Annotated in this window: 36 protein-coding genes, 1 tRNA gene and 1 rRNA gene; 24 read left to right on the top strand and 14 right to left on the bottom strand. The window is 70.6% G+C overall.

The window, feature by feature from the left end; all coding sequences use genetic code 11:
* The first annotated feature begins 292 nt into the window (after positions 1-292).
* Together MKL20_RS00750 and MKL20_RS00745 are read left to right on the top strand one after the other, a co-directional pair.
* Positions 293-1,318: a histone deacetylase family protein gene (locus MKL20_RS00750; RefSeq protein WP_244035085.1), complete on the top strand. Its 1,026-nt coding sequence runs from the start codon at positions 293-295 to the stop codon at positions 1,316-1,318.
* 169 nt (positions 1,319-1,487) lie between these two features.
* Positions 1,488-2,837 (top strand): MFS transporter, encoded by a 1,350-nt coding sequence (locus tag MKL20_RS00745; protein ID WP_244035084.1) that lies wholly within the window; start codon positions 1,488-1,490, stop codon positions 2,835-2,837.
* Positions 2,838-2,894: 57 nt separating this feature from the next.
* Here the strand turns inward: MKL20_RS00745 and MKL20_RS00740 are convergent, their stop codons facing one another.
* Both MKL20_RS00740 and MKL20_RS00735 read right to left on the bottom strand, forming a co-directional pair.
* The gene (locus tag MKL20_RS00740) at positions 2,895-3,596 is read right to left on the bottom strand and encodes a DUF1013 domain-containing protein (RefSeq protein ID WP_244035083.1); all 702 of its coding nucleotides are present in this window, start codon (positions 3,594-3,596) and stop codon (positions 2,895-2,897) included.
* A gap of 471 nt (positions 3,597-4,067) precedes the next feature.
* Positions 4,068-5,123, bottom strand: a complete 1,056-nt coding sequence (locus tag MKL20_RS00735) for an ABC transporter substrate-binding protein (protein WP_244035082.1) — start codon at positions 5,121-5,123, stop codon at positions 4,068-4,070.
* Positions 5,124-5,291: 168 nt separating this feature from the next.
* Here MKL20_RS00735 and MKL20_RS00730 point away from each other — a divergent pair, with 168 nt between their 5' ends.
* Complete coding sequence (locus MKL20_RS00730) at positions 5,292-6,968, top strand: methyl-accepting chemotaxis protein (RefSeq protein WP_244035081.1); 1,677 nt, start codon at positions 5,292-5,294, stop codon at positions 6,966-6,968.
* 125 nt (positions 6,969-7,093) lie between these two features.
* On the opposite strand, the gene MKL20_RS00725 is transcribed toward MKL20_RS00730, so the two are convergent.
* The 3 genes from MKL20_RS00725 to MKL20_RS00715 form a co-directional block, all read right to left on the bottom strand.
* Entirely contained in the window at positions 7,094-7,828 is a 735-nt protein-coding gene (locus tag MKL20_RS00725) for a hypothetical protein (RefSeq protein ID WP_409568084.1), read from the bottom strand.
* A gap of 224 nt (positions 7,829-8,052) precedes the next feature.
* On the bottom strand, positions 8,053-8,997 hold the full coding sequence (locus MKL20_RS00720) for a ribose-phosphate pyrophosphokinase (RefSeq protein WP_243970996.1): 945 nt from the start codon (positions 8,995-8,997) through the stop codon (positions 8,053-8,055).
* Positions 8,998-9,170: 173 nt separating this feature from the next.
* Entirely contained in the window at positions 9,171-9,407 is a 237-nt protein-coding gene (locus MKL20_RS00715) for a DUF4170 domain-containing protein (protein WP_243970998.1), read from the bottom strand.
* Between the two features lie 256 nt (positions 9,408-9,663).
* Here MKL20_RS00715 and MKL20_RS00710 point away from each other — a divergent pair, with 256 nt between their 5' ends.
* Positions 9,664-10,068: a hypothetical protein gene (locus MKL20_RS00710; RefSeq protein WP_244035080.1), complete on the top strand. Its 405-nt coding sequence runs from the start codon at positions 9,664-9,666 to the stop codon at positions 10,066-10,068.
* 5 nt (positions 10,069-10,073) lie between these two features.
* On the opposite strand, the gene MKL20_RS00705 is transcribed toward MKL20_RS00710, so the two are convergent.
* The 4 genes from MKL20_RS00705 to MKL20_RS00690 form a co-directional block, all read right to left on the bottom strand.
* Positions 10,074-10,412, bottom strand: a complete 339-nt coding sequence (locus tag MKL20_RS00705) for a hypothetical protein (protein ID WP_244035079.1) — start codon at positions 10,410-10,412, stop codon at positions 10,074-10,076.
* Positions 10,409-10,858, bottom strand: a complete 450-nt coding sequence (locus tag MKL20_RS00700; protein WP_244035078.1) for a hypothetical protein — start codon at positions 10,856-10,858, stop codon at positions 10,409-10,411. The genes MKL20_RS00705 and MKL20_RS00700 overlap by 4 nt, the downstream gene beginning before the upstream one ends.
* 57 nt (positions 10,859-10,915) lie before the next feature.
* Complete coding sequence (locus MKL20_RS00695) at positions 10,916-11,896, bottom strand: amidohydrolase family protein (protein WP_244035077.1); 981 nt, start codon at positions 11,894-11,896, stop codon at positions 10,916-10,918.
* Between the two features lie 447 nt (positions 11,897-12,343).
* Positions 12,344-12,436: transfer RNA gene (locus MKL20_RS00690), tRNA-Sec, on the bottom strand.
* Between the two features lie 130 nt (positions 12,437-12,566).
* Here MKL20_RS00690 and MKL20_RS00685 point away from each other — a divergent pair.
* The 9 genes from MKL20_RS00685 (at position 12,567) to MKL20_RS00645 (ending at position 23,571) form a co-directional block, all read left to right on the top strand.
* Complete coding sequence (locus MKL20_RS00685) at positions 12,567-15,005, top strand: sensor histidine kinase NtrY-like (RefSeq protein ID WP_244035076.1); 2,439 nt, start codon at positions 12,567-12,569, stop codon at positions 15,003-15,005.
* Complete coding sequence (locus tag MKL20_RS00680; protein ID WP_243964280.1) at positions 15,002-16,366, top strand: sigma-54-dependent transcriptional regulator; 1,365 nt, start codon at positions 15,002-15,004, stop codon at positions 16,364-16,366. Before MKL20_RS00685 ends, MKL20_RS00680 begins: the two co-directional genes overlap by 4 nt.
* A gap of 181 nt (positions 16,367-16,547) precedes the next feature.
* Entirely contained in the window at positions 16,548-16,799 is a 252-nt protein-coding gene (gene hfq / locus MKL20_RS00675) for an RNA chaperone Hfq (protein WP_238249876.1), read from the top strand.
* 385 nt (positions 16,800-17,184) lie between these two features.
* Positions 17,185-18,606 (top strand): GTPase HflX, encoded by a 1,422-nt coding sequence (gene hflX / locus MKL20_RS00670; protein ID WP_244035075.1) that lies wholly within the window; start codon positions 17,185-17,187, stop codon positions 18,604-18,606.
* Positions 18,606-19,928, top strand: a complete 1,323-nt coding sequence (locus MKL20_RS00665; protein ID WP_244035074.1) for an adenylate/guanylate cyclase domain-containing protein — start codon at positions 18,606-18,608, stop codon at positions 19,926-19,928. The genes hflX and MKL20_RS00665 overlap by 1 nt, the downstream gene beginning before the upstream one ends.
* 71 nt (positions 19,929-19,999) lie before the next feature.
* Entirely contained in the window at positions 20,000-20,236 is a 237-nt protein-coding gene (locus MKL20_RS00660) for a hypothetical protein (RefSeq protein WP_243964262.1), read from the top strand.
* Positions 20,237-20,481: 245 nt separating this feature from the next.
* Positions 20,482-21,369, top strand: a complete 888-nt coding sequence (locus MKL20_RS00655; protein WP_244035073.1) for a putative selenate ABC transporter substrate-binding protein — start codon at positions 20,482-20,484, stop codon at positions 21,367-21,369.
* Positions 21,370-21,373: 4 nt separating this feature from the next.
* Positions 21,374-22,048: an ATP-binding cassette domain-containing protein gene (locus MKL20_RS00650; RefSeq protein ID WP_244035072.1), complete on the top strand. Its 675-nt coding sequence runs from the start codon at positions 21,374-21,376 to the stop codon at positions 22,046-22,048.
* Positions 22,048-23,571: a PhnE/PtxC family ABC transporter permease gene (locus MKL20_RS00645; RefSeq protein ID WP_244035071.1), complete on the top strand. Its 1,524-nt coding sequence runs from the start codon at positions 22,048-22,050 to the stop codon at positions 23,569-23,571. Before MKL20_RS00650 ends, MKL20_RS00645 begins: the two co-directional genes overlap by 1 nt.
* A gap of 407 nt (positions 23,572-23,978) precedes the next feature.
* Here MKL20_RS00645 and MKL20_RS00640 read toward each other — a convergent pair whose 3' ends face one another.
* Both MKL20_RS00640 and MKL20_RS00635 read right to left on the bottom strand, forming a co-directional pair.
* Positions 23,979-26,213, bottom strand: a complete 2,235-nt coding sequence (locus tag MKL20_RS00640; protein WP_244035070.1) for a TonB-dependent siderophore receptor — start codon at positions 26,211-26,213, stop codon at positions 23,979-23,981.
* A gap of 312 nt (positions 26,214-26,525) precedes the next feature.
* On the bottom strand, positions 26,526-27,764 hold the full coding sequence (locus tag MKL20_RS00635; RefSeq protein ID WP_244035069.1) for an alpha/beta hydrolase: 1,239 nt from the start codon (positions 27,762-27,764) through the stop codon (positions 26,526-26,528).
* Positions 27,765-28,016: 252 nt separating this feature from the next.
* On the opposite strand from MKL20_RS00635, the gene MKL20_RS00630 reads away from it, so the two are divergent.
* On the top strand, positions 28,017-28,202 hold the full coding sequence (locus tag MKL20_RS00630) for a hypothetical protein (protein WP_243964227.1): 186 nt from the start codon (positions 28,017-28,019) through the stop codon (positions 28,200-28,202).
* A gap of 11 nt (positions 28,203-28,213) precedes the next feature.
* Here MKL20_RS00630 and MKL20_RS00625 read toward each other — a convergent pair whose 3' ends face one another.
* Entirely contained in the window at positions 28,214-29,851 is a 1,638-nt protein-coding gene (locus MKL20_RS00625; protein WP_244035068.1) for an acyl-CoA synthetase, read from the bottom strand.
* 81 nt (positions 29,852-29,932) lie between these two features.
* Positions 29,933-30,493 (bottom strand): PAS domain-containing protein, encoded by a 561-nt coding sequence (locus tag MKL20_RS00620; protein WP_243964218.1) that lies wholly within the window; start codon positions 30,491-30,493, stop codon positions 29,933-29,935.
* 380 nt (positions 30,494-30,873) lie between these two features.
* On the opposite strand from MKL20_RS00620, the gene MKL20_RS00615 reads away from it, so the two are divergent.
* The 6 genes from MKL20_RS00615 (at position 30,874) to MKL20_RS00590 (ending at position 37,323) form a co-directional block, all read left to right on the top strand.
* Positions 30,874-31,521: a ParA family protein gene (locus MKL20_RS00615; RefSeq protein ID WP_058194852.1), complete on the top strand. Its 648-nt coding sequence runs from the start codon at positions 30,874-30,876 to the stop codon at positions 31,519-31,521.
* The gene (locus tag MKL20_RS00610; RefSeq protein WP_243964216.1) at positions 31,505-31,825 is read left to right on the top strand and encodes a ribbon-helix-helix domain-containing protein; all 321 of its coding nucleotides are present in this window, start codon (positions 31,505-31,507) and stop codon (positions 31,823-31,825) included. The genes MKL20_RS00615 and MKL20_RS00610 overlap by 17 nt, the downstream gene beginning before the upstream one ends.
* Before the next feature lie 639 nt (positions 31,826-32,464).
* On the top strand, positions 32,465-33,790 hold the full coding sequence (locus tag MKL20_RS00605) for a septal ring lytic transglycosylase RlpA family protein (protein WP_244035067.1): 1,326 nt from the start codon (positions 32,465-32,467) through the stop codon (positions 33,788-33,790).
* Between the two features lie 149 nt (positions 33,791-33,939).
* Complete coding sequence (locus MKL20_RS00600) at positions 33,940-35,160, top strand: D-alanyl-D-alanine carboxypeptidase family protein (protein ID WP_244035066.1); 1,221 nt, start codon at positions 33,940-33,942, stop codon at positions 35,158-35,160.
* A gap of 10 nt (positions 35,161-35,170) precedes the next feature.
* Positions 35,171-35,875 (top strand): dTMP kinase, encoded by a 705-nt coding sequence (gene tmk / locus MKL20_RS00595; RefSeq protein ID WP_244035065.1) that lies wholly within the window; start codon positions 35,171-35,173, stop codon positions 35,873-35,875.
* 395 nt (positions 35,876-36,270) lie between these two features.
* Positions 36,271-37,323 (top strand): DNA polymerase III subunit delta', encoded by a 1,053-nt coding sequence (locus tag MKL20_RS00590; protein WP_244035064.1) that lies wholly within the window; start codon positions 36,271-36,273, stop codon positions 37,321-37,323.
* A gap of 28 nt (positions 37,324-37,351) precedes the next feature.
* Here the strand turns inward: MKL20_RS00590 and MKL20_RS00585 are convergent, their stop codons facing one another.
* The gene (locus tag MKL20_RS00585) at positions 37,352-38,371 is read right to left on the bottom strand and encodes an FkbM family methyltransferase (RefSeq protein WP_244035063.1); all 1,020 of its coding nucleotides are present in this window, start codon (positions 38,369-38,371) and stop codon (positions 37,352-37,354) included.
* A 220-nt stretch (positions 38,372-38,591) separates the two neighbouring features.
* Here MKL20_RS00585 and metG point away from each other — a divergent pair, with 220 nt between their 5' ends.
* The 4 genes from metG to MKL20_RS00565 all read left to right on the top strand — a co-directional run.
* Positions 38,592-40,169, top strand: a complete 1,578-nt coding sequence (gene metG, locus MKL20_RS00580; protein ID WP_244035062.1) for a methionine--tRNA ligase — start codon at positions 38,592-38,594, stop codon at positions 40,167-40,169.
* Positions 40,170-40,186: 17 nt separating this feature from the next.
* The gene (locus tag MKL20_RS00575) at positions 40,187-40,972 is read left to right on the top strand and encodes a TatD family hydrolase (protein ID WP_244035061.1); all 786 of its coding nucleotides are present in this window, start codon (positions 40,187-40,189) and stop codon (positions 40,970-40,972) included.
* Positions 40,969-41,787, top strand: a complete 819-nt coding sequence (locus tag MKL20_RS00570; RefSeq protein ID WP_244035060.1) for an MBL fold metallo-hydrolase — start codon at positions 40,969-40,971, stop codon at positions 41,785-41,787. Before MKL20_RS00575 ends, MKL20_RS00570 begins: the two co-directional genes overlap by 4 nt.
* A gap of 481 nt (positions 41,788-42,268) precedes the next feature.
* Positions 42,269-42,397 (top strand): 16S ribosomal RNA (locus tag MKL20_RS00565); the annotation flags it as partial.

Below are 42,397 nucleotides of genomic sequence, written 5' to 3'. Positions count from 1 at the left end.
TCCCGGACAGGTGAAGCGAAGCGGAACCTGATCCGGGACCCAGCACATGAAGTGCCGCGCCAGCGGCACAGGTTGATCAAACGGACGCTGCGCGCCGTCGTGTGCTGGGTCCCGGGTCGCATTCCGCTGACGCTGCATGCGCCCGGGAAAAGGGCCGTGCAGACCCGCTCGACGCCATGTCCTGGCTCTCAGCCCCGACATCTTGAAAGGGCTGAGCCCTTTGGAAACCCGAACTTCAAGCCTCACCCGGGGGGCGGGTGACGCGCGGCGCGGGCGCGCCTAACCTGCGCCCATGCGCGTCTTCCACACCGCCGATTCCGCCCGGCACGATCCCGAACGCTACCTGCGGCGCGGCACGCCGATCCCGCATCCCGAGCAGGCTTCCCGCTACGCCATCCTGCACGCGGCGGCCCGGGACGGCGGCCACGCCCTCGCCGAGCCCGTCGATCACGGCCTCGACCCGATCCGGGCCGTGCACGATCCCGGCTACGTCGCGTTCCTGGCCGAGGCCTGGGATCGCCGGGCGGAGATCCCGGGCATCGCCGACGAGATCCTCACCGGCAGCTTCGCCCGGCCGCAGATGCACCGGACGCCCACCGGCCTGCTCGGACGCGTCGGCCTCTACACCGCCGACACCTCGACGCCGATCCGGGCCGGGACCTGGGCGGCGGTCTACGGCGCGGCCCAATGCGCCGTCGCGGCCGCCGACGCGGCCCTGGAGACGGGCCACGCCTACGCCCTGTGCCGGCCGCCCGGCCACCACGCCTACGCGGATTCGGCCGGCGGCTTCTGCTTCCTCAACAACAGCGCAATCGCGGCCGAACGGATGCGGGCGGCCGCAGGCGGCCCCGTGGCGATCCTCGACATCGACGTGCACCACGGCAACGGCACGCAGGGGATCTTTTATACGCGCGGGGACGTGCTCACCGTCTCGGTCCACGCGGACCCGTCGGACTATTTCCCGTTCTATGCCGGCTATGCCGACGAGACCGGGGCGGAGGCCGGAGCCGGCCTCAACCGCAACCTGCCGCTGCCGCCGGGCTCCGGCGACGCGCCCTGGCTCGCCGCCGTGGAGGCCGGGCTCGCGGCGATCGCGGCGTTCAAGCCGCGGGGGCTGGTGGTGGCCCTGGGCCTCGATGCCGCCGCGGACGACCCGATCGGCGTGCTCACGGTGACGCGGGCGGGCTTCGCCGCGGCGGCGCAGCGGATCGCGCGCGCCGGGCTGCCCACCGCGATCGTCCAGGAGGGCGGCTATCTCTGCGCGGCCCTGCCGGAGAACCTGACGGCCTTCCTGGCCGCCTTCGACGCGGCGCGCTGAGCCGGGGCTCGGGGCAGCCCGGATACCGCGCGGCGTGGTGCGAATATGGCGCAGCGCGACGCGAAGAGTGTCGTCCGAGCCGATCCCTGCACCGACGCGGCGCGGACGACCTGTATACCGACCCGACAGGGGCCGCCTGGGTTGCGGTCCCGGCGGGAGGACACGAGCGATGCGTGCGGGCGACGTCCTGCGGCCCGATGCGGCCAGCGCTCCCTGGTACGCCGGCCTGACCAGGCGGCACTGGCGCATCCTCTGGGGCAGCTACCTCGGCTGGATCTTCGACGGCTACGAAGCGGTCGCCCTGGTCTACGCGCTCCGCCCGGCCCTCGGATCCCTCCTCACCCCCGAGCAGGCCCAGACACCGGCCTTCTACGTGGGCGCGGCGATCGGGATCACCCTCCTGGGCTGGGGGCTCGGCGGGCTGATGGGCGGAATCGCAGCCGACTATATCGGCCGCAAGCGCATGATGATGCTGTCCATCCTGGGCTACGCCCTGTTCACGGGTCTGACGGCGTTTGCCGGGAGCTTCGCGCAGCTCGCGATCCTGCGGTTCATCACCGGACTCGCCATCGGCTCCGAATGGTCCACCGGCATCGCCCTGGTCGCCGAGACCTGGCCGAACCGGGCCCGGCCGAAGGGCTGCGGCTTCCTGCAATCGGGCTTCGGCGGCGGCGCGGTGCTCGCCGCGATCGTCTGGGCGCTGCTCGCCGCCTTCGATCCGCTCGGCCCGGACTCGTGGCGGATCATGTTCGCGCTGGGCGCGCTTCCGGCCTTCGTCTGCCTGTACCTGCGGCGCGCCCTGGAGGAATCCGAGCAGTGGATGCAGGCCCTGCGGGAGCAGCGCTGGGCCGCCACCGCCGAGGATGCCGCGAGCCCGCAGCCGAAGGGGCGGCGTCCGTTCTCCCTGACGGAGATCTTCCGGGAGCGCGAGAGCCGCCGGCGGGTCCTGCTCGCCACCCTGATGTCGTTCGCCACGACGGTCGGCTGGTGGGCGGTCTCGTCCTGGCTGCCGGCCTACACGGAGGGGTTGGCCAAGGCCGCCGGGGAGCCCGCCAACGTCTGGGGCCCGCGCATGGGCATCATCTACAATGTCGGCGCGATCACCGCCTACCTGATCTCCGGCTTCGTGGCCGATGCGGTCGGGCGGCGCGCCTTCCTGCTGATCACGTATGCCGGCTGCATCGTCACCTCGCTCGCCTGCTATCTCTGGACCGGCGGGCTGGTGCCCTTCATGGGGCTCGCCTTCCTGAACGGGTTCTTCACCCTGGGCTTCGCCTTCTCGTGGATGGCGATCTACCTGGTGGAGCTGTTCACCCCGGCGGTGCGGGCGACGGCAGCCAGCGTCGTGTTCAACGGGGCGCGCCTGATCGCCTGGATCTTCCCGATCATCGCCGGTCAGATCGTGACCCTGTCGGGCGGCGTCGCCGCGGCGGCCCTGACGATGTCGAGCGTCTACGGGATCGGGCTGATCGTGCCGTGGTTCATGCTGGAAACGACGGGTAAGCCGCTGCCGGACTGACGGCTTCGGCCCTCGCCCGAGACGGGCGAGGGCCGAAAACCAGTTCGGGACGATGCTCTAGGCCTCGTCGTCTTCGTCCTGATGCCGGCCCTTGAGCTTGGCGAAGACCGAATCGGCGTCGATCCGCTCCTCGCGGCCGCCATGCTCGGCCGTCTCCTCGGGCTCGGGCGCCGTCGAGACCTCGGTGGGCAGGAGCGAGGCGCCGGATTCGGCCGCCAGCGCCGCCGGGCGGTCGGCCGCCGCGCGCTGGACCTCGAAGTCGAGGTTGATCTGGGTGGTCAGGCCCAGGGTCACCGGATCCATCGGCTGGAGCGAGCCGGAATTCCAGTGGGTGCGCTCGCGGATCTGCTGGATCGTCGACTTGGTGGTGCCGACCAGGCGGATGATCTGCGCATCCTTCAACTCGGGGTGGTTGCGCAGCAGCCACAGGATGGCGTTGGGCCGGTCCTGGCGGCGGGAGAGCGGGGTGTAGCGCGGGCCCTTGGTGGTGCGCTTCACCTCCGGCAGCTTCACCTTCGAGACGGCGGGCTTGAGCTTGTAGTGGGGCGCCTTCTGGGCCTTCTCGATCTCGTCGCGGGTGAGCTGGCCGGTGGAGACCGGATCGAGCCCCTTGATGCCGGCCGCGACCTCGCCGTCGGCGATGCCCTTCACCTCGAGCGGGTGCAGCTTGCAGAAGTCGGCGATCTGCTCGAAGGCCAGGGAGGTGTTCTCGACCAGCCAGACGGCGGTCGCCTTCGGCATCAGCGGACCCTGGGACATGTGCTCTCGTGCTCCGGCCTGGCGGGACGGGGGCCGGGCACCGGGCCGCGGGCTCCGGATGCAGATCCGGAAGTCCCGTCTCACGCTGTCGAATGGGGATGGCTCACTATAGGGCCGCCCGGGGAAGGGCGCAATCGCGGGTTCGGCGGTTCGCGGTCGCTTGGCGCCGATTAACCGGCGCACGAGGCCGGGCTACAAACCGGATGTGAGCCTGACCGACTCACCCGCGAAGGCCGCACGCGGCCGGTTGCGGCCGGGAGTGCAGAGGATGGTCATCCTTCTGGCAGTCTCCAGACAAGCAAACGGCGAGTGGAGCTTCAGCCTCCGACTCGCCGTCCACCCGCTGTTCTGGAGTTGGCTAAACCCTAACGGGTAATTGCCAGGGATCGGCGGTAGCCGCCGCCGATCCCACTCCCCAATATAGCGCGGCCCAAAGCAGGCAACAACGTCCGCGCGGGAAGACCGACGCCCCTACTTCCCCGGCAGCCCGTGGACGATCGGGAAGAACGTGTCCTTCCAGTCCTTCGGCTCGGCCTTGATGGTCTTCATCGCGTAGAAGTGCCGGGCCTGGAGCATGATCCCGTACGGGGTGGTGGAGAAGGTGGTCCCCGGTTCCTTCATGATCGCCACCAATGTCTCGGGGGGCGTCTTGTCGTTGGTGGCCGCGATGTAGTCCTTGGCGGCCTGGAGCGGGTCCTTGGCGATCTCGGCATTCGCCTCGTCGATGGCGGCCACGATCGCGGCGGCGAGCTTGGGGTTGCGGGTGAACCAGCCGGTGCGCGCATAGAAGATCGCGTTGCTCACCGGCTCGCCGACCAGCTCGTAGGAGTTGAGCACCGCGTGGATCGCCGGGTTCTGCAGCTCGCGCTGCTGGAACGGCGGCAGCGAGAAGTGGCTGTTGACCTCGTTCTGGGGGCTGGCGAGCGCCGCCACCGCGTCGGGATGGCCGAGCTGGACGGTGAGCGGGTCGAGCCGGGACGCCCCGTCCGGCCCGAACGCCTTCCTGGCGGCGATCTGCAGCAGCACGGCTTGCGTCGAGACCTTCACGGAGGGCAGGGCGATCTTGTCCTTGCCGGAGAAGTCGCTGAGCGTCTTCACGTCCGGGTTGCGGGTGAGCAGCAGCATCGGCGTCGAGCCGACCCCGCACAGGCCCTTCACGTCGCCGCGGGTGCGGTCGTTGAGCAGCAGCATGTTGGTGGAGCCGCTGTCGACGATGTCGATATTGCCCGACAGGAGCGCGTCGTTGCCGGCCGCGCCGCTGGTCAGGTTCACCCACTCGACCGTGACGTCCCCGAGACCGGCCGCCTTGGCCTGCTTCTCGATCAGCTTGTGCTGCTCGGCGAGCACCGCCGGCAGGTAGACGAAGCCGGGCTGCCGGCTGATCCGGACCTTGGCGTCGTCGGCCTTCGCCACGCCGGTAAACGGGGCGGCGAGTGCCAGCCCGGCCAGCAGCAGGGCGGCGGGCCCGCTCCGGAAGAGGTGGCGGCAGATCCCCGGACTCGCAGCCGCCCGCGACGCACGCACCATGTCATTCCTCCCTTGGCCCGCCGGCTTCATGTCCGGATCCGGGCTCATCTTGACGGCAAGTGGACAGGCTCAGGCCAATAAGCGCAAGGCCCGCGGCAGTCTTCACGGTGCGGTAACGGTAACGTTGCACTCTCTCTCCGTGTGAATTTTCGTCCCGGGAGCGAACTCGTGAAAATCGGCATCGGGGCGAAGCTCCACACCATCACGGCCACCGCCCTGGTCGGCGTCGCCGTGGTCTCGGGCATCGGCCTGCTCAACCTGAAATCCCAGGTCGAGCAGGACCGCATGGCCAAGACCCGCAACCTGACGGACGTGGCCTACGGGGTGGCGGCCTATTTCGAGGGCGAGGAGCGGGCCGGGCGGCTGTCGCGGGCCGACGCCCAGGGCGCGGCGATCCGGGCCGTGAAGACCCTGCGCTACGACGCCCAGGAATACTTCTGGATCAACGACATGCAGCCCCGCATGGTCGCCCACCCGATGAAGCCCGAACTCGAGGGCAAGGACATGGCCGGGGTGCAGGATCCCACCGGCAAGTACCTGTTCCGGGACTTCGTCGACCTCGCCAAGCAGAAGGGGCAGGGCTTCGTCGATTATTCCTGGCCCAAGGCCGGGTCCGACGCGCCGGTGCCGAAGCTGTCCTACGTGCGCGGCTTCGCCCCCTGGGGCTGGGTGATCGGCACCGGCATCTATGCCGACGACACCGCCGCGATCCTGTGGAACGCGGCCTGGCGGGCGGCGGCCGGGATGCTGGTGGTGATCGCCCTGATCGCCCTGCTGGCAGCGCTGATCGGCCGCCGGGTGACGCGGCCGCTCCTGGCCCTGAACCAGGCCATGCACCGCCTCGCGGCGGGCGATACCGCCGCCGCGGTGCCGGAGCGCGGGCGCAGCGACGAGATCGGCACGATGGCCGGCGCCGTGCAGGTGTTCAAGGACGCGCTGATCGCCAAGGCCGGGGCGGATGCCCGCGCCGCCGACGATGTCGAGGGGGCAGCCCGCCGGGCTGCGGCCCTCGACCGCCTGACCCGGGCGTTCGAGACCCGGGCGGGCGCGCTGAGCCGGGGCCTCGCGGCGGCGGCGTCCGAGCTCGAAGTCACCGCCCAGGCGATGACCGCCACGGCCGCCCGCGGCACCGAGCGCTCCGGCGCGGTCACCGCCCAGGCGGCCGGGACCTCGGCGGACGTCCAGACCGCGGCGGCGGCCACGGAGGAGATGTCCGCCTCGGTCCAGGAGATCGCCGGGCAGGTGCACCGCACCTCGGAGATCGCCGGGCGGGCGGCCGAGACCACCCGCCAGGGCGAGGCGACCGTGCGGGCGCTCGCCGACGGCACCGAGCGGATCGGCAACGTGGTCGCCCTCATCTCGGGCATCGCCGCGCAGACCAACCTGCTGGCCTTGAACGCCACCATCGAGGCGGCCCGCGCCGGCGAGGCCGGCCGCGGCTTCGCGGTGGTCGCCACGGAGGTGAAGGAGCTGGCGAGCCAGACCGCCAAGGCCACCGACGACATCGCCGCGCAGATCGGCCGGATCCAGGGCGAGACCCGGCAGGCCGTGGCGGCGATCGGCGAGGTCGGCCAGACCATCGAGGAGATGCGCAGCATCGCGGTCGGGGTCGCGGCCGCCATGGAGGAGCAGAACGCCGCGATCCAGGAGATCGTGCGCGGGGTGGTGAGCGCCGCCTCGGGGGCGCAGGCGGTGTCGGGCAGCATCGCCGACCTGCGCCAGGGCGCCGACGAGACCGGGCTCGCCTCCGAACAGGTGCTGGCCGCCGCCCGCGACCTCACCCGCGGCTCCGACGACCTCGACCAGGCGGTCAAGGACTTCTTGGCCGAGGTGAAGGCCGCCTGAGCGCCGAGACCGGGTTTCCAAAGGGCTCAGCCCTTTGGCGGGGTATCGGGGGCGGAGCCCCTGAGTGATCTGCAGGGCTCTGCCCTGCACCCGCAAAAGGTCTCGACCTTTTGAATCCGGGACTTTCAGGCCTCGGCCGCCAGGAACGCCGCCAGGGCCTCCGAGAATTCCGGGGTGCGCAGGTAGCCGTAGGATTTGTGCCGGTTCTCGGTGCCATCCTGCCGCCGGTAGGCGTTGATCACCGGTACGTCCCGGATCCGCACCCCGGCGGCGTTCGGCGGGTAGATCGCGGCGAGGTCGTCGCCCACCGTGGCGATGTCCTGGCGGTCCATCAGGTTGGTCCAGGCCGTGACGGCTTCCGGCACGCACAGGTCGCCGTGCTCGGCGGCGAGCTTCAGCTTCAGTTCGGCGAGCCCCAGCGGCGAGCCGAGGGTGACCAGGGTGCAGCGGGGCAGGGGGGTTCCGTCCCGCTCGGCGGCCCGGAGCACGTCGTAGGCGATCAGCCCGCCCATCGAATGCGCGGCGATCAGAACGGTGCGATCCGCCGCCTCGGCCAGGGCCTCGCGCAGCCGCGCGCGGGCGGCGTTCCGGAACACGGCATCCTCGTAATAGCCCCAGAGGTCGTCGAGGCGGTATTCCAGGATCAGGCCGTCGACCGGGGTGAACCCGGTGGCCTCTTCCAGATGCGCGAGGCCGCGATAGATCCGGTCGGTGAGGGTGGGCTCGGCCTGCTCGGGATCGTCCGCCGGGGACGGGAACGGGCCGGTGCCTGGATCGGCGCTGTAGGGCTCGCGGTTGAGCCCGCCGGCCAGGGGTTCCGGGTAGCGCAGATCCGCCCAGTAGACGAAGCTGAACGGCACCGCGGGCGCCGAGCCCCCGCGGTTGCGGGCGAGGCCCTCCAGGATCGCCGCCCGCCACCAGGCGGCCTTCTCATCCCGGGGCGGCTTGTTGGCGAGCCCGTGGATGCCGATGAGTGTCGTCCGACCCAGTGTCCGCCCCTCCCGGATCGGCGATGCGTCCGCGCGGGCGAGATAGCGCCGGACTGCGCCGCCGGCACTGCGGCGAATTCTTCACCGCGGCGGGATCAGTCGAACAGGCTGGAGACGCTGGATTCCGTGGCGGTCCGGCCGATCGCCTCGCCGAGCAGCGGCGCGATGGTCGCCACCCGGATGTTGCGGGCGAGCTTGACGGCCTGGGTCGGCTGGATCGAGTCGGTGATCACCAACTCCTTCATCCGCGAGGCGGCGATGCGCGAGACCGCGCCGCCCGACAGCACGCCGTGGGTGATGTAGGCGGAGACGTCCTTGGCGCCGGCCTTGAGCAGGGCCTCGGCGGCGTTGACCAGGGTGCCGCCCGAATCGACGATGTCGTCGACCAGGATGCAGGAGCGGCCCTCGACCTCGCCGATGATGTTCATCACCTCGGATTCGCCCGGCCGCTCGCGGCGCTTGTCGACGATGGCGAGCGGGCAATCGATCCGCTTGGCGATGGCCCGGGCGCGCACGACGCCGCCGACATCGGGGGAGACCACCATGCGGTCGGCGGTCGGCAGCCGCTCCTTGATGTCGCGCACCATCACGGGGGCGGCGAACAGGTTGTCGGTGGGGATGTCGAAGAAGCCCTGGATCTGGCCGGCATGGAGGTCGAGGGTCAGGACGCGGTCGGCCCCGGCCTCGGTGATCAGGTTCGCCACCAGCTTGGCCGAGATCGGGGTCCGGCCCGAGGTGCGCCGGTCCTGCCTTGCGTAGCCGAAATACGGGATCACCGCCGTGATGCGCCGGGCCGAGGACCGACGCGCGGCGTCGATCATGATCAGCAGCTCCATCAGGTGGTCGTTGGCCGGGAACGAGGTCGACTGGACGATGAACACGTCCTCGCCGCGCACGTTCTCCTGGAGCTCGACGAAGATCTCCATGTCGGCGAAGCGCCGGACCATGCACTTGGCCAGCGGCAATTCGAGATAGGCGGCGATCGCCTCGGCCAAGGGCCGGCTGGCGTTGCCGGCGATGATCTTGATCGAGGATTTCATGAGGTCCGCCCACTCGCGGCCGAGCTTCGCGCCGCACTCCGAACACCGGTCCCGCGCGGGCCGGATGGATCTGATGACGGGCGAGGCTCTTAGCAGCGGGCCGAAGGTGTCACAATGCCTTCACGCGCGCACCGCACAGGCGCGCGCCCGGAACGGCCGGTGCAGAGTGCGGCTCAGACGGCCGGCGGCTCCAGCAGCCGGTGCAGGTGGACCACGAAATAGCGCGTCTGCGCGCTGTCGACGGTGGCCTGCGCCTTGGCCCGCCAGGCGGCCTGCGCGGAGGCGTAGTCCGGGAAGATGCCGACGATGTCGAGGCCCTTGATGTCCCGGAACTGGACGCCGTCGAGGTCCTGCAACTCACCACCGAAGACCAGGTGCAGCTTCTGGTCGCTATCGATCGCCGTCGCCATGACCTCTCCTTACGTCCCGCCGCGGCGCCCGCTTATGCCCGGCGCCGGCGATTCCATCGACGGCTTCATCGACGGTTTCGCCGCGCTCCGCAACAGCGCGGCGCGGCGACGGGGCAGGTACGAAACGACCCGGTCCCCATGGTAGAGCGCTCGCCGCCGAAGTGGATACCGGTTCGGCGTCAGCGAGCGCGTCCAATCAAGGACTTAGAGCCGTTCCCGATTGCAACGCGATCGGGAACGGCTCTAGGAGCAGGCGATGACCCGCATGCTCCTCCGCGTCGCCACCCTCGCGCTCGGCCTCTCAGCCATGCCGGCGCTGGGACAGCAGCCGGCCAAGGCGCCGGTCCGCCCCGGCCAGGACAAGGTGGCCGGTCCGGACCGGAAGGGGTCCGGTCGGGTGATCGGCTGCCCGTCCCTGGCCAATTACCGGATGCTGCTGCACGACGGTGCCGCCGCGGCCGCCGCGCTGCTGGCCGATCCCAAGGCGGACCATCTCGGCTGCACCCTGCTGTCGCGCGCCGAGATCACCGGGATCGTCGACCGGGTGACCCTCGGCGGCGAGAGCTACGCGTGCGCCGGCGTGCCGGGGACCACGGTCTGCCACTGGATGGAGCCCGGAGCCGCGACCCGCTCCGCCCCGGCGAGTCCGGCCGGGCGCTGAAAGCCTCAGCGCAGATAGCCGCTTGCGCGCAGGTCCCGCTCCACGGCCTCGTGGACGGCCTGCAGGGGGTTGTCGTTGGTGGCCGCCGGCGGGTGCAGGGGCGGCATCGGGCCGGGGCGCAGATCCCGGTCCGGCAGCGTCGCGGGGGCGGCCGTCGCGGGGCGCGCCGGCCATCGGGCGGCGAGCCGGCGCAGGGCCGCCTGCGGACCGGGCGGGATGAGCGGGAGGAACTTGTCGATCATGGCGAATGGGCCGGGGCGGATCCACAGGGTCGCGCCCGGCGCGCCGTGCGGGCCTGGAGGCAACGGGCCGGGCGATCCGCCGTTCCGCTCCGGCGCCGTCATCGGCGGCCTCGCCCGAGGCGCCCCAGGTCGGGCAGGAAGTCCGAATCGGTCAGCGCGGCCGCCAGCACCGCCAGCAAGCCGAGATGCAGGCCCGTCGCCGCGATCGGGACGCCCTGGACGGACCAGAGCCCGATCGCGCCCGCCGCCATGAGCGGCGGCCCGGCGACGTAGATCGCCGTGCGCCAGGGCGCGGCAGCCCGGGCGAGGCGCCAGACGCAGGCGGCGAAGGCCGCGAGCGCGAACCCGCCCTTGATCAGCGCCATGAAGCGGATCACCCGCACGAGATCGGGATCGACGGCGGTGCCGGGGGCTCGCATGGAGGCGGCACCGGCGCCCAGGACCGCCAGAGCCGTCAGCAGGCAGAGCGCTCCGCGCGCGGCCGAGCGTGATCGACCGGATTCGCGGTCGGTGGCGGCCGATAGGTCGAGATGTGCCAGGCCCTGCATCGGCCTCCTCCCGGGCGAACCCGGCCGGGCGGGCGATCCGCCCCGCGCACTCTTCGCTCAGAAGTCGTATAACCGCTTGGGGTTCTCGACAAGGATCCTGTCACGGGTCGTGCGGTCGGGCACCCAGGTGGCGAGCAGGTCGATCAGGCGGCCGTCGTCCACGTCCTGCGCGGGCGCGAGATCCGTCGGCTTGCGGCCCGGCTTCGGCGTGCTGTCCGGATGCGGCCAGTCGCTGCCCCAGACCAGCCGCTCCGGATTCGCCGCCACCAGGGCCCGGGCCAGCGGCGTCACGTCGGCATAGTCCGGCGCCTTGTCGGAGGCGCGGTAGGCGCCCGACAGCTTCACCCAAGCCTGTCCGCCCCGCACGAGGTCGAGCACGTCGCCGAAGCCGGGCTGATCGGGTCCGAGGGCCGCCTGCGCACCGGCGAAATGGTCGAACACCACCGGCACCGGCAGGGCGGCCAGCTGCGGCTTCAGCGGGCCGATGACCGACAGGCGGGCATAGACCTGGAGGTGCCAGGGCCGCGACCCGATCTGCTGGACGGCGCTGTCCAGCGCCTTGGCCGAGGCTGCCGGATCGAACACGCCGGCCTGCTCCAGGTTGACCCGGATGCCGCGGATGCCGGCCTGGGCCAGGGCATCGAGCTCGGCCGGGCCGGTCTTCGGCCCGATCACCGCGACGCCGCGGGCGCGCTGGGGGCCGAACAGGCGCAGGCCGTCGAGGGTGGCCGCGTTGTCGGTGCCGTAGACGCTCGGCGTCACGATCACCACGCGGTCGAGCTTGAGCGCGTGCTGGAGGGCGAGCAGGCTCTCGGGCGGATCGACCGGCGGGGTGTAGCCGCGCCCCGCCCAGAACGGGAACCGGGCCGGATCGGGGATGACGTGGACGTGGCAATCGCAGGCCCCCGGCGGGACCTCGAACGAGACCGGCGTCTTGACGGTCGGCGTAGCGGCCTGTCCCGCGGCCCGGGCCGCCGTGTCGGTCAGGGCGAGGCCGTTGGCGAGGGCCAGGGCGAGGGTTTGCCGGCGTGACAGCATGGCGGGTCTCCTCCGGATTTTTTTAGGCGAACTTCTGCGAGTGCCTCACCCGGATCGGACCACCCTGGCGCGACGCGCGCAAGCCGGTCCGGTGTCAAACAGCCCGCGACGACCGGCGACACGGCCGGGGTCGGGTGCGTCCGGGTAGCCAGGCTACGGGTTGGGGCCGGCCGATGCGCGCCGCGGTGGGCGATCCCACCCACCCCCTCATCCTGAGGTGGCGACGCGCAGCGGCGCCCTCGAAGGAGGCCTCCAGAAATCGCCCAGGCATCTGGAGGCCTCCTTCGAGGCCCACCGATCGAAGATCGCCGGGCGCCTCAGGATGAGGGGGTCTGGGTGGGAGAGGCGCCGATCAGGATCCGGCGAGCCCCATCGCAGACCGTGCCCCCCGCGGGCAGGATCGCAGGCGCGGCGATGTCGGTTCTGGCTGCAAGCGGGGCGGGGGCTTGGCGGAAGCGGATGGGAATCGAACCCACCGTACGCTGTTGGCGTACCACTGGTTTTGAAGACCAGGGGGGCCACCAGACCCCGTTCGCCTCCACGGGCGGGGGTACGGGTCTGAGTCAAACCGGTCAAGCACACGCCCCTGCGGCGGAATGGATCACCCGCCGCCTCCGGGGCGCCGCGATTCGTATTAATTCCGCCACACTGTTGTGGCCCTGCACCAGTCATGCCGTTTCTGCGACGCTCACCGCCTGTGGAAGGCCCTGCGCCGGACCCCGAGGGGGGTGTTCAGCCGCCTGCCGAGCCGGCGGGCGAGGGGACAAGCCAGGCGGCCGAAGAAACCGCTCAGGCAGAAACCGCTCAGGCAGAAACGCTCCCGGAGCCGAGCACGCCGCTCGCGGACTCGCTGAAGCCCGGGCCGCGCGGGCCGGGCTGGATCGGCGCCGCCGTGGTGGTGACCGCGCTGGTCTCGGCGCTGGCGACCTTCCTGATCCTGGCCGGGGTGATCCGGGTGACGCCGACGCCGGCCTACGGCGTGACGCTGCTCGGCATCAACGCCGCCCTGGTGCTGGGGCTGGTCTTCGTGATCGCCTGGGAGGCGCGGGTCTTCCTGCATGCCCGCAAGGCCAACGCGGCCGTGGCCCGGCTGCACTCGCGCATCGTCGGCCTGTTCTCGCTGATCGCGATCCTGCCCACCGTGCTGCTGGCCGTGGTGGCGTCGGTGACCATCGACCGGGGCCTGTCGCTCGGCTTCACCGACCGGGTCCGCGACGTGGTGCTCAAATCCGTCGAGGTGGCCGACGCCTACCAGGAGAACCAGTGCCAGTCGCTCGCCCGGGAGATCCGCATCCTGGTGGACGACCTGACCCGGGCGCGCCCGAACTTCGACCGGGACCGGGCCTGGTTCGAGAACTTTTTGACCACCCGGGCGACCAATCTCGGCCTGCCGGTGGCGCAGATCATGCGCGGCCCCACCGACGTGGTCGCCCGGGCCAAGATCGACGTGCTCAAGCAGGTGCGGCTGCCCTCGGCGGCGGCCTTCGCGGAGGCGGCGACCTCGACCGACCCGATCTGCCTGCTGCCCTCCGAGGGCCGGGTCTTCGCCGCGCTGCTGCGGATGCCGGCCTATGACGACGCGGTGCTGATGGTGCAGCGGGAGGTCAGCCAGCTCGCCATCGACTTCCCCGGCGTCTCGCGGGCGGCGGCGGCGGAGTACCTGACCTACGATTCGCTCCGGCGCTCGATCCAGATCACCTTCGCGTCGGTGTTCCTGCTGATCGCCCTGATCGCGCTGCTGTCGGCGGTGTGGTTCGGGATGAACTTCGCCAACCGGTTCGTGGCCCCGATCCGCCGGCTGATCAACGCCGCCGACCAGGTCGCGGCCGGCAATTTCTACGCCCAGGTGCCGACCAAGAAGACCAGCGGCGACCTGGCCCATCTCGGCGAGGCGTTCAACAAGATGACGCAGGAGCTGCGCCGCCAGCATACCGGGCTGATCGCCGCCAACGACCTGATCGACACCCGCCGCCGCTTCACCGAGGCCGTGCTGTCGGGGGTCTCGCCCGGGGTGATCGGCCTCGACGCGGCGGGCTTCGTCACCATCGCCAACCCGGCCGCCGAGCGGATGCTCGACGTGGAGAGCAACGCGCTGATCGGCCAGCCGCTGGCCCGGGCGGTGCCGGAACTCGCCCCGGTGCTCGCCGAGAGCGAGAGCCGCCCGCGCGCCCTCCAGCAGCAGCAGCTCCAGCTCACCCGCTCGCGGGGCGAGCGCACCGTGACCGTGCGGGTCACGAGCGAGCAGGCGCAGGGGACCTCCCGCGGCTCGGTGGTGACCCTTGACGACATCACCGACCTCGTCCAGGCGCAGCGCAGCTCCGCCTGGGGCGACGTCGCCCGCCGCATCGCCCACGAGATCAAGAACCCCCTGACCCCGATCCAGCTCTCCGCCGAACGCATCCGGCGCAAGTACGGCAAGGTCATCACCGCCGACAAGGAGGTGTTCGACCAGTGCACCGCCACGATCGTGCGCCAAGTGGACGAGATCAAGCGCATGGTCGACGAGTTCTCGGCCTTCGCGCGGATGCCGAAACCGGCCATCGCGCCGAACGACCTCACCGAGATCGCCAAGCAGAACCTGTTCATGATGCGCGTGGCGCACCCGGACATCGACTTCGCGTTCTCGGCGCAAGGGGGGGCCGGCAGCGCGGAGAAGATCGTGGCGGCCTTCGACATCAGGCTGCTCAGCCAAGTGATCACCAACATCCTGAAGAACGCCGTCGAGGCGGTGGCCGAGGTGCCGCCGGCCGAGCTCGGCAAGGGCAAGATCGGCCTGAGCCTCGCGGTCGAGGACGGTTTCGCGGTGATCACGGTGACCGACAACGGCAAGGGTTTTCCGGTCGAGGGGCGCCAGCGGCTGCTGGAGCCCTACATGACCACACGCGAAGGTGGCACGGGGCTGGGGCTTGCTATCGTCAGCAAGGTGCTTGAGGAGCACGGCGGCGGGATCGCGTTGAACGACAATCCCGCCGGCCGTGGCGGGCAGGTGCAGATGCGGGTCCCGCGCGAGCACGGGCCCGAGCCGTCCGGCCCCGAGACCAGTTCCACCCCGACAGAGGAGAAGGGCGCCGCACCGACGGCCCCCCGGATCGCGGAGATGCACGCATGAGCGCCGATATCCTGATTGTCGACGACGAGGCCGACATCCGCGACCTCGTGGCGGGCATCCTCGACGACGAGGGCCACCGCTGCCGCACGGCCGGCGGCTCCGACGAGGCGCTCGCCGCCATCGAGGCGCGCCGGCCGCACCTGGTGTTCCTGGACATCTGGCTGCAGGGCTCGCGGCTCGACGGCCTGCAGGTGCTCGACCTGATCAAGGCGGCCAATCCCGACCTGCCGGTGGTGATGATCTCGGGCCACGGCAACATCGAGACCGCGGTCTCGGCCATCAAGGCGGGGGCCTACGACTTCATCGAGAAGCCGTTCAAGGCCGACCGGCTGATCCTGGTGGCCGAGCGGGCGCTGGAAGCCTCCCGGCTCCGGCGCGAGGTCCGCGACCTGACGGCGCGTTCGGGCAACCCGAACCGCATCGTCGGCGGCTCGCTCGCGATCAACCAGCTGCGCCAGACCATCGACCGGGTGGCGCCGACCAACGCCCGGGTGATGATCACCGGGGCGCTGGGCTCCGGCAAGGAACTCGCGGCGCGCAGCCTGCACAAGGCCTCGGCCCGCGCCAACGGCCCGTTCGTGCTGCTCAACGCGGCCACGATCCTGCCCGAGACCATGGAGGCGGAGCTGTTCGGGGTCGAGGGCGAGTCCGGCCGGCGGGTCGGCGCCCTGGAGGAGGCCCATGGCGGCACCCTCTACCTCGACGAGGTCGCCGACATGCCCCGCGAGAGCCAGAACCGGATCCTGCGCGTCCTGGTCGACCAGAATTTTCAGCGGGTCGGCGGCACGACGCGGGTCCATGTGGATGTCCGGATCATCTCCTCGTCCTCCCGGGATCTCCAGGAGGAAATCGCCGCGGGCCGGTTCCGCGAGGACCTGTTCCACCGGCTCTCGGTGGTGCCGGTCCGGGTGCCGGCCCTGTCGGAGCGCCGGGAGGACGTGCCCGAGCTGATCCAGTTCTTCATGGACAACATCTCGTCCCAGACAGGCCTGCCCAAGCGCGTGATCGCCGAGGACGCGATGGCGGTGCTCCAGTCGCACAACTGGCCGGGCAACGTCCGCCAGCTCAAGAACAACGTCGAGCGGCTGATGATCCTGACCCAGGCCGACCCGGACCAGGAGGTCACCTCCGAGATGCTGCCCTCCGAGATCGGCGCCCTGGTGCCGACCACCCCGGGGGGCGCGGGCGGCGAGAAGCTGATGAGCCTGGCTTTGCGCGAGGCGCGCGAGATCTTCGAGCGCGAGTACCTCGTGGCGCAGATCGCGCGGTTCTCGGGCAACATCTCGCGCACGGCCGAGTTCATCGGCATGGAGCGCTCGGCGCTCCACCGCAAGCTGAAGTCCCTCGGCATCGGTCCGTGAAACTGACGCCGATCCGTCACGGATCGGCCGGACCGGGCCTCGCTTGCCCCCGCACATTCACGCGGTCATGCTGTATACGCGATCACGGGCGGGATGATCGGACGACCCCGCACGTGATGGCCCCTCAGGGGCCGTACCCATCCCGGGCCCTTCGCGCCGGGACAACAAGAAGGCAAAGAAGATGGCGGGCGAACGCGCACAGAACCTTCAGGACACGTTCCTCAATCATGTCCGCAAGAACAAGATCCCGCTGACCATCTTCCTCGTCAACGGCGTCAAGCTGCAGGGCGTGGTGACCTGGTTCGACAATTTCTGCGTGCTGCTGCGCCGGGACGGCCACTCGCAGCTCGTCTACAAGCACGCGATCTCGACGATCATGCCGGGCCACCCGGTCCAGCTGTTCGAGCCGGACGAGACCCCCGAGAAGGCGTGATTTCTTTGCGGGGGCGGGCGATCGGTTCGCTCTCTCCGGAGCCGCGATGCCGGCAGCGGGCGGCCTCCCCGCGCGGGCAGCGGCGAATCCCAGGGCGATTCCGCACTCTCCCCTCATCCTGAGGGGCGGCGGAGCCGCTTCGAAGGAGGCCTCCAGGGATCGCGCGGCCGGCTGGAGGGCTCCTTCGAGGCCTCCGCTGCGCTCCGGCGCCTCAGGATGAGGGCGCGGGTGGGATGGGCCGAATCGAACCGGCTGCCGGATTCGGATCTCCCCGATCCCAACCTCCCGAAGCCCGGCATCTTGGCCCGGCCCCGCCGAATCCCCATCTCGAACAATCCGAGTTCTCGAACGAAGCTGCCGGCGCGCGGGCGGCGTTAAAGGTTGCATGAGCGAGACGCTGACGTCCGGCGAGGCCCGGCTCCAGGCACAGGCCGCGCCCGAGGGCGAGATCGCCGCGGCGACCCACACCCTGGTGATCGGGCCCTATCTGGCCCGGGGCGCGCCCGGGCCGGGGGGACCGGGCCACGGGCCGGCCCAGCCGACCCGCTCCGTGGAGGCGCGCCTCGACGAGGCCACCGGGCTCGCCGCCGCGATCGAGCTCGACGTGGTCGAGAGCTTGGCGATCAGCCTGCCGCGCATCCGGCCCTCGACCTACCTCGGCAAGGGCCGGGTCGAGGAGATCGCCGGGCTGATCCGCGCCCGCGAGATCGGCCTCGTGGTGATGGATTGCGCGCTCTCGCCGGTGCAGCAGCGCAACCTCGAGAAGGCCTGGGGCGCCAAGGTCATCGACCGCACCGGCCTGATCCTGGAGATTTTTGGGCGGCGCGCCTCGACCCGGGAGGGCACGCTCCAGGTCGAGCACGCGCATCTGGCCTATCAGAAGTCGCGGCTGGTCCGGTCCTGGACCCACCTGGAGCGCCAGCGCGGCGGCTTCGGCTTCCTGGGCGGCCCCGGCGAGACCCAGATCGAGGCCGACCGGCGCATGATCCAGGAGCGCATGACCCGGATCGAGCGCGACCTCGACGCGGTGGTGCGGACCCGCGGCCTGCACCGGCAGAGCCGCGCCCGGGTGCCGTACCCGATCGTCGCCCTGGTGGGCTACACCAATGCCGGCAAGTCGAGCCTGTTCAACACCCTGACCCGGGCCGAGGTCACCGCCAAGGACATGCTGTTTGCCACCCTCGACCCGACCGCCCGGGCGACCAAGCTGCCGCACGGCGAGAACGTGATCCTGTCGGACACGGTGGGCTTCATCTCCGACCTGCCCACCGCCCTGATCGCCGCCTTCCGGGCGACCCTGGAGGACGCGATCGAGGCCGACGTGCTGCTGCACGTGCGCGACGTCAGCCACGTCGATTCCGAAGCCCAGGCCGAGGATGTCGGCGACGTGCTGCGCGAGCTCGGCATCGAGACCACCGCCGAGCGGATCATCGAGGTCTGGAACAAGTCCGACCTGCTGGACGACGACGAGCGCACCCGGCTGATGAACCTCAGCGGCCAGGCCAAGGCCCGCAACGACCGCGACAGCGACGCGCCGGTGCTGGTCTCGGCGCTGACCGGGGAGGGGCTCGCCGCCCTCACGGCCCGGATCGAGGCGCGGATCGGCCGCCACCGGACGAGCTTCGCGGTGTCGCTGCCCCCCGAGGACGGGGCGGCGCTCAACTGGCTCTACGAGAACGCCGAGATCCTGGACCGGCGCGCGGAGGCCGACGGCACCCTGCACCTGGCGATCCGGATCGCCCCCGAGAAGGAGCCGCGCTTCCTCAACCGCTTCAGCGCGGCCCGGCGCCTCGACCGGGGCGCGTGATGGCCTCGGGCGGCGCCCGGACACCGCCGCTCCCCGCCTCCCGGACCACCGGGGACCGCGCCGCGCGCAAGGCGGAGGCGGCCCAGGACGACGCCGCGGTCCTGCGCGCCATGCAGGCGGGCGGCGGGCTGCGGCTGCTCGGGCTGCGGATCGTGATCGTGCTGGTGCTGCTGATGGCGGCCCAGGCCTATGACGGCTCGCTGCACGCCCTCAGCCACTGGTTCATCCTCGGCCTCTACGGCGTCGGCACGGTCTGGTTCGGCCTGGGGGAGCGGGGTGGCGGCCCGGCGGCGGCGGTCTATGGCTGGGCCGGGACCCTGCTCAATGCCGGGCTCGCCGTCTACGTGATCATCGAGCACATGCTGGCCGGCGGCGAGGCGGGCCTCGGCGCCGACGCGGTCAGCCGCCTGCCGGCCTTCCTGCTTCTGCTCCAGACCGGCCTGAGCATGCGGGTCGCCCACACCCTGCTGTTCTGCGGGGTGGTGACAGCCTGCTGGACCGCGGCGTTCCTGGTCGGGCTGGCCTGGCCGGAGCTGTTCCCGGGGCCGGATTCCTTCCCGACCGCGCAGATCACCGGGCTCGCGACCTTCGTGGCGGCCGGCCTCCTGGTGATCGACGGCATGACCCGCCTGCGGGAGGCGGTGACCCGGGCGCTGCGCATGGAGCACGAGCGCGCCCAGCTCGCCCGGTTCGTGCCCGACACGGTCGCCCTCGACCTCGCCGCCGAGGATGCGGACGCCACGATGGGCATCCACCGGCGCCATGCCTGCCTGATGGTGCTCGACATCCGCGGCTTCTCGCGGCTGAGCCGGGAGCACCCGCCCGAGGTGATGGTGACGGCCCTGCTCGCCGTCCGGGCCGCCGCCCAGGCCGCGGTGGCCGAGCAGGGCGGCTTGGTGGACAAGTATGTCGGCGACGCCGTGCTGGTGCAGTTCGTGGTCGGCCGCCCCCGCGCCCAGGCCCGGGCGGCGCTGGCCTGTGCCCTGTCGATTAACGACCGGATCGCCGCCCTCAACGCAGCCCGGGCCGGGGAGGGGCTGTTCACCCTGCGGGTGGTGGTCGCCTTGCATGCCGGCGACCTCCTGGTCGGGGTGTTCGACGACGGGGTGCGGGCCGAGTACACGGTGCTGGGCCCGGCCATGAACGCCCTGTCGCGCCTGGAGGCCCGGGCCAAGGCGGCCGAGATTGAGATCGGCGCCTCGGGGGACTTTTTGGATTTGCTCGGGGGGCCGCTGCCGCCCCGCATCCGGGTTGTCCCTGTGCCCGACGCGCGCGACGCGCAGCCTGCCCTGTTCGCCATCGTCGAGACGCCGGCGGCCTGATCGTCTGGAACCTGCGCATCGTTGATCCGTTCGGTCGGCGCGGCGCAGGGTCGCGAAGGGACGAAAACCCCATGACCAAGATCCTCCTCGGCGCGACGCTCGCCCTCGGCCTCGTCCTCGGCGCCGCCAGCCCCAGCCTCGCCGCCCCGGGCGACGGCCTCGACCGGAACGCCGCCGCCACCGGCAACAGCAATTTCGGCGGCATGCATCGCGGCGCCCGGATGTCCTCCCGGGGCGTGATGACGAGCCGCCATCACATGATGCGCCGGCACCATCGCCACCCCATGATGCGCCGCCATTACCGCTGAGTTTTTGGGGATCCCGTGCCTGCGCGACCCGCGTGCAGGCACGGGACCGGACGACTAGGCCCCAGGAGTACCGGGCGCGGCGGCGTCTGCCGAGCATCATCCCGAAAGGTGGGGTCCGGTGCTCGGCAAAAGAGGATGCGAAGCCAGAGACCAGCGCATCGCCCCGGTTCCAGTATTCAGGACGATGCGCTAGGGAGAATCCAGATTCGGCGTGCCCAATTCAGGCGCGATGGGGTGGAGGATCCATGCTGGGACTGGGACGGGTCGGGCGGTTCGCCCTGGGATGTCTTGCGCTCGCGCTCGGCACGGCCGCGCAGGCCCAGGAGAAGCCGGTCCCGCCCCTGGTCTTCACCGGCATCCCCGACCAGGACGAGAGCCGCCTCGTCGAGCGCTTCGGCAAGGTCGCGACCTACCTCGAGGCCAAGCTCGGCGTGCCGGTGCGCTACATCCCGGTCAAGAGCTACCCGGCGGCGGTGACCGCCTTCACCAACGGACAGGTGCAGCTCGCCTGGTTCGGCGGCTTCACCGGGGTCCAGGCGCGCCGGGCGGTGCCGGGCTCCCAGGCGATCGCCCAGGGCGCCGAGGATGCGGCGTTCAAGACCTACCTGATCGCCCATGCCGGGGCCGGGCTGGAGCCGACCAGGGATTTTCCGAAGGCCATCGCCGACAAAACCTTCACGTTCGGCGCCCGGGCCTCGACCTCGGGACGGCTGATGCCGGAATACTTCATCCGCCAGGCCTTCCCGGGCAAGAACCCGGAGCAGGTGTTCGCCCGGGTCGGGTTCTCCGGTGACCACAGCCGCACGATCCAGCTGGTGCAGTCCGGCGCCTTCGCGGTCGGCGCCGTCGACTACTCGGTCTGGGACCTCGACACCAAGGCCGGCAAGGTCGACCCGAAGGCGGTCTCGGTGATCTGGGAGAGCCCGACCTTCCCGGACTACCAATGGACCGTGCGCGGCGACGTCGACCGGACCTACGGGGCCGGCTTCACCGAGAGGCTCAAGGGCGCGCTCGTCGGCGTCACCGACCCGGCGATTTTGGAGCCGTTCGGGCGCTCGAAGTTCATCCCGGTCACCAACGCCGCCTACGAGCCCCTGGTCGAGGTCGGCCGCTCCACCGGCCTGCTGGACTGAGGTGGTGCCGGACGGATCCCGGGCGGAGATCGTCCTGGAGAACGCCGCGGCCTCCTATGGCGGCCACCCGGTCCTGTTGGGCCTCGACCTGACCGTCCGGGCCGGCGAGCGCGTCGCCCTGATGGGCCGCTCGGGCGCCGGCAAGTCGACCCTGATCGGGCTGATCCAGGCCCAGGCGCCCGACCGTGTCGCGCTGGTGCCGCAGGCGGCCGCCCTGGTGCGGACCCTGTCGGTGTTCCACAACGTCTATATGGGCCGGCTCGACCGGCGCTCGACCCTGCACAACCTCCGGACCCTGGTCCGCCCGGCCCAGGCCGACATCGACGTCGTGCAAAAGATCCTCGACCGGGTCGGCCTGGCGGAGAAACTCTGGGCGAAGGCCGGCGCACTGTCGGGCGGCCAGCAGCAGCGCGTCTCGGTGGCCCGCGCCCTCTATAACGGCCGGCCGATCCTGGTGGGCGACGAGCCGGTCTCGGCCCTGGACCGCCAGCAGGGCGCGCGGATCCTGGCCGAGATGGCGGGCAGCCACCAGACCCTGATCCTGGCGCTCCACGACGTGACCCTGGCGCTCGCCCATACCGACCGGATCGTGGTGCTGGAGGCCGGCCGGATCGTCCTCGACGCGCCGGCCCAAAGCCTCGATCCGGCTCGGCTGCGCCCCTATTACGAGGCCGCCTGATGCAGCTCGCCCTCCCGCGGCCCGGCTACGCGGCGGTGAGCCGCTGGTTCCTGGCGGCCGCGCTCGCCGGCCTGCTGGTGGCGGACCTGCACGTCACCACCCTGCACCCGTGGGCCGATCTCGCGCGCCTGCTCGACGGCCTGGTCCGGCCGGATTTCCTGTCGGTTGAGGGCTGGAGCGTCGTCTACACGGTCGCCTTCGCGGTGTTGGGGGTCGGGCTCGGGGCCGGGACCGGCCTGCTGCTGGCGATCCCGTTCGCGCGCTCGCGGACCGTGCGGCTCGCCTGTGCAGGCTTTCGCGCCGTGCACGAGCTGTTCTGGGCGCTGCTGCTGATGCAGGTGTTCGGGCTCTCGGCCGCCACCGGCGTGCTCGCCATCGCGCTGCCCTACGCGGGCATCTGCGCCAAGGTCTATGCCGAGATCCTCGAGGAGGCCGATCTCGCCGCGCTCCGGGTGCTGCCCGTGGGCACCGGCGCGGTCTCGGCCTTCCTGTACGCGCGCCTGCCCGAAGTCGCCGGGCGGATGCGCGACTACACCCTCTACCGCCTCGAATGCGGCCTGCGCTCCAGCCTGGTGCTCGGCTTCATCGGCCTGCCGACCATGGGGTTTTACCTCGAATCCGCCTTCCGCCAGGGCCGCTACGCCGAGGCCGGGGCGCTGCTCCTGGTGTTCTACGGGCTGATCGGCACCCGCCGGCTCTGGATCCGCGGCTGGACCGTGCCGCTCCTGCTCATCGCCGCGCCGCTGGCCCTGCCCCCGGCGATCGGCAACGCCGCGGTGGGGCCGAGCCTCGCGCGCTTCCTCGGCCACGACATCGTGCCGGCGCCCTTGCGCGGCGCGGCGCTCGCCGATCCCGAGACCTGGGCGCGGCTCTGGGCGTGGCTGCGCCCGATCCTCACGGACCAGATCCTGCCGGGCACGATCCAGACCCTGATCCTGGCGCAGATCGCCCTGGCGGCGACCGCGCTGGGGGGGCTGGTGCTGTTCCCGCTCACCGCCCGGCGCTTCACCGGCCCCCTCGGACGGCCGCTCGGCCGCGTGCTCCTCGTGGTGGTGCGCTCGACGCCGGAATACATGCTGGCCTATTGCGGCCTGCAGCTGCTCGGCCCCTCGATGCTGCCGGCGATCCTCGCGCTGGCGCTGCACAATGCCGGGATCGTCGCCTACCTGATGGGCCGGCACGCCGACGCGCTGCCCTACCGGGCCGACGCGCCCCGGGGCCTGAACCTCTACGCCTACGAGACGGTGCCGCGCCTCTACGGCCAGTTCCTGGCCTATCTGCTCTACCGCTGGGAGCTGATCCTGCGCGAGAGCGCGATCTTCGGCATCCTGGGGGTGACGACGCTGGGCTTCTACGTCGACGCCGCGATCTCGGAGCTGCGCCTCGACGTGGCATTGGTGCTGATCGCCGCCACCGCCCTGGTGACGGTGGCGGTGGATGCCCTCTCCCGGGGCCTGCGCCGATCCTTACGCATCGACACACTGCCGACCCGCCTCTCCGGGCCGGCGCCCGTGGCGGGGTGACGGGATCCGGGTTTCAGGGCGCTGGCGGCAGCAGGCAGCGGAGCGTCCTGCTGGCCCGACGACACGGGGTCTTCGCACGGGCCGTCCTGCTGCACCCCCGTCATCCCGGGGCGCCGCAGGCGAGCCCGGGATCCATAGCCGCCGACGGTGCAAGGCTTTGTGCAGACGGTGTTTCTGGATCCCGGGCTCCGCTGCGCGGCCCCGGGATGACGGGGTGGATGCGGAAGCGTCCATGGAGATCGCGGCCCCGTAAAGGGAGCATCCCGCTCCGCGATCCCTGGCCCATTTCCGGACTGTCGTCTCGGCTGTATCCAAACGCCTGGAAGGACTAGAATCAAAATCCTTCAGAGTCAGAGACTTACAACGCGACGTTCGCGTGCCGCCTCAGGATCGCCGAGGCGGCTGCCTCACCACTTGTAGCTCAGGCTCGCGGTGACCCGCCGCGCCTCGCCGTAGAAGCAGGCGTTGATCGACGTGCAGGACGAGACGAAGCGCTTGTCGAAGATGTTGGCGGCGTTGATGGCGAAGCGCCAGTTGCCGCTGGTGTAGTGCACCAGCGTGTCGAACAGCACGCGCTCGGGCACCTTCAGCGTGTTGTCGGTCGTCGCGAAGGAGGACCCGACGTAGCGCACACCGCCGCCGACGCCGAAGCCCGCGAACTCGCCCGTGGGGATCGTGTAGTCGCCGAACACCGACGCGAAGGTCTGCGGCACGCCCGCCGGCGTCCGGCCGACATTGTCGCCCTGCTCGATCTTCAGGTCGTAGGTCGTCACCGAGGCGACCACGTTGAGCTCGGGCGTGATGCTGGCCGTGAGCGAGCCCTCGAAGCCCCGCGAGCGCGTCAGCCCGAGCTGGAGCGAGTTGTTGACGTTGCTCGGGTCGGTGGTGAGCGAATTGTTGAGCGCGAGGTCGAAGAACGCGGCCGTGACGAAGATATCCGTGCCCGGCGGCTGGTACTTCACGCCGGCTTCGTACTGCTCGCCCGTGGTCGGCTTGAACGGTTGGCTGAAGGCGTTGGTGCCCACCTGCGGGTTGAACGAGGTCGCGTACGAGACGTAGGGCGCGAGGCCGAAGTCGAAGTTGTAGATCAGCGCGAAGCGCTCGGTCGCCGCGTTGGCGTTCTGGGTCGTGCGCGAGACCGGGCTGGCGAGCTTGTTGTTGACCTCGTTGGTGGTGAAATCGCCGCGGCCGGAGGCGATCAGGGTCAGCTCGGGCGTGAGCTTGATCTGATCCTGCACGTAGATGCCGGTCTGCTGGAACTGGTCGAAATTGACCAGGTAGGGCGTGACCGGACCGGCCGGGCTGACGAAGTTCGGCGCGGCCAGGTTGAACGGATCGACGCCGAAAAACGTGCCCTGGTTGTCGTTCAGGGTGAAGTACTTGTAGTCGACGCCCATCAGGAACGTGTGGCCGAACAGGCCGTCGCTGAACCGCGCGACCGCCTGCGTGTCGACGTTGAGCTGGCGCGCCGTCGAGGCCGCCTGGAAGCGATAGCGGCTGAGCTGCGTCTGCGTGGTCGGATCCAGGTAGCCGATGCCGCCGCTGAGCGAGTTGTCGTAGGATTGCGAGATCGCGTAGCGCGCGTTCTGGCGCACCGTCCAGACGTCGTCGAACACGTGTTCGAACTCGTAGCCGATGAAGGCCTGCGTGCGCCGGTACCGGTTCTGGATGTTGTCCTGGGTGTTGTACGAGCGCGGAATGCGCAGGCCCTCGGCCTGCGGGCGCACCGTGCCGTAATAGGGCAGGAACGCGTTGATGCGGCCGGTCTCGTCGTGCTGGAAGCTCGACAGGATCGTGAAGGTCGTGGCCCCGTCCGGCTTGTAGGTGAAGGACGGCGCGATGTAGCCGCGATTGTCCTCGACCCCGTCGACCTGGGTGCCGCCGTTCCGCCCGATGGCGGTCAGCCGGTAGAACCAGTGCCCCTCCGCGTCGGCCGGGCCGCCGAGATCGAAGGCGAAGTACTTCTGGCCGAAGGAGCCGCCGCCGGCCTCGATGTAGCGGAGCGGGTCGAGGGGCGGGCGCTTGCTCACGAGGTTGACGACGCCGCCCGGATTGCCGGCGCCGAACAGGACGGCGGAGGGCCCGCGCAGCACCTCGATGCGATCCAGGCCGAACGTCTCCAGCTGGAAGCCGCCGAAGCCGAAGTTCAGAAGCTGCAGGCCGTCCTTGTACAGGCCGGTGTCGTTGGTGGTGAAGCCGCGGATCAGGAAGAAGTCCTGGCGCGTGTCCGGGCCGAAGGGACTGCCGAACACGCCGGGCGCGTACTGGATCGCCTCCGAGACCGATTGGGGCTTCTGCGCGTCGAGCTGCTGGCGCCCGATCACGGTGATCGATTGCGGCGTCTCGATCAGCGGCGTGTCGGTCTTGGTGGCGGTGAGCGAGCGCTTGGCGACGAAGCCGGTGATCGGGCCGCGCGGATCCTCGCGCACCGGGCCGGTCCGGTTCGCGCCGCCCTCTCCGGTGACGCTCAGCTCCTCGAGCTGCACGCTCGACTGCGCGGTCTGGCTGCCGAGGTTGTTGGCGCGCGGACGCGGCGGCGTCGCATCCTGGGCCAAAGCCGGCACGGCCTGCGCCAGCACCGCGAGGGAGGCACCGGCGACGAGGGCGCGCAGGGCGCCGGAACGGGGATGGACGGCTCTCATCTGACTGGACCCTGTGCGACCCCGCGGACAGCCGACCGCATTCGCCGGGGGCGGTCCCGGCGGGGCTGTCCCGCTCTTTAGAACTGTGATAAACTGCTGTTATTATTCAGCTTTCTGCTACACGCAGTACGTGCAGCCAGGCTTGGCCGCAAGCGGGCCGCACGCGGAAGGCGAAGGCTGTTGCGGTTACGACACGCAGCGTTAGAGGCGCCCCTAGGGCGGCACGGGAGCGGGCAGGGCGCTGCTTGCGAAGGGGCGGCGGAGATGCCTGTGGACGCCGCCGAACGGGCCGCGGCGTCCGGTCCCAGAACACTACCTCACGCGGGTCCCGAGCCAGCTGGCCACGGCGTCCGCCACGGCGTCGCTGTTGGTCTCCAGCATCACCATGTGGCCGTTGCCGTGCAGGCCCTGGTCGGCCAGCCGGATCGTGTCGGGCCTGGCGCCGGCCTGGGTCAGGAAGGCGGCCGTGCAGGCATCGTAGGTGGCGTGGAACGAGGCCTCGGCGGTCACCAATGCGGTCGGCACCTTGGCGAGGTTCGGCAGGGTCCGGGCGGGCTCGGCCTGCAGCCAGCAGCGGATCTGGCCGTCCGCCGGCTTGGCGTCAGAAGCCCTGGGGTCAGACGCCTTGGCGTCGGAAGCCTTGGGGTCTAGCACCTTGGCCTGCTGCGCCACGACCAGATCCTCCGGCGCCCTGACCGGCGGATCGAAGGTCAGCGGCATCCGGGTCAGCCCGTAGGCGCGGGCGCGGCCGTCGCCGGACTTCTCCCAGAACTCCTTGCCGCCGCGGAACTGCACGTCGAAGAAGGGCGGCCCGTTCGGCTCCACGGTGACATGGGCCTTCACCAGGTCGGGCCTCGCATCCGAGGCCGCCCAGCCGAACAGCGCCCCCTGGCCGTGGGTGAGCAGGATCGCCGGCCCGACCTTCTCCAGGAGCGCCACCAGGGCCGGGTCGACGAGCTCTTCCGTCTGCTGGCTGTTGGCCAGGAACGGGACCTGGCTGGCGAAGAACTGGTCGAAGCCGGCATTGCCCTGCACGCCGGTGCCGCCCGGCCATTGCGTGTGGAGCTTGGCCTGCGGGAACAGGTCGTAGACCTCCGGGGCCGTGTAGGTCTTCTCGAGGCTGCGGGTGCCGAGCCGGTCGTAGGGGCCGTAGACCTCCGGGTTGGTGCCCGAGCGCCCGCGCCCGACCTGATCGACCACGTAGACCTGATAGCCCTTCTCAACGAAGCGCTGCACCCAGCCCGGACGGCCATCGGCGGTGGCGAGGTAGTTCACCCCGGTCTGGGCCAGGCCGTGCACCATCACCACTGGGTAGGGCTGGGTGATCCGGGCGGGCGTGCGCGACTGCACGAACATCTGGCCGACCATCACGGTCTTGTCGCCGAGCTTTTGATACCGCCCGCCGATGTAGAAATAGCCGGCCCGGGTGACCGGCTCCTGGGTAGGTTCCTGAGCCTGGACCGGCCCCGCCGCCAGGATCGCGGCCTGAACGGCGAGCGCGCCTCCCAGAACGCAGCCGGCGATGCCCCCCGAGATCCCCTTGCCGGCCATACGTCTCTCCCCCGGATGCGATCCCCGCATCGGGCGGGCTTATTGCGGGAAACGAGGCGTTCGGCCAGCACCTCCGGTTGACGCAGGAGCCGGTTCCGACACCGAGAGCCCGAACCCAGACGCATGCCAGGTCCATCACGGCGACGCTGGTGAAACCGCGGCCGCACGCCCACTTCCGGTTATCGCAGGCGCCGTGATCGGCGCCCCTCGCCCGGAGCGCCCGCGGCGAGACCCAATCAAGGACGTCACGCCGTGGACCCCGCTACCGCCAAGATCCTGGTTTCGGCCGCCCTGGTCGCCTCGATCAGCCTGTTCAGCCTCGTGTCGATTCAGGCCTTCATCGCCCAGATCGCGGCCGATCTGCGCGCGGCCAAGTCCGTGGCCAAGACCGTGCGCGTGCCGGCCCACGCCGAGCGTCGGCAGCCCCCGCAGGCCTGACCGGTCCCGCCTCAGGTCCCGTCCTGGCGGGCCCGCTCGCGCAGGATGAATTTCTGGACCTTGCCGGTGGAGGTCTTCGGCAGCTCGCCGAAGATCACGTGGCGGGGCAGCTTGTAGGCGGCCAGCCGCCCTCGGCACCATTGGATCAGCTCGTCGGCGCTCGGCGTCGCCCCCGGCTTCAGTTCGACGAAGGCGCAGGGCGTCTCGCCCCATTTCGCGTCCGGCTTGGCGACCACTGCGGCGGCCGACACCGCCGGGTGCTTGAACAGAGCGTCCTCGACCTCGATCGACGAGATGTTCTCGCCCCCCGAGATGATGATGTCCTTCGACCGGTCCTTGAGCTGGACGTAGCCGTCCGGGTGCTTCACCCCGAGATCGCCGGTGCGGAACCAGCCACCCTTGAACGCGGCCTGCGTGGCCGCCGGGTTCTTGAGGTAGCCACGCATCACCACGTTGCCGCGCATCATCACCTCGCCGATCGTCGTGCCGTCGGCGGGCACCGGCGCGAGGGTCTCCGGGTCGCGCACGTCGAGGGCCTCCAGCACCGGGTAGCGCACCCCCTGGCGGGCTTTCTTGGCCGCCCGCTGGTCGGCCGCGAGGGCGTCCCAATCCGCGTGCCAGGCATTGACCACCGCCGGGCCGTAGCTCTCGGTCAGCCCGTACAGGTGGGTTACGTCGAACCCGGCCTCGGACATCCCGGCCAGCACCGCCTCGGGCGGGGGCGCCGCCGCGGTGAAGAATGCCACCCGCCGGGGCAGGTCCCGGCGCTCGGCATCGGGGGCGTTGATCAGCATCTGCATCACGATCGGCGCGCCGCAAAGATGCGTGACCTCGTGCTCGGCCATCAGCCGGTAGAGCGCCTCCGCCCGGACCTGGCGCAGGCAGACATGGGTGCCGGCCACGATCGACAGGGTCCAGGGGAAGCACCAGCCGTTGCAGTGGAACATCGGCAGCGTCCAGAGATAGACCGGGTGCTGCCCGAGCCCGCCGGTGATGACGTTGCCGAGCGCCAGCAGCGCCGCCCCCCGGTGATGGTAGACCACGCCCTTCGGGTCGCCGGTGGTGCCCGAGGTGTAGTTCAGCGCGATCGCGTCCCACTCGTCGCCGGGCAGCTGCCAATCGTGCTCTGGGTCGCCCCCCGCCAGGAAGGTTTCGTAATCCGTCTCCCCGAGCCGCGCGCCCGGCCCGTCATACTCCGGATCGTCGACATCGATGACGAAGGGTTTTGGCTCCAGGCCGTCGAGCGCCGCCGCGGCGGTCTTCGAAAACTCGCGGTCGGTGATCAGCACCTTGGCCTCGCCGTGCTCCAGGCAGAACCGGATCGCGGCGGCGTCGAGGCGGGTGTTGAGGGTGTTGAGCACCGCCCCGGTCATCGGCACGCCGTAGTGGCACTCGACCATCTCGGGGGTGTTGGCGAGGAAGGCCGCCACGGTGTCGCCGCGGCCGAGCCCGCGCTGCGCCAGCGCCGAGGCCAGGCGGCGGGCGCGGGCGTAGAGGTCCCGGTAGGAGCGCCGCAGGGGGCCGTGGATCACGGCGACCTGCTCAGGGAACACCCGCGCCGCCCGGTCGAGATAGAGCAGGGGGGTCAACGGCTGGTGGTTGGCCGGCACGCGGTCGAGATCGCGGTCGTAGATCGTGTCGCGGGCCATCGGCGTCCTCCCGGCAATGTGTTGCCGGGACAGTAGCTTGTGGGCGCGGGCGCGATCAATCGCGCTTCCGGGGAGACGCGCTCAGTGGCGCGGCTCGTCCTCCGGCTCGGGCAGGAAGCTGGCGAGCTCGAAACCGATCGCGATCATCAGGCGCTCGATCTGCTCGACCAGCACCGGCCGCTGCAGGGCCTGGGCGAGGTCGCGCAGGGCGATGACGTGCTCGGCCATCCGGTTCACGACCCGCTCGCTCTGCACGAGGTTGGCCGACTGCACCTCGGTCCGGTCGATGGCGATGCCCTGGCCCTGCAGGGTGCGGCCCGTGGGATCGCGGTCGATCCGGCCGCGCATCAGCAGGGTGCGGATGCCGCTGCGGGTGTCGCGGGTGCGGAACTCCGCCTCCAGGGTGCCGCCGGTCTCGGACACGGCGTGCAGGTAGCTCTCGATCCGGATGCGATCCTCCGGATGGGTGCGGTCCAGGAACACCGCCAGGGACACGCCGGTGGCCGCCGCCACCGGGTCGAGGCCGAGCAGCCCCGCCAGGGAGGCCGAGAGCGCCAGCCGGTCGGCCCAATGATCGTGGACCCACGTACCGACCACGCCGGAAGCATCGAGGACGGATTGCGGGATCGGGGCTTCGGCCATGCCATTCCTTGCCGGGCTGTCGAACGCCGCCAAACCTGAGGTTATCAAATCCATCGCGGTCCCGGCGCCGGCGATCCTAACGCTACGGTATCCTATAGCGGCTGAAAAGGCCGTTCAGGAATTAGACACCACAAATGTTAACCTGAAGTTTAGAATGCCTGTCATGTCCGCGAATCCTGGCTCGGTTCGGCCACCCGGGAGAGTAGGACCTGCTTTAACGAGTCGTTAACCATGACGCCCCCAACCTGCCGCACGACATCCTTGGGTCACAGGATCGCGGCAGCCCGTGATCATGTACCTGAGGTTGCCCGGCGCGGGTGCGGCAATTCGGATTGCCCGCGCCCCGGCGGATGCGCGGGGCCTTCTGGAGGACGCCCAGGATGAAAGCGATCACCTTCGTCACGCAGAAGGGCGGCAGCGGCAAGAGCACGCTGTGCATCTCCCTGGCGGTGGCCGCCCGGGAGGCGGGCCACACGGTCTGCATCCTGGAGATGGACCGCCAGGCCACGATCTCGGACTGGCTCGACCACCGCACCGCCGACGGTCCCGAGGTCGCCCAGATCGACGCGACGCAGATCGACGCCGTGATGGAGCGTCTGCGCGAATCCGCCTACGATTTCGTGTTCATCGACACGCCGGGGGTCGATTCCACCGGCACGCTCTCGGCGATTCGCGCGGCGGATCTCTGCATCATCCCGTGCCGGCCGACGCCGGCCGACCTGCGGGCGTTCAAGCCGACGCTCGCGGCGGTCTACCGGCTGGAGAAGAAATTCGCCTTCGTGCTGAACCAGACCCCGCCCCGCTCCTACCGGGTCCGGGACGCGGCCGACGGGCTCGCCGTGCTCGGCATCCTGCCCGACGTGAACATCGTCGCCCGCACCGACCATCAGGACGCGATCGGCCTCGGCCAGGGCGTCACCGAGTTCAACCCCAAGGGCCAGGCCGCCGGGGAGGTTCGCCGCCTCTGGTCCTGGATCGAGCGCCGCACGCAGTCGCTGAGGACGGGCCAGCATGTCCAAGCCGCCTAAGCTCAGCCTCGCGGCGATCGTCGCCTCGGCGAACCCGCCGGACCGGCACGCGGCCCGGCCGCAGGGCGCCGAGATCGTGACGCTGACGCTCGCGCCCCCGGCGGCGAAGCCGGCCGCCACGCTGAAGCAGCGCGCCCGGCAGATGTCGGTCTACCTGGAGCCGCCGGTCTACGACCAGCTCCGGGACCTGGCCTATGCAGAGCGGACCAAGATGCATGCCCTGATGCTGGAAGGCCTCGACCTGCTGTTCAAGCAGCGCGGCGCCCGCTCCATCGCGCAGCTGACCGACACCCAGTCCCGCTGAACCGGGTTTCCGAAGGGACGTGCCCTTTGGTGGGGTTCGGGGCAAGACCTCCAGGATTTGGCCCCCGAGAGACCAGGGCTCTGCCCTGGACCCGAAAAAGGTCTGTGACCCAGCGCTTTCAAGGTGTCTGGCCCCGTGCGCGTCGTGGGATCAGCGCTCCCGAGTAGATCACGCGCGCCCCTTTCCCGGACAGGTGAAGCGAAGCGGAACCTGATCCGGGACCCAGCACACGAAGCGCCGCGCCAGCGGCACAGGTCGATCGGACGGACGCTTCGCGCCGTCGTGTGCTGGGTCCCGGGTCGCATTCCGCTGGCGCTGCATGCGCCCGGGAAAACGGCCGTGCAGACCGGCTCGACGCCCTGTCCTGGCTCTCAGCCCAACATCTTGAAAGGGCTGGGTCCGGGACCTTCTGAATCCAGGATTTTTGACTTTTGACAATGATTTAATCGAAACTCTTAGCGCTTTGAGCGAGGAAATCGCCCGACGAACGGGCAGGGTTATGAGCGACGAAGCCGGGATCGTTCAGGCTTCGTTTACGCGATCCCTACAATTCTGGGTGGACCGGCTGAGCCCAGGGGCGCGGCCGGTGCCGGTTCGTTTCCCGGCCATAGTTCCGCGTCGCGTTTGGTGATCCCCGATATGGTGCGCACGACCCTTCCCCGGCCTGCGCGCCTCGCCCTGCGGCTGCTGGCCGTCTCGGGCGTGGCCCTGGCCACGGCCAACTGCGCCACCACCCCCCAACAGCAGAAGCTCGCTTCCGGCAACGGCATCGACCCGAAATACGGGGTCAAGGCGAGCCCGCGCCTCTACAACGAGGGCGACGTGATCCCGAAGGGCGGCGGACGCCGCTACACCGGCAAGCCCTACGTGGTGGCGGGCCAGACCTACGTGCCCAAGGAGGATCCGCGCGGCTACGTGCGGGAGGGCCTGGCCTCCTGGTACGGCTCGGCCTTCCACGGGCGCATGACCGCCAACGGCGAGGTGTTCGACCGCCACTCGATCGCCGCCGCCCACCCGACCCTGCCGCTGCCGAGCTACGCACGGGTGACCAACCTCGACAACGGCTCCTCGATGATCGTGCGGGTCAACGACCGCGGCCCCTACCATGCCGGCCGCGTCATGGATGTCTCCGAGGAGGCGGCCGAGGCCCTGGGCTTCCACCGCCGCGGCACCGCGCGGGTGCGCGTCGAGTATGCCGGCCGGGCCTCGGTCGCCGGCAGCGACGACCGCAAGCTGCTCGCCAGCCTGCGCACCGACGGGCAGCCGGCCGGCCGCTCGACCGTGATGATGGCCGATCTCGGACCCGCATCCACCCCCTCGGAGGAGCCGGAGCGCTACGCCCGCTCGGCCCCCGAGCCCCTGGCCTTCAAGCCGGCCCCCGAGCGCGCGCAACCCGACGAGGCCCCGGCGCCGCGGCCCGAGCGAGCCGCCCCGGTGCGCGCGCCGATCATGATGGCCTCGGCTGCCATGCGGGTGCCGGCCGCCGTCCAGCCGACCGCCCCCAAGGTGCGGGATTTCCGGCCGGCGCCGCTCCAGGTCGCCGAACAGAAGGGCGCAGGATCCAAATTCGCCGACGCCAAGGGCGCGGGCGTGAAGGTTGCGGGCCTCAATCCGGCCTCGGGCCACGGTGCGCCGCAGGCGGCCGGGCACGGGGCCACGAAGCCCGCCGGTCGTCCGACCTTCGCGGAAGCCGCCAGGCCGCCGGTTCGGGCCGGCGGTGCCGCCCCGACGAAGGTCGCCGCGGCCGCGCCCGCGGCGCTGCCGCCCGCGTCCAAGTCCGCCCTGGCGCATCTCGCCTCCGCGGCGGCGCCGGCCAAGGTTTTGGCCAGCGGCACCGCCAAGGCTGCGATGACGACGAAGGTCGCCTCCGCCGCGAAGGCGCCGGTTCCCGGGAAGCCTGAGGCGCCGACCAAGACGGCCGCGCCCGCCAACGCCAAGCATCCGCGCCTGGCCGGGATCTACTGACGCGGACCGGCGCGCCGCGAAGGGCCGCCGGTCCCGCAATGCGGCATTTCGCGTTCGATCCCACGTCGAAACCGTAATATGGTCACGCTTGTTATCCGGATACGGTTGGCGGTCTTCCAACCGGGCGGCAGGCGTGGGACGGAACGGTGATGCGCAGGACCCTTCTCACCCTTCTCGCGGCGGCCTGCGCGCTGGGGGCGGGCCTCGCCGGCGCGGCCGCCCAGAGCTTCCAGACGGCGGCCCCGCACGCGATCCTGATCGACGCCGATTCCGGCTCGGTGCTGTTCGAGAAGGCCGCCGACGAGCGGTTCTCCCCGGCCAGCATGGCCAAGCTGATGACCACCGACATCGTGTTCGAGGCGCTGAAATCCGGCCGCCTGTCGATGGACACCGAGTTCACCGTCACCGAGGACGCCTGGAAGCGCGGCGGGGCCGGGGGCGGCGGCTCGTCGATGTTCGCGCAGGTCAACAGCCGCATCAAGATGTCGGACCTGCTGCGCGGGCTGATCGTCCAGTCGGGCAACGACGCCGCGATCACCATCGCGGAGAACATGGCCGGGACCGAGGAGGCGTTCGCCGGGCTGATGAACCAGCGCGCCAAGGAGATCGGGCTGACGAACTCGACCTTCCGCAACGCCACCGGCTACGCGGCGCCCGACCAGAAGGTCACGGCCCGGGACATGGCCAAGCTCGCCATCCACATCATCGACACCTACCCGGATCTGTACAAGATCTTCGCCGAGAAGGAGTTCACCTGGAACAAGATCCGCCAGCAGAACCGCAACCCGCTGCTGACCCTCGATATCGGCGCCGACGGGCTCAAGACCGGCTACCTGGAGGAATCCGGCTACGCCCTGACCGGCTCGGCGGTGCAGAATGGCCAGCGCCTGGTGCTGGTGGTCTCCGGCCTCAAGACCGCCCGGGACCGGGCCGCCGAATCGCGCAAGCTGATGGAATGGGGATTCCGCGCCTTCGAGCCCCGGCAGATCTTCGCGACGGGCGAGACCGTGGCCGAGGCCTCGGTGTTCGGCGGCCAAGCCGGTTCCGTGCCCCTGGTCTCGAAGAAGCCGGTGCGGGTGCTGCTGCCCCGCGGCTCCAACGACCGGGTCAGCGCCAAGGTGGTCTATACCGGGCCCCTCGTCGCCCCCGTGGAGGAGGGCCGGCAGGTCGGCACCCTGCGCATCCAGCGCGGCGACACCGTCGCCCTCGACCAGCCGCTCTTCGCCGGCGCCACGGTCGAGTCCGGCACCCTGTCGCAGCGGGCTATGGATGCGGCTCTGGAATTCGGCACCGGCCTCGTGCGCAAAGCCTTCGACCGGGTCGGCAAGAAGGACGCGAAATCCGGCGACCGGACGGCCGATCCGACGTGATGTTGCACCCGTGATCGTGCCACGCGTCGAAGAGCCCGCGCCGGGAGCCTTCATCACCTTCGAGGGCGGCGAGGGCGCCGGCAAGTCGACCCAGATCGCCCGCTTGGCCGCGACCCTGCGGGCGCGCTCGGGGCGGACGGTGTGCGTGACCCGCGAGCCCGGCGGCTCGCCCCGGGCGGAAGAAATCCGCGCGGCCCTGCTCGGCGGCGTCGCCAAGCCCTACGGCCCGTTCGCGGAGGCGCTGCTGTTCAGCGCCGCCCGGATCGACCATCTCGACCGGCTGATCCGCCCGGCCCTGCGCCGGGGCGAGATCGTGCTGTGCGATCGCTTCATCGACTCGACCCGGGCCTACCAGGGCGCCGCCGGCGGCCTCGACCCGGCCGTCGTCGCCGCCCTGGAGCGGGTCGTGGTCGGCCCGACCCGGCCCGATCTCACCCTGATCCTCGACTTAGCCCCCGAGGCCGGGCTCGCCCGCGCCGCCGGGCGCGCCGCCGGGACGGGGCAGGGGGCCGACCGGTTCGAGGCCGAATCCCTCGCCTTCCACACGCGGCTGCACGAGGCCTTCCTGGCGATCGCCCGCGCCGAGCCGCAGCGCTGCGCGGTGATCGATGCCGGACGCGCCCCCGATTCGGTGGAATCCGCGATCCGCGCCACGGTGGCCTCCCGCTTGCCCGGCCTGCTGCCGATGAAAGGGAGCCGGGGCGATGCCGCCTGAGACGCCGGGCGCGGATTTGCGCAGCGTCTCGGCCGGTCTATATTCGGGAGTGGGACCGGCGGTGGCTGCCGCCGACCCCTGGCATTCACCCGTTAAGGTGTAGCCAACTCAAAATCAGTGGGTGAATGGCGAGTCGGAGGTGGAATCTCCACTCGCCATTTTCCGATTTTGAGACTGCCAGAGAGAGAACCATTCTCTGCACTCCCGGCCGCATCCGGCCGCGTGCGGCCTTCGCGGAGTGGGTTGGTGAGGCCCACCGTGCGAGGCCGGCGTGAGTCGGCCCCGAGGCGGTGGGCGCCGCCGTTCCATCTGTGTAAACCGCGCGAAACGGGGACTTCAAAGGGCCTGCCGCCCCTTGCCGGGTAGGCCGGACTTCGCGCGAAGAGACAGGCCGCATGAGACTGGCAGACCGCGCCGCCGACGATGTCGAGCCCGGCGACCTCCCCGGTATCCCGCGCCCGCGGGAGACCCGGGCGCTGGTCGGCCACGAGGCTGCGGCCGACGCCTTCGGGGCCGGGATCGCGGCGGGGCGCCTGCACCATGCCTGGCTGATCGGCGGCGCCCCCGGCATCGGCAAGGCGACCCTCGCCTACCGGGTCGCCCGCCGGCTGCTCGCCTATCCCGAGGGCGGCGGACCGGCCGGGCTCGACGTGCCGAAGGACAATCCCGTCTCCGGCAAGGTCGCGGGCCTGTCGCATCCGAACCTGGTGGCCCTGCGCCGCCACCGCACCGCCGGCGCCAAGGCGCTGCCCACCAAGATCTCGGTCGACATGGTCCGCCGGGCGCTGGACCTGTTCGCCTCGACGGCCACCGATTCCGGCTGGCGGGTCTGCATCCTCGACAGCGCCGAGGACCTCAACGCCAATGCCGCCAACGCCCTGCTCAAGGTCCTGGAGGAGCCGCCGCCCCGCGCCCTGTTCCTGATCCTGGCCCACCAGCCCGGCCGGCTCCTGCCGACGATCCGCTCCCGCTGCCGGGTGCTGATGCTGCGCCCGCTCGCCCCCGAGGTGGTGGCCCAGGTGGTGCGCGGCCTGCCCGAGCCGTTCCCGCAGCCGGACGAGGCCGCCCTGGCCCGGGCGGTCGCCCAGTGCGAGGGTTCGGTCGCCCGGGCGCTGGCGATGCTCGATCCGGTCACGGCCGGCCTCGTCGCCGAGGTCGAGACCCTGCTGGCCCGGGCGCAGACGCCCGATTGGGGCCGGGTGCTCAAGCTCGCCGAGACCCTGGCCGGGCGCGACGCGGAGGCCCGGTTCGAGGCCGCCCAGGACGCGGTCCTGCGCTTCGTCTCGGCCGAGCTCGACCGCCGCCGGGACGAGCCGCCGGCGCGCCTTGCCGCCCTGGTCGAGGTCGCCGAGCGGTTCGGCCGCGCCGCCCGGGAGGCGGCGATCTACAATCTCGACCGGCGCCCGGTGGTGCTGTCCCTGTTCGGCGACCTCGCCGAGACTGCGTAGGGCCGTCCGGCCGCGTCGAGAGGATGCTTCAAGCGGCGTAGACGACCGTCTCCCACTCGAAGTTGGTGTAGTGCCCGATATGGATTTCGTAGTCCGGGTTCAGGCGCTTGATCAGCATCGGGATGATGATCAGATCGTCATCCGAGTGGTAGCCCGAGATCGCGAGCTTCGGCTTGTGCCGCGCGATCGTGGTCCGGGCCCCGATCAGTGCGGAGCGCTCCGCGCCCTCGATATCCATCTTGATGAAGTCGACCCGGTCGAGCCCCTGCCTCTCGACGAGCTGGTCGATCGTGTCGGTCCGGGCCTCGATGTCGCCCTGAGCGTGCATGAAGGAGGCGGCGCCCTTCGCGGCGAACCGGACGGTTTCGCCGGCCGCATGGCTGAGCGCGTGCGGGACCAGCGCGATCCGCTCGGCGAGCTGCGGATTGCGATCGAAGTTCGCGCGCATGACCGCCTGATGCGCCGGCAGCGGATCGAAGGAGAAGACGCGGCCGGTCTCGCCGACGGTGGCCGCGAAGGCGAGGGCCGTGTCGCCGAAGCATCCGCCGGCATCGATCACGACGTCGCCGGCCTCGGGCTGGATGCTGCGCGGCCCGTCCAGGTAATATTGCCGGAGGAGGAAGGTCGCGACGATGTTGCCGAGCCACGCGCCCAGTTCCAGCGTGTGTCCCTGGTGCTCCACCGCGAAGGCCTCGAACAGGAACGGCGGGAACACCTGGTCGCTCGGCCCGACGCGATAGGCGGCGGCCTTGGTGTAGAGGTCGATGTAGTCCGGCGTGCTCAAGGGGAGCGCGTAGCGGACCGGCCCGAGGGCCCGGTACGTGATGACGTCGCTCAGGAGCTTGCGGGAGCGCGCATCGAGAAGACTTCCGACATGGTCGTACTCGGCCTGATTCTCGACCAGCCTGGCGATCGCCTCGAGGGCATGCGCCGCCGGGAGCGGGCTCGGAGCCCGGTCGCCGAACACCCAGCGATCGATGATCGGATCCGGGATCTCGGCGCCCCGATGCGCGACGATATTTCTGACGATGTCGAGCGCAAAACTCACGACGGCCCGCTCCGGATTGGAAAATCGCGATGTCTTGTCCGATCAACATGGTTGCCAAAGCTTTAATCGCGCACAATCCGCGCTTCCGATGACGGCGGCGCCGTATCGCATCCGGCGATCCCGCGCTGCGCCGGGGACCTGAGCCCACGGCGGTTGCGTCCCCGCCGCTGCCGCGCGACAACGCGGGCAGCCTTTTGCGATCATCCGGAACACCACAGACGTGACGTCCAACGCCCCGGCGCAGTCCCAAAAAACCTTCGGCCTCTCGACCGCGATCTCCTACCCCAACGGCGCGCCGCATATCGGCCACGCCTACGAGGTGATCGCCGCCGATGCCATTGCCCGCTTCCACCGGCTCGACGGCTACGACGTGCTGTTCTCCACCGGCACGGACGAGCACGGCCTCAAGATCCAGCAGGCGGCGACCCGGGCCGGCACCAGCCCGCGCGCCTTCGTCGACGGTACGGCAGCCCGGTTCCAGGCGATGGCCGACCGGATGGATTGCGCCTACGACCGCTTCATCCGCACCACCGAGCCCGGCCACTACGAAGCCGCGCAGGAGATCTGGCGGCGGATGGAGGCCAACGGCGACATCTACCTGGACAAATACGCCGGCTGGTACTCCGTGCGCGACGAGGCCTATTACGACGAGGCCGAGACCCGCCTGCTGGAGGATGGCAGCCGCCGCAGCCTCGCCACCGACACGCCGGTGGTGTGGATGGAGGAGGAGAATTTTCTCTTCAGATTGTCCGCCTACCAGGACCGGCTGCTCAAGCTCTATGAGGACCAGCCGGACTTCATCGGGCCGGAAACCCGAAAAAACGAGGTGGCGAGCTTCGTGCGCTCCGGCCTCAAGGACCTCTCGGTCAGCCGCACCACTTTCGACTGGGGCGTGCCGGTGCCGGGGCATCCGAACCACGTCATGTATGTGTGGGTCGATGCCCTGACCAATTACCTGACGGTTACCGGCTTCCCGGACGAGTCCGATCCCCGGAAAAAATTCTGGCCGATGGACCTGCACGTGATCGGCAAGGACATCGTCCGCTTTCACGCGATCTACTGGCCGGCCTTCCTGATGTCGGCCGGGCTGCCCCTGCCCAAGCGCGTGTTCGGCCACGGCTTCCTGCTCTCCAAGGGCGAGAAGATGTCGAAGTCGCTCGGCAACGTCCTCGACCCGTTCGAGCTCGCCGACACCTACGGGGTCGATCCGGTGCGCTACTTCGTGCTGCGCGAAGTGCCGTTCGGCGGCGACGGCAGCTACAGCCACGAGGCGATCATCGGGCGGATCAACGCCGATCTCGCCAACGACCTCGGCAACCTCGCCCAGCGCTCGCTCTCGATGGTCGCCAAGAACTGCGACGGCGCGGTGCCGGATCCCGGTTCCTTGGATGAGGCCGATCGCGCCTTGCTGGCCCAGGCCGACGCCCTCCCGGACAGAGTGCGGAGCCTGATGGGCGATCTCGCGCTCCACAGCGTCCTGGCCGAGATCTGGGCGGTGGTGGCCGAGGCCAACCGCTACTTCGCCGGCCAGGAGCCCTGGAAGCTGCGCAAGTCCGATCCGGCCCGGATGAACGCCGTGCTCTACACGACGCTGGAAGCCCTGCGGGCCTTCGGCATCCTGGTCCAGCCCTTCGTGCCCACGGCAGCGTCCAGGCTCCTGGACCTGCTCGCCGTACCGTCAGACCGGCGCATGCTCGCCGATGTGGGGGAGGGCGGTCGCCTGGTGCCCGGCACCGCCTTGCCCGCCCCAGCCCCGGTCTTCCCCCGGTTTGAGCGGCCTGAAACGCCGGCCGCCTGACAGCGATCCGAGACACGATGCTGATCGACAGCCACTGCCACCTCGATTTCCCGGACTTTTCCGCGGACCTGCCCGGCGTGATCGCCCGCGCCCGGGCCGTGGGCGTCACCGGCATGCTCACCATCTCGACCCGGGTCGCCCGGGCCGAGACCTACCGGGCGATCGCCGAGGCCCATCCCGAGATCTGGTTCACCATCGGCACCCATCCGGACGGGGCCGCCGAGGAGCCGGATGTGCCCGCCGAGACGATCGCGGGGATCGCGACCGCGCATCCCCGCTGCGTCGGGATCGGCGAGGCGGGACTCGACTACCACTATCCCGACGGCGCCCCCGAGGCCGTGCAGGAGCGGGTGCTGCGCGCCCATATCGAGGCGGCGCGCCTGTCCGGCCTGCCGCTCGTCATCCACGCCCGGGATGCCGACGACCACATGGAGCGGGTGCTCACCGACGAGATGGGCCGGACGCCGTTCCGGGCGGTGCTGCACTGCTTCTCGTCGGGCCGGCGCCTCGCCGAGGTCGGGATCGAGCTGGGGCTGTCGATCTCGTTCTCCGGCATCGTCACCTTCCGGCGCTCGCACGCTTTGCGCGACATCGCCCGGAGCGTGCCCCGCGACCGGATCCTGGTGGAGACCGACGCGCCGTTCCTCGCCCCCGAGCCGCATCGCGGCCGCACCAACGAGCCGGCCTACACGGCCGACACCGCCCGGTCGCTCGCCGAGACCCTGGGGCTGTCCGCCGAGGACTTCGCCCGGCTCACCACGGCGAATTTTTTCGCCCTGTTCGACAAGGCGAAAGCGGCATGACCGATCCGGGCGCCGCGCCGGCGAGCCTGACCCTGCGCATCCTCGGCTGCGGCTCGTCCGGCGGGGTGCCGCGGGTCGGCAGCGGCTGGGGCGCCTGCGATCCGGAGGATCCGCGCAACCGCCGCCGCCGCTGCTCGATCCTGGTCGAGCGTGCCTCTGGGGGAGGGCGGACCACGCTGCTGGTCGACACCTCGCCCGACCTGCGCGAGCAGCTCATCGATGCGGGCGTCCAGCGCCTCGACGGCGTGCTCTACACCCACGCCCACGCCGACCACACCCACGGCATCGACGACCTGCGCCCCCTGGTGATCACCATGCGCGGGCGCATCCCGGTCTATGCCGACACGCTCACCCAGTCGCTGCTGACCACGCGGTTCGGCTACTGCTTCGAGACGCCCCCGGGCAGCGCCTATCCGCCGATCCTCGACCTGCGCGATCTGCCTTCCGAACTGATCCTCGACGGTCCGGGCGGTCCGATCACCGTGGAATCGCTCCCGGTGGAGCATGGCACCGAGGCGGCCTTGGGCTTCCGGTTCGGGCAGGCCGCCTACATGCCCGATGTCAGCCTGATCCCGGAGGCGAGCCGGGCACGTCTCCACGGTCTCGACCTCCTGATCATCGATGCCCTGCGGGACACGCCGCACCCAACGCATTTTTCCGTCTCGGATGCCCTGGCGCTGATCGCCGAGACCAAGCCCCGGCGGGCGGTGCTGACCAACCTCCACACCGATCTCGACTACGCGGCCCTGGCGGTGCGCCTGCCCGCGGGTGTCGCGCCGGCCTATGACGGGATGACCCTGAGCCTCGACGCCTGAGACACGCTTCGGGGGAGGGGAACACAATCGGAGGTAGGGGCAGAATCGGCTGTCACACCCTTGTCGTCGCCGGAGTCCAAGAAAATCGGCTCCTCCCGGAACAACCCTGTTGACGGCCGGGAACCAGCTGCGTATACACCGCTCATCGGCGCCGGCCGCGGAAGTGGCCCGGGCGCTGAGGCATCTTCTGACAGATCTGCGGGGTTGGCCGGCGAGAAAGCCGAGCAGCTTGCTGTTTGTCTGTAGTAGGTCGGGTCTCTGGATCCTGCCGCACGGTCTTTGACATTGTTGGATTTGAGGAAGGGAGACGCGGACGGCGTTTGTCCTTGCGGTCGGAGTTTAGGCTTCGACAAGTGAGAGACTAGTGCCGATCGTCGTATCTTTCTTTTTGAGCTCACCGATCTGGCTGCGCTGTGAAGCGCTGCTTGGTCGATTGTGAGGCTCCGTCTGAGAACTACGTGATCGGCCAGATCAATCTCTTCAACGTGAGAGTTTGATCCTGGCTCAGAGCGAACGCTGGCGGCAGGCTTAACACATGCAAGTCGAGCGGGCATCCTTCGGGGTGTCAGCGGCGGACGGGTGAGTAACGCGTGGGAACGTGCCCTCTGGT

Source organism: Methylobacterium sp. E-066, assembly GCF_022829635.1.
Lineage (GTDB): Bacteria > Pseudomonadota > Alphaproteobacteria > Rhizobiales > Beijerinckiaceae > Methylobacterium.
The sequence above is the reverse complement of the archived record's forward strand: the minus strand, read 5'-3'. Positions and strand labels throughout refer to the sequence as shown.

Bases quoted from the DNA above. Each gene is read 5' to 3' on its own strand.
- MKL20_RS00750 (WP_244035085.1), top strand. From the start codon at position 293: ATGCGCGTCTTCCACACCGCCGATTCCGCCCGGCACGATCCCGAACGC.
- MKL20_RS00745 (WP_244035084.1), top strand. From the start codon at position 1,488: ATGCGTGCGGGCGACGTCCTGCGGCCCGATGCGGCCAGCGCTCCCTGG.
- MKL20_RS00740 (WP_244035083.1), bottom strand. From the start codon at position 3,596: ATGTCCCAGGGTCCGCTGATGCCGAAGGCGACCGCCGTCTGGCTGGTC.
- MKL20_RS00735 (WP_244035082.1), bottom strand. From the start codon at position 5,123: ATGGTGCGTGCGTCGCGGGCGGCTGCGAGTCCGGGGATCTGCCGCCAC.
- MKL20_RS00720 (WP_243970996.1), bottom strand. From the start codon at position 8,997: ATGAAATCCTCGATCAAGATCATCGCCGGCAACGCCAGCCGGCCCTTG.
- MKL20_RS00715 (WP_243970998.1), bottom strand. From the start codon at position 9,407: ATGGCGACGGCGATCGATAGCGACCAGAAGCTGCACCTGGTCTTCGGT.
- MKL20_RS00710 (WP_244035080.1), top strand. From the start codon at position 9,664: ATGACCCGCATGCTCCTCCGCGTCGCCACCCTCGCGCTCGGCCTCTCA.
- MKL20_RS00705 (WP_244035079.1), bottom strand. From the start codon at position 10,412: ATGACGGCGCCGGAGCGGAACGGCGGATCGCCCGGCCCGTTGCCTCCA.
- MKL20_RS00700 (WP_244035078.1), bottom strand. From the start codon at position 10,858: ATGCAGGGCCTGGCACATCTCGACCTATCGGCCGCCACCGACCGCGAA.
- MKL20_RS00695 (WP_244035077.1), bottom strand. From the start codon at position 11,896: ATGCTGTCACGCCGGCAAACCCTCGCCCTGGCCCTCGCCAACGGCCTC.
- MKL20_RS00685 (WP_244035076.1), top strand. From the start codon at position 12,567: ATGCCGTTTCTGCGACGCTCACCGCCTGTGGAAGGCCCTGCGCCGGAC.
- MKL20_RS00680 (WP_243964280.1), top strand. From the start codon at position 15,002: ATGAGCGCCGATATCCTGATTGTCGACGACGAGGCCGACATCCGCGAC.
- hfq (WP_238249876.1), top strand. From the start codon at position 16,548: ATGGCGGGCGAACGCGCACAGAACCTTCAGGACACGTTCCTCAATCAT.
- hflX (WP_244035075.1), top strand. From the start codon at position 17,185: ATGAGCGAGACGCTGACGTCCGGCGAGGCCCGGCTCCAGGCACAGGCC.
- MKL20_RS00665 (WP_244035074.1), top strand. From the start codon at position 18,606: ATGGCCTCGGGCGGCGCCCGGACACCGCCGCTCCCCGCCTCCCGGACC.
- MKL20_RS00660 (WP_243964262.1), top strand. From the start codon at position 20,000: ATGACCAAGATCCTCCTCGGCGCGACGCTCGCCCTCGGCCTCGTCCTC.
- MKL20_RS00655 (WP_244035073.1), top strand. From the start codon at position 20,482: ATGCTGGGACTGGGACGGGTCGGGCGGTTCGCCCTGGGATGTCTTGCG.
- MKL20_RS00645 (WP_244035071.1), top strand. From the start codon at position 22,048: ATGCAGCTCGCCCTCCCGCGGCCCGGCTACGCGGCGGTGAGCCGCTGG.
- MKL20_RS00640 (WP_244035070.1), bottom strand. From the start codon at position 26,213: ATGAGAGCCGTCCATCCCCGTTCCGGCGCCCTGCGCGCCCTCGTCGCC.
- MKL20_RS00635 (WP_244035069.1), bottom strand. From the start codon at position 27,764: ATGGCCGGCAAGGGGATCTCGGGGGGCATCGCCGGCTGCGTTCTGGGA.
- MKL20_RS00625 (WP_244035068.1), bottom strand. From the start codon at position 29,851: ATGGCCCGCGACACGATCTACGACCGCGATCTCGACCGCGTGCCGGCC.
- MKL20_RS00620 (WP_243964218.1), bottom strand. From the start codon at position 30,493: ATGGCCGAAGCCCCGATCCCGCAATCCGTCCTCGATGCTTCCGGCGTG.
- MKL20_RS00615 (WP_058194852.1), top strand. From the start codon at position 30,874: ATGAAAGCGATCACCTTCGTCACGCAGAAGGGCGGCAGCGGCAAGAGC.
- MKL20_RS00610 (WP_243964216.1), top strand. From the start codon at position 31,505: ATGTCCAAGCCGCCTAAGCTCAGCCTCGCGGCGATCGTCGCCTCGGCG.
- MKL20_RS00605 (WP_244035067.1), top strand. From the start codon at position 32,465: ATGGTGCGCACGACCCTTCCCCGGCCTGCGCGCCTCGCCCTGCGGCTG.
- MKL20_RS00600 (WP_244035066.1), top strand. From the start codon at position 33,940: ATGCGCAGGACCCTTCTCACCCTTCTCGCGGCGGCCTGCGCGCTGGGG.
- MKL20_RS00590 (WP_244035064.1), top strand. From the start codon at position 36,271: ATGAGACTGGCAGACCGCGCCGCCGACGATGTCGAGCCCGGCGACCTC.
- MKL20_RS00575 (WP_244035061.1), top strand. From the start codon at position 40,187: ATGCTGATCGACAGCCACTGCCACCTCGATTTCCCGGACTTTTCCGCG.
- MKL20_RS00570 (WP_244035060.1), top strand. From the start codon at position 40,969: ATGACCGATCCGGGCGCCGCGCCGGCGAGCCTGACCCTGCGCATCCTC.